This window comes from Lichenicola sp. GTC18331, from assembly GCF_055386855.1.
The window spans coordinates 677129-733852 of sequence record NZ_AP045015.1 but is presented as its reverse complement, the minus strand read 5'-3'; the positions used below and the strand labels follow the sequence as shown (position 1 = coordinate 733852).

At 66.2% G+C, this 56724-nt stretch carries 48 protein-coding genes, 1 tRNA gene and 1 pseudogene (2 of these 50 only partly in view); 27 read left to right on the top strand and 23 right to left on the bottom strand.

All coding sequences use genetic code 11. The features are described 5' to 3' along the window. The 7 genes from ACZ5BM_RS03445 to cyoD all read left to right on the top strand — a co-directional run. On the top strand, nt 1–591 hold the 3' portion of the coding sequence (locus tag ACZ5BM_RS03445) for a beta/alpha barrel domain-containing protein (protein WP_498909968.1). The gene continues 552 nt to the left of window position 1, outside the view; the window shows 591 of its 1143 coding nt (coding positions 553–1143); its start codon lies off the left edge, out of view; the stop codon is at nt 589–591. Then, nucleotides 588–986 (top strand): hypothetical protein, encoded by a 399-nt coding sequence (locus tag ACZ5BM_RS03440; protein ID WP_498909967.1) that lies wholly within the window; start codon nt 588–590, stop codon nt 984–986. Before ACZ5BM_RS03445 ends, ACZ5BM_RS03440 begins: the two co-directional genes overlap by 4 nt. Further along, nucleotides 983–2326 carry a glutamate--tRNA ligase gene (gltX, locus tag ACZ5BM_RS03435; RefSeq protein WP_498909966.1) on the top strand — a complete coding sequence of 448 codons (1344 nt, stop codon included), beginning with the start codon at nt 983–985 and terminating at the stop codon, nt 2324–2326. Before ACZ5BM_RS03440 ends, gltX begins: the two co-directional genes overlap by 4 nt. Nucleotides 2327–2541: 215 nt before the next feature. Continuing rightward, nucleotides 2542–3426 carry a ubiquinol oxidase subunit II gene (cyoA, locus tag ACZ5BM_RS03430; RefSeq protein ID WP_498909965.1) on the top strand — a complete coding sequence of 295 codons (885 nt, stop codon included), beginning with the start codon at nt 2542–2544 and terminating at the stop codon, nt 3424–3426. 2 nt (nt 3427–3428) lie between these two features. Then, complete coding sequence (gene cyoB / locus ACZ5BM_RS03425) at nt 3429–5429, top strand: cytochrome ubiquinol oxidase subunit I (protein WP_498909964.1); 2001 nt, start codon at nt 3429–3431, stop codon at nt 5427–5429. Further along, complete coding sequence (gene cyoC, locus ACZ5BM_RS03420) at nt 5419–6036, top strand: cytochrome (ubi)quinol oxidase subunit III (RefSeq protein ID WP_498909963.1); 618 nt, start codon at nt 5419–5421, stop codon at nt 6034–6036. The genes cyoB and cyoC overlap by 11 nt, the downstream gene beginning before the upstream one ends. Continuing rightward, the gene (gene cyoD / locus ACZ5BM_RS03415) at nt 6033–6452 is read left to right on the top strand and encodes a cytochrome o ubiquinol oxidase subunit IV (protein WP_498909962.1); all 420 of its coding nucleotides are present in this window, start codon (nt 6033–6035) and stop codon (nt 6450–6452) included. Before cyoC ends, cyoD begins: the two co-directional genes overlap by 4 nt. A gap of 76 nt (nt 6453–6528) precedes the next feature. Here cyoD and ACZ5BM_RS03410 read toward each other — a convergent pair whose 3' ends face one another. The 3 genes from ACZ5BM_RS03410 to ACZ5BM_RS03400 all read right to left on the bottom strand — a co-directional run bounded on the left by ACZ5BM_RS03410 (nt 6529) and on the right by ACZ5BM_RS03400 (nt 9389). After that, nucleotides 6529–7773 (bottom strand): NADH:flavin oxidoreductase/NADH oxidase family protein, encoded by a 1245-nt coding sequence (locus tag ACZ5BM_RS03410; protein ID WP_498909961.1) that lies wholly within the window; start codon nt 7771–7773, stop codon nt 6529–6531. An 81-nt stretch (nt 7774–7854) separates the two neighbouring features. Further along, nucleotides 7855–8541, bottom strand: coding sequence for a type 1 glutamine amidotransferase domain-containing protein (locus ACZ5BM_RS03405; protein WP_498909960.1), 687 nt, complete (start codon nt 8539–8541; stop codon nt 7855–7857). An 11-nt stretch (nt 8542–8552) separates the two neighbouring features. Further along, the gene (locus tag ACZ5BM_RS03400) at nt 8553–9389 is read right to left on the bottom strand and encodes an alpha/beta fold hydrolase (RefSeq protein ID WP_498909959.1); all 837 of its coding nucleotides are present in this window, start codon (nt 9387–9389) and stop codon (nt 8553–8555) included. A gap of 155 nt (nt 9390–9544) precedes the next feature. Here ACZ5BM_RS03400 and ACZ5BM_RS03395 point away from each other — a divergent pair, with 155 nt between their 5' ends. Further along, nucleotides 9545–10006 (top strand): MerR family transcriptional regulator, encoded by a 462-nt coding sequence (locus tag ACZ5BM_RS03395; RefSeq protein ID WP_498909958.1) that lies wholly within the window; start codon nt 9545–9547, stop codon nt 10004–10006. Here the strand turns inward: ACZ5BM_RS03395 and ACZ5BM_RS03390 are convergent. Further along, nucleotides 9984–11375 (bottom strand): MATE family efflux transporter, encoded by a 1392-nt coding sequence (locus ACZ5BM_RS03390; protein ID WP_498909956.1) that lies wholly within the window; start codon nt 11373–11375, stop codon nt 9984–9986. The two genes, ACZ5BM_RS03395 and ACZ5BM_RS03390, sit on opposite strands and share 23 nt — an antisense overlap. A gap of 45 nt (nt 11376–11420) precedes the next feature. Here ACZ5BM_RS03390 and cysS point away from each other — a divergent pair, with 45 nt between their 5' ends. The 4 genes from cysS (at nt 11421) to ACZ5BM_RS03370 (ending at nt 15447) form a co-directional block, all read left to right on the top strand. Beyond that, nucleotides 11421–12767 (top strand): cysteine--tRNA ligase, encoded by a 1347-nt coding sequence (cysS, locus tag ACZ5BM_RS03385; RefSeq protein ID WP_498911465.1) that lies wholly within the window; start codon nt 11421–11423, stop codon nt 12765–12767. A 70-nt stretch (nt 12768–12837) separates the two neighbouring features. Beyond that, complete coding sequence (locus tag ACZ5BM_RS03380) at nt 12838–13629, top strand: RNA methyltransferase (protein WP_498909955.1); 792 nt, start codon at nt 12838–12840, stop codon at nt 13627–13629. A 199-nt stretch (nt 13630–13828) separates the two neighbouring features. Further along, a complete protein-coding gene (locus tag ACZ5BM_RS03375; RefSeq protein WP_498909954.1) occupies nt 13829–14893 on the top strand; it encodes a catalase family peroxidase in 1065 nt (354 codons plus the stop codon). Then, nucleotides 14890–15447 carry a cytochrome b gene (locus ACZ5BM_RS03370; protein ID WP_498909952.1) on the top strand — a complete coding sequence of 186 codons (558 nt, stop codon included), beginning with the start codon at nt 14890–14892 and terminating at the stop codon, nt 15445–15447. Before ACZ5BM_RS03375 ends, ACZ5BM_RS03370 begins: the two co-directional genes overlap by 4 nt. Before the next feature lie 15 nt (nt 15448–15462). Here ACZ5BM_RS03370 and ACZ5BM_RS03365 read toward each other — a convergent pair whose 3' ends face one another. The 6 genes from ACZ5BM_RS03365 to thpR all read right to left on the bottom strand — a co-directional run bounded on the left by ACZ5BM_RS03365 (nt 15463) and on the right by thpR (nt 18993). Then, a complete protein-coding gene (locus ACZ5BM_RS03365; RefSeq protein WP_498909950.1) occupies nt 15463–16191 on the bottom strand; it encodes an MgtC/SapB family protein in 729 nt (242 codons plus the stop codon). After that, nucleotides 16188–16553, bottom strand: coding sequence for a RidA family protein (locus ACZ5BM_RS03360; protein ID WP_498909949.1), 366 nt, complete (start codon nt 16551–16553; stop codon nt 16188–16190). Before ACZ5BM_RS03360 ends, ACZ5BM_RS03365 begins: the two co-directional genes overlap by 4 nt. Before the next feature lie 76 nt (nt 16554–16629). Beyond that, a complete protein-coding gene (locus tag ACZ5BM_RS03355; protein WP_498909947.1) occupies nt 16630–17244 on the bottom strand; it encodes a uracil-DNA glycosylase family protein in 615 nt (204 codons plus the stop codon). Further along, nucleotides 17241–17933 carry an NAD-dependent deacylase gene (locus ACZ5BM_RS03350; protein ID WP_498909945.1) on the bottom strand — a complete coding sequence of 231 codons (693 nt, stop codon included), beginning with the start codon at nt 17931–17933 and terminating at the stop codon, nt 17241–17243. The genes ACZ5BM_RS03355 and ACZ5BM_RS03350 overlap by 4 nt, the downstream gene beginning before the upstream one ends. A 3-nt stretch (nt 17934–17936) precedes the next feature. Then, complete coding sequence (locus tag ACZ5BM_RS03345; RefSeq protein ID WP_498909943.1) at nt 17937–18455, bottom strand: copper chaperone PCu(A)C; 519 nt, start codon at nt 18453–18455, stop codon at nt 17937–17939. Further along, nucleotides 18442–18993 (bottom strand): RNA 2',3'-cyclic phosphodiesterase, encoded by a 552-nt coding sequence (gene thpR / locus ACZ5BM_RS03340; protein WP_498909941.1) that lies wholly within the window; start codon nt 18991–18993, stop codon nt 18442–18444. Before thpR ends, ACZ5BM_RS03345 begins: the two co-directional genes overlap by 14 nt. Before the next feature lie 316 nt (nt 18994–19309). Between thpR and ACZ5BM_RS03335 the strand changes: the two genes are divergently transcribed. Both ACZ5BM_RS03335 and ACZ5BM_RS03330 read left to right on the top strand, forming a co-directional pair. Next, nucleotides 19310–20089, top strand: a complete 780-nt coding sequence (locus tag ACZ5BM_RS03335) for a Bax inhibitor-1/YccA family protein (protein ID WP_498909939.1) — start codon at nt 19310–19312, stop codon at nt 20087–20089. Between the two features lie 82 nt (nt 20090–20171). Further along, nucleotides 20172–21887: a peptide-N4-asparagine amidase gene (locus tag ACZ5BM_RS03330; protein ID WP_498909938.1), complete on the top strand. Its 1716-nt coding sequence runs from the start codon at nt 20172–20174 to the stop codon at nt 21885–21887. 44 nt (nt 21888–21931) lie between these two features. Here the strand turns inward: ACZ5BM_RS03330 and ACZ5BM_RS03325 are convergent, their stop codons facing one another. After that, a complete protein-coding gene (locus ACZ5BM_RS03325; protein ID WP_498909937.1) occupies nt 21932–22654 on the bottom strand; it encodes a CarD family transcriptional regulator in 723 nt (240 codons plus the stop codon). 90 nt (nt 22655–22744) lie between these two features. Continuing rightward, complete coding sequence (gene dinB / locus ACZ5BM_RS03320) at nt 22745–23833, bottom strand: DNA polymerase IV (RefSeq protein WP_498909936.1); 1089 nt, start codon at nt 23831–23833, stop codon at nt 22745–22747. Nucleotides 23834–23983: 150 nt separating this feature from the next. Here dinB and ACZ5BM_RS03315 point away from each other — a divergent pair, with 150 nt between their 5' ends. Beyond that, nucleotides 23984–26107, top strand: coding sequence for a TonB-dependent receptor (locus ACZ5BM_RS03315; RefSeq protein ID WP_498909935.1), 2124 nt, complete (start codon nt 23984–23986; stop codon nt 26105–26107). A 31-nt stretch (nt 26108–26138) separates the two neighbouring features. Here the strand turns inward: ACZ5BM_RS03315 and ACZ5BM_RS03310 are convergent, their stop codons facing one another. Then, nucleotides 26139–27455, bottom strand: a complete 1317-nt coding sequence (locus tag ACZ5BM_RS03310) for an RsmB/NOP family class I SAM-dependent RNA methyltransferase (protein WP_498909934.1) — start codon at nt 27453–27455, stop codon at nt 26139–26141. Between the two features lie 134 nt (nt 27456–27589). After that, nucleotides 27590–29074: an IMP dehydrogenase gene (gene guaB / locus ACZ5BM_RS03305; RefSeq protein ID WP_498909932.1), complete on the bottom strand. Its 1485-nt coding sequence runs from the start codon at nt 29072–29074 to the stop codon at nt 27590–27592. 132 nt (nt 29075–29206) lie between these two features. Between guaB and ACZ5BM_RS03300 the strand changes: the two genes are divergently transcribed. The 3 genes from ACZ5BM_RS03300 to ACZ5BM_RS03290 all read left to right on the top strand — a co-directional run bounded on the left by ACZ5BM_RS03300 (nt 29207) and on the right by ACZ5BM_RS03290 (nt 31681). Further along, complete coding sequence (locus tag ACZ5BM_RS03300) at nt 29207–29551, top strand: hypothetical protein (protein ID WP_498909931.1); 345 nt, start codon at nt 29207–29209, stop codon at nt 29549–29551. A 33-nt stretch (nt 29552–29584) separates the two neighbouring features. Further along, nucleotides 29585–30436 (top strand): LysR family transcriptional regulator, encoded by an 852-nt coding sequence (locus tag ACZ5BM_RS03295; protein WP_498909930.1) that lies wholly within the window; start codon nt 29585–29587, stop codon nt 30434–30436. A 147-nt stretch (nt 30437–30583) separates the two neighbouring features. Then, complete coding sequence (locus tag ACZ5BM_RS03290) at nt 30584–31681, top strand: dihydrodipicolinate synthase family protein (protein WP_498909929.1); 1098 nt, start codon at nt 30584–30586, stop codon at nt 31679–31681. 20 nt (nt 31682–31701) lie between these two features. Here ACZ5BM_RS03290 and ACZ5BM_RS03285 read toward each other — a convergent pair whose 3' ends face one another. The 3 genes from ACZ5BM_RS03285 to ACZ5BM_RS03275 are packed head-to-tail and all read right to left on the bottom strand — an operon-like array spanning nt 31702 to nt 36364. Next, the gene (locus ACZ5BM_RS03285; protein WP_498909927.1) at nt 31702–34368 is read right to left on the bottom strand and encodes a trehalase domain-containing protein; all 2667 of its coding nucleotides are present in this window, start codon (nt 34366–34368) and stop codon (nt 31702–31704) included. A 5-nt stretch (nt 34369–34373) separates the two neighbouring features. After that, the gene (locus ACZ5BM_RS03280; RefSeq protein WP_498909925.1) at nt 34374–35276 is read right to left on the bottom strand and encodes an RlmE family RNA methyltransferase; all 903 of its coding nucleotides are present in this window, start codon (nt 35274–35276) and stop codon (nt 34374–34376) included. Then, the gene (locus tag ACZ5BM_RS03275; RefSeq protein ID WP_498909924.1) at nt 35273–36364 is read right to left on the bottom strand and encodes a Ppx/GppA phosphatase family protein; all 1092 of its coding nucleotides are present in this window, start codon (nt 36362–36364) and stop codon (nt 35273–35275) included. Before ACZ5BM_RS03275 ends, ACZ5BM_RS03280 begins: the two co-directional genes overlap by 4 nt. 164 nt (nt 36365–36528) lie before the next feature. Here ACZ5BM_RS03275 and ACZ5BM_RS03270 point away from each other — a divergent pair. Beyond that, a tRNA-Gln gene (locus tag ACZ5BM_RS03270) sits at nt 36529–36602 on the top strand. Nucleotides 36603–36881: 279 nt separating this feature from the next. Here the strand turns inward: ACZ5BM_RS03270 and ACZ5BM_RS03265 are convergent. The 3 genes from ACZ5BM_RS03265 to ACZ5BM_RS03255 form a co-directional block, all read right to left on the bottom strand. Beyond that, nucleotides 36882–37508, bottom strand: coding sequence for an MDR/zinc-dependent alcohol dehydrogenase-like family protein (locus ACZ5BM_RS03265; RefSeq protein WP_498909923.1), 627 nt, complete (start codon nt 37506–37508; stop codon nt 36882–36884). Beyond that, complete coding sequence (locus ACZ5BM_RS03260; protein ID WP_498909922.1) at nt 37448–37855, bottom strand: MDR/zinc-dependent alcohol dehydrogenase-like family protein; 408 nt, start codon at nt 37853–37855, stop codon at nt 37448–37450. The genes ACZ5BM_RS03265 and ACZ5BM_RS03260 overlap by 61 nt, the downstream gene beginning before the upstream one ends. Before the next feature lie 237 nt (nt 37856–38092). Beyond that, nucleotides 38093–39022 carry a LysR family transcriptional regulator gene (locus ACZ5BM_RS03255; protein WP_498909921.1) on the bottom strand — a complete coding sequence of 310 codons (930 nt, stop codon included), beginning with the start codon at nt 39020–39022 and terminating at the stop codon, nt 38093–38095. A 95-nt stretch (nt 39023–39117) separates the two neighbouring features. Here ACZ5BM_RS03255 and ACZ5BM_RS03250 point away from each other — a divergent pair, with 95 nt between their 5' ends. Beyond that, nucleotides 39118–40191, top strand: a complete 1074-nt coding sequence (locus ACZ5BM_RS03250; protein WP_498909920.1) for a zinc-dependent alcohol dehydrogenase family protein — start codon at nt 39118–39120, stop codon at nt 40189–40191. Here ACZ5BM_RS03250 and ACZ5BM_RS03245 read toward each other — a convergent pair. Then, nucleotides 40188–40466, bottom strand: a pseudogene (locus ACZ5BM_RS03245) (IS481 family transposase); the annotation flags it as partial. The gene ACZ5BM_RS03250 and the pseudogene ACZ5BM_RS03245 overlap by 4 nt on opposite strands. A gap of 37 nt (nt 40467–40503) precedes the next feature. On the opposite strand from ACZ5BM_RS03245, the gene ACZ5BM_RS03240 reads away from it, so the two are divergent. From ACZ5BM_RS03240 to ACZ5BM_RS03225, 4 genes are all read left to right on the top strand, one after another. Further along, on the top strand, nt 40504–40815 hold the full coding sequence (locus ACZ5BM_RS03240) for a hypothetical protein (RefSeq protein ID WP_498909919.1): 312 nt from the start codon (nt 40504–40506) through the stop codon (nt 40813–40815). A gap of 160 nt (nt 40816–40975) precedes the next feature. Then, nucleotides 40976–41314: a hypothetical protein gene (locus ACZ5BM_RS03235; RefSeq protein ID WP_498909918.1), complete on the top strand. Its 339-nt coding sequence runs from the start codon at nt 40976–40978 to the stop codon at nt 41312–41314. A gap of 146 nt (nt 41315–41460) precedes the next feature. Next, complete coding sequence (locus ACZ5BM_RS03230) at nt 41461–44424, top strand: ligand-binding sensor domain-containing diguanylate cyclase (protein WP_498909917.1); 2964 nt, start codon at nt 41461–41463, stop codon at nt 44422–44424. Nucleotides 44425–45101: 677 nt separating this feature from the next. Next, complete coding sequence (locus ACZ5BM_RS03225; protein ID WP_498909916.1) at nt 45102–47252, top strand: Hint domain-containing protein; 2151 nt, start codon at nt 45102–45104, stop codon at nt 47250–47252. Nucleotides 47253–47807: 555 nt separating this feature from the next. Here the strand turns inward: ACZ5BM_RS03225 and ACZ5BM_RS03220 are convergent. Both ACZ5BM_RS03220 and ACZ5BM_RS03215 read right to left on the bottom strand, forming a co-directional pair. After that, nucleotides 47808–52127, bottom strand: a complete 4320-nt coding sequence (locus ACZ5BM_RS03220) for a S8 family serine peptidase (RefSeq protein WP_498909915.1) — start codon at nt 52125–52127, stop codon at nt 47808–47810. A 309-nt stretch (nt 52128–52436) separates the two neighbouring features. Then, on the bottom strand, nt 52437–53702 hold the full coding sequence (locus ACZ5BM_RS03215; RefSeq protein ID WP_498909914.1) for an Hsp70 family protein: 1266 nt from the start codon (nt 53700–53702) through the stop codon (nt 52437–52439). On the opposite strand from ACZ5BM_RS03215, the gene ACZ5BM_RS03210 reads away from it, so the two are divergent. The 3 genes from ACZ5BM_RS03210 to ACZ5BM_RS03200 form a co-directional block, all read left to right on the top strand. Further along, complete coding sequence (locus tag ACZ5BM_RS03210) at nt 53650–54813, top strand: LysR substrate-binding domain-containing protein (RefSeq protein ID WP_498909913.1); 1164 nt, start codon at nt 53650–53652, stop codon at nt 54811–54813. The two genes, ACZ5BM_RS03215 and ACZ5BM_RS03210, sit on opposite strands and share 53 nt — an antisense overlap. Nucleotides 54814–55069: 256 nt before the next feature. After that, on the top strand, nt 55070–56047 hold the full coding sequence (locus ACZ5BM_RS03205; RefSeq protein ID WP_498909912.1) for a putative oxygenase MesX: 978 nt from the start codon (nt 55070–55072) through the stop codon (nt 56045–56047). A gap of 30 nt (nt 56048–56077) precedes the next feature. Beyond that, on the top strand, nt 56078–56724 hold the 5' portion of the coding sequence (locus tag ACZ5BM_RS03200; RefSeq protein ID WP_498909911.1) for a methionine synthase family protein. The gene runs 397 nt beyond the window's last position; only the first 647 of its 1044 coding nucleotides appear in the window; it begins with the start codon at nt 56078–56080; the stop codon falls past the right edge of the window.

The following is a 56724-nucleotide window of genomic DNA, read 5'->3' as shown; positions in this document are numbered from 1 at the left end:
CCGCACGCCCTGATCGGCTATGCCGGCTCCACCCTCCGCGCCGCGGAGATGTTCCGGGACACCTTCCCCGATCAGGATCTCACCGTTCTGGTGGATTATTTCGGCCGCGAGATCACGGATGCGCTCGAGGTCTGCCGGCGCTTTCCCGAACTGGCCGCGGAAGGCCGGGTCGCCATGCGTCTCGACACTCATGGCGGACGGTTCCTGGAAGGGCTGGATCCGCAGCGTTCCTATGCGGTGATCGAACGGCGCGCGCCCGGCGCCATACGCCGTTACCGCAGCGAAACCGAATTGCGCCATCTGGTCGGCACCGGCGTTTCGGCGGCGGCGATCTGGCGCATGCGCGAGACGCTGGACGAGAACGGGTTTCCCCGTGTGCGGATCGTCGTTTCCTCCGGCTTCGGGGTGGACAAGTGTCGCGTGATGGCCGATGCCCACGCCCCCATCGACGTGGTGGGAACCGGGAGCTTCATTCCGGATTCCTGGAGTGAAACCTACGCCACCGCCGACATCGTCGCCTATGACGGCGTGCCGCGGGTGAAGATCGGACGGGAGTTCCTGTTGCGGAAAGAAAACGGGACGGCGGAATGAGCGACGAGCTGTTCGCGCCAGAGGGCGGCTGGCGGGTCCGGATCATCGACCTGTCCGGCGCGTCTGAGGACAACACCGTCGAAGAGGTGAAGGGGTTTCCCACCCTGCAGCTCGCGAATGCCTTCTGCCGCGCCTATGTGCGCGACAGCCTGGAGCGGTGCCGGGTGCCGGGGCAGGGCGCGCGCGACGTGCTGGCCGCATGGTTCGCCTATGGCGAGGATGCCGAGGTGATCGACGCCGCCGAGCAGGGCTGGCGCTCCGCCAACGAACTGGACGAGTTCGCCTCCCATCCCGGCTCGGAGATCGAGCGCGACTGGCGGTCCATCGATCCGCGTCTGGCCGACGGCGAAGACGACGAGGACGGGGACGAAGACGGCGAGGCGAACCCGGCATGAAGCTTCGTTTCGCTCCCAGCCCGACCGGATTGCTGCATGTCGGCAATGCCCGTCAGGCGATCGCCAATGCGCTGCACGCGAAGCGCCATGGCGGCGAGTTCATTCTCCGCATCGACGACACCGATACCGAGCGCTCGCGCGAGGAATATGCCGTCGGCATCGAGCAGGACCTGCGTTGGCTCGGCCTCGACTGGGATCAGGTCGTGCGCCAGTCCGACCGAATCGCCCGCTACGAGGCGGCGGCGGAGAAGCTCAAGCAGAGCGGCCGGCTTTATCCCTGCTTCGAAAGCGAGGAGGAGCTGCGCGCCAAGCGCGAGATGCGCCTGCGCCAGAACAAGCCGCCGATCTACGACCGTGCCATGCTCAAGCTCACCTCGGAGCAGCGCGCGCAGGCCGAAGCCAACGGCAAGCGTCCCTATTGGCGCTTCCGTTTGTCCGACGGTCACGCCGCGTGGACCGATCTGGTGCAGGGCCCGTCGCAGGTGAAGCTCACCGCCATCTCCGATCCGGTGCTGATCCGCGCCGACGGCACGGTGCTCTACACGCTCGCCTCGGTGGTGGACGATCTCGAACTCGGCATCACCCATGTGCTGCGCGGCGAGGACCACGTCACCAACACGGGCGTGCAGCTCGACATCATCCAGGCTCTGGGCGGTCGCCCGGACCGGTTCACCTTCGCTCATCTGCCGCTGCTGCTGGACGAGGCCGGCGGCAAGCTCAGCAAGCGCTTCGAAGGCCTTTCGCTGCGCGCGCTGCGTCAGGACGGGCTCGAACCGGAGGCGGTGGTGTCCTATCTGGCCCGGCTCGGCTCGTCGGAGGACCCGCAGCCGCTGAGCATCGCCCAGCTCGCCGAGACCTACGACGTGCGCCACGTCTCCAAGTCGGCGGCGCGGTTCGACATGCGCCAGCTTCTGGCGCTGAACCGCCGCACCATGCACCTGACCCCGTTCGAGGCGGTGCAGGACAGGCTGCCGGAAGGCGCCACGGAAGCGTTCTGGCTCGCCGTGCGCGGCAATGTCGACATGCTTGTCGAGCTTCGTCACTGGTGGGACGTGGTCGGAGGCGCCATCGTGCCGCCGGTTCAGGACGGGGAATCGGCTTTCCTGTTGCAGGCGCTGGAACTGCTGCCGCCCGATACGGCGGAGCGGCCCTGGTCGCCAGAAACATGGCCGAACTGGACGGCGGCGCTCCGCGATGCGAGCGGCCGCAAGGGTAAGCCTTTGTTTCTGCCGCTGCGCCTGGCGCTGACCGGCGAGGAGCAGGGTCCGGAACTGCGCGATCTGCTGCCGTTGATGGGGCATGAGCGCGTCGCAGGGCGGCTTCGGCTGGCTGCGAGTTGATCAACAGCCCATGACGACGTGAAACGCGACGTCATGGGAAAATGTGGCTAGAAACTGGCCGTCCGGGGCCAGTTTTGTTATTGTGCGTCGCAACCGCCGCGCCGGATCGCGGTGATCGGATCGTTTCCGCGTCCCAGCCGCCCGGGCTGGGGATGTGTTCATCGCGGATGCAGGGCAAGGGGCATTGAATGATGATGCAAGAACGACCGTCCCCGGTGGGGGCCCTTCGCGGGGGCGTGGCGAAACTCGCCCCGCCCGCGACGGCGTTGGGGGCGCTGCTGGCGCTGGGCGGTTGCAACTACTCGATCCTCGACCCGAAGGGCGCGATCGGCGCCGCTGAGAAGTCGCTGATCCTGAATTCGACCTACGCCATGCTCGTGATCGTCATCCCGACGATCCTGCTGACGCTGTTCTTCGCCTGGCGCTATCGCGCAGGCTCGGGCGCGCGCTACGAGCCGGACTGGGGCCACTCGGTCAAGATCGAGATCTTCTGCTGGGGCATCCCGACCCTCATCATCGCCTTCCTCGGCTACCTGACCTGGACCAGCACCCACGCGCTGGATCCGTACCGTCCGCTGGAAAGCGCCAAGAAGCCGCTGGTGATCGAAGCGGTCGCGCTCGACTGGAAGTGGCTCTTCATCTACCCGGAGCAGGGCATCGCCACCATCAACGAAGTGGCCTTCCCGACCGACACCCCGATCGATTTCCGCATCACCTCCGACGCGGTGATGAACTCCTTCTTCATTCCGCAGCTCGGCAGCCAGATCTACGCGATGGCCGGCATGCGCACGCAGCTTCATCTGATCGCCAACGAGGCGGGCACCTATCCGGGCCTTTCGGCGAACTACAGCGGCCGCGGCTTCTCCGATATGCGTTTCAACGCCAAGGCGGAAACCGACGCTGGCTTCAACGATTGGGTCGCCAAGGTGCGCGGCTCGTCCGACAAGCTGGAAGCCGACAACTATTCCAAGGTCGCGGCTCCGGAGGAAAAGGCGCCCGTCCAGTATTTCTCCGCAGTCGAACCGAATCTGTTTAACGAGATCATCGCCAAGTACCTTGGCAAGGCCGAGAGCTTCCACTCCGGCATGAAGGGAGAGTAGTCATGAACCTCCTCGGGAGGATGACCTGGGGGGACCTTGCGGTCCTTGAGTCCCCGGTCATCATGGGCGCGGGCGTCTTCATGGCGCTCGTCGTGGTCGCCGTTCTCGGCACCATCACCTATATGAAGAAGTGGCCGTATCTGTGGCACGAGTGGCTCACCTCGGTGGACCACAAGAAGATCGGCGTGATGTACATCATCGTCGCGTTGATCATGCTGCTGCGCGGCTTCTCCGACGCGATCCTCATGCGCACGCAGCAGGTGCTGGCGCATGACGGCCTGCCCGGCTACCTGCCGCCGCACCATTACGACCAGATCTTCACCGCTCACGGCACCATCATGATCTTCTTCATGGCGATGCCGTTCATGATCGGGCTGATGAACATCGCCGTGCCGCTGCAGATCGGCGCGCGCGACGTGGCGTTCCCGTTCCTGAACTCGTTCTCGTTCTGGATGACGGCCGCCGGAGCGATCCTGGTGAACATCTCGCTGGTGCTGGGCGAATTCGGCCAGACCGGCTGGCTCGCCTATCCGCCGCTGTCCGAGCTGAAGTTCTCGCCGGGTACCGGTGTCGACTACTATATCTGGTCGCTGCAGCTCACCGGTCTGGGCACGCTGCTCACCGGCGTGAACTTCTTCGTCACCATCGTGAAGATGCGCGCGCCGGGCATGACCTGGATGCGCATGCCGGTCTTCACCTGGACCATCCTCTGCACCGCCATCCTGATCATGGCCGCGTTCCCGATCCTGACGGTGACGTTCGGCATGCTGTCGCTGGACCGTTATCTGGGTATGCACTTCTTCACCAACGACCTTGGTGGAAACCAGATGATGTATGTGAACCTCATCTGGGCCTGGGGCCATCCGGAGGTCTACATCCTCATCCTGCCGGCCTTCGGCGTGTTCTCCGAAGTGGTGCCGACCTTCTCCGGCAAGCGCCTGTTCGGCTACAACGCGATGATCTACGCGACGGTGTGCATCACCTTCCTGTCCTTCATCGTGTGGCTGCACCACTTCTTCACCATGGGCTCCAGCGCCAACGTGAACGCCTTCTTCGGCATCACAACGATGATCATCTCGATCCCGACGGGCGTGAAGATCTTCAACTGGCTGTTCACGATGTATCGTGGCCGCATCCAGTACACTTCCATGATGCTGTGGACGATCGGCTTCATGGTCACCTTCGTGATCGGCGGCATGACCGGCGTGATGCTGGCCCTGCCGGGCAATGACTGGGTGTTGCACAACTCGCTGTTCCTGATCGCGCACTTCCACAACGTGATCATCGGCGGCGTGTTCTTCGGCTACATGGCCGGCTACACCTACTGGTTCCCGAAGGCGACCGGCTTCAAGCTGCATGACGGCTGGGGCAAGGCCTCGTTCTGGTTCTGGCTCACCGGCTTCTACGTCGCCTTCATGCCGCTCTATGCGCTGGGCTTCATGGGCGCCACGCGCCGCATGAACCACTACGACAACCCGGCCTGGACCCCCTTCTTCGACATCGCCGCGGTGGGCGCGCTGCTCGTGCTGTGCGGCATCGCCTGCCAGGTGATCGGTCTGGTGGTCTCCATCCGTCAGCGTCACGAGAACCAGGACGTCACCGGCGATCCGTGGAACGGCCGCACCATCGAGTGGTCCACCGCCTCGCCGCCGCCGTTCTACAACTTCGCCGTGCTGCCGCATGTCGATGCTCTGGATGCGTTCAACGAGACCAAGAAGCGCGGTCACGAAGCGCGCGAGACCCCGGTCTATTCCGACATCCACATGCCCCGGAACACGCCGGCCGGTCTGTTCATGGCGGTGGCTGCCGGTGTGCTCGGCTTCGCGCTGATCTGGCACATCTGGTGGCTGGCCGCGATCTCCTTCGTCGCCATCCCCGTCATCTTCATCGTTCGCTCCTGCAACGATGACATCGACTACTACGTGCCGGCCGCGGAGGTCGCACGCATCGAGGCGCTCCACAACGCGCGCGTCGCCAAGCTGGAGCCCGCTCATGTCGCCTGACAGCCTCGTCGCCCATAACGGCGAGTTCGCTGAGGATCATTCCCACGAGCCGAACAACGTGTTCGGCTTCTGGCTCTATCTGATGACGGACTGCATCCTGTTCGCGACGCTGTTCGCGGGCTTTGCGGTCGCTCGTCACCAGTATGCCGGGGACGTCAGCGGCAAGGACATCTTCGATCTCAAATATGTCGGGGTCGAAACCGCCCTGCTGCTGATCAGCTCGTCCACCTACGGCTTCGCCATGATCAACGCGTACCGGCACAAGCTGGGCGCGGTGATCGGCTGGCTCGGCGTGACCTTCCTGCTGGGCCTCGGCTTCGTGGGCATGGAAATCAACGAGTTCCACCATCTGGTGGCCGAAGGACACGGTCCGGACCGCTCCGCGTTCCTGAGCGCGTTCTTCACCCTCGTCGCGACGCACGGCCTTCACGTGACCTGCGGCCTGATCTGGATGGCGACCCTGGTGGCGCAGCTCACCATCGGCCGTAAGCCGCTGAACACGGTCTATATCAACCGCCTGATGTGCCTGAGCCTGTTCTGGCATTTCCTGGACATCGTCTGGATCTGCGTCTTCACGCTCGTCTATCTGCTGGGGGTCCAGTCGTGAGCCATCCTGCCACCCACGGACACTCCCACGAGACGCACCTCTCCACTTCCGGAGAGGCGCACGGCACGTTCGGCGCCTACGGCATCGGCTTCGTGTTGTCGGTGATCCTGACCGTCGCGGCCTTCTATCCGGTGATGGTGCCGGGCACCGTGCCGCATTCCTGGATCCTGCCGGGCCTCGCCATCCTCGCGGTGGTGCAGATCATGGTGCATCTGGTGTTCTTCCTGCACCTGAATGCGTCTTCCGAGCAGCGCTGGAATGTGGTCGCCTTCGGCTTCGCGATCCTGGTCGTGTTCATCCTGATCGTCGGCTCGCTCTGGATCATGCACTCCATGAGCGAGGGCATGACCGACCCGGAAGTTCCGGCCGTCGCCACCAATGGCGAAGGCCAGATGAGCGGCATGCACGGGATGTAAATCCCGAGCCGATCGAGCGCCTGAACGAGAACGCCTGCGGCAGCCGCCGCAGGCGTTTTTATTTGGGGAGGCTGTGTCAGCTGGCTACCGGGACTGGCTGACCCGCCATCCAGCGCCGGTAACGCCTCGACTGGCGTCTTGCCTGCGCCTGCGACCGGATCAGGGCTGACAGCGGCAGTACATGAGGCTGGGGACGCTTGTTAGCGCCGAGACGGAGCAACTGGACCCGCACCATCGCCAGTTGAGCGGCTGATGCGATCGCCTTGTTGTTCCACCGGACCGGACGCAGCGCGGGCGCGCTGTCCTCGCCCTGTCTCCAGCGAGCCGGCAGGTCAGGTTCGACAGCCAATGCGGTCGCCATGCCGACCATATCGATGCCACGCGTCAGGACGCGGTCGGCCACGGCTCGCCGGCGTATTCCCCCGGTGACCATCAACGGCATCCTGGCGATGCCGCCAATCTCCCGCGCGAAGTCCAGAAAATAGGCCTCGCGCGCCAGCGTACCGTCGTCTCGCGCACCACCCGTCATCGCCGGGGCCTCGTAGCTTCCGCCGGACAGCTCGACCAGATCGACACCCGCGTCGTTCAACATCGACACGACGGTGCGCGCATCCTCCACGGCAAAACCGCCGCGCTGGAAGTCGGCCGAGTTCAGCTTGACCGACACGCAGAAATCCGGACGGACCGTTTCCCGGATCGCCCGCACGATCTGCAGAAGCAGCCGGGCGCGGCTTTCCGGCGTGCCGCCCCAGCGATCGTCCCGCCGGTTGGTCAAGGGCGACAGGAACTGGCTCAGGAGATAGCCGTGTGCGGCATGAACCTGAACCCCGGTGAAGCCGGCGCGCTCGGCCAAAGCGGCGGCGTGAACGAAGCGGAGGGAGATCGCTTCGATCTCTGCCTCCGTCAGCGCACGAGGGAGGGAGAACCGGCTCGACTGACGCCCCAGTTGCAAGGCGACGGCCGAAGGGGCGACCGTTTCCTGTCCGAGGATCGCCGGCATCTGCCGGCCGGGATGATTGAGCTGCATCCAAAGCTGTGCGCCGCCGGCGCGACCGGCCGCCGCCCAGGCCTGGAAGCGGCTCAACGCGCGATCGTCCTCAAGCACGACTCCGGCCGGACCGGTCATGGCGCGTCGATCGACCATGACGTTTCCGGTGACGATCAATCCGGCGCCCCCATCGGCCCAGCGTCGGTAGAGCCGGATCAAGGCGTCCGACGGCCCGTGCCGGTCATCCGCCATGTTCTCTTCCATCGCCGCCTTGGCGATGCGGCATGGAATCACTGCGCCATTGGGCAGGGTAAGCGGCGAGAACAGAGACATCGAGCTTCTCCGGCATCAGGGTCGGCAAACCCTAATGTTGAAGTCAACTTGAAGCTCAAGAGCGAAAAGCCAGTGCGCCGATCAGACCAAGGCGCCGACCACAGCCCGCGCCGTCGCCCGCGCCGAAGCCGGGTTCTGGCCGGTGATCAGCCGCCCATCCGTCTCCACATGCGGCACGAAGGGCAGCGTCGCTTTGCAATACCGTGCCCCGCGCCGCTTCATTTCCGCCTCGGCATTGTAGGGCATCCCGGCCCGCACGCCGGCCAGGATCTCCTCGTTCCAGGAGAAGCCCGTGACCCGGCGCCCGGCGACGATCTTCGTCCCGTCGGGCAGGGTCGTATTCAGCAGGCCGCAATAGCCGTGGCAGACGGCGGACACGACGCCGTTCGCCAGCCAGATCGAACGGGTGATCGCCTGGATGCCCGCATTGTCCGGAAAATCCCACATCACGCCATGGCTGCCGGTAAAGAAGATCGCCGCGAACGCGGCAGGATCGATCGCGTCCGGCCGTGCCGTGTCCTGCAGCAACGCCATACGCGCCGGGTCGGCGAGCCATCGTTTCGCCGAGCGGTCGAGCAACGGCCATTTCAGTGCACGAGGTTCGAGCGGCACCACCCCACCGGCCGGGCTGACGAGCGCCTGCACGAAGCCCCGTTCGGCGAACACGTCCCAGGCGTGGCTGAGTTCGGACAGCCACAGCCCGGTGGGATGTGAGGGCTCGTCGTAATGCGCGCGATTGGTGACGACGTGCAGGATTCGTCTGGTCATGGGGGCGCCCCTCAACCTCGGATGAAGGCGAGAATATCGGCGTTGATGGCGTCGGCCTGCGTGGTGTGCATGCCGTGCGGAAAGCCGGGATAGGTCTTCAGTGTCGCGTTGCGCAGCAGTTCCGCGGATTTGAGGCCCGACGCGGCGATGGGCACGACCTGATCGTCCTCGCCATGCAGCACCAGGGTCGGCACCGAGATCGCCCGGAGATCCTCGGTCTGGTCAGTCTCCGAGAACGCGGCGATGCCTTCGTACTGCGCGGTGAACCCGCCGCCCATGCCCTGGCGCCACCAGTTCTGTACGGTGCCCTCGCTGCGCTGCGCACCGTCGCGGTTGAATCCGTAGAAGGGGCCGTTCGGTACGTCGAGATAGAACTGGGCGCGATTGGCAGCGAGGGCGGCGCGGAACCCGTCGAACACCTCCCGCGGCGTCCCATCCGGATTGCCGTCGGTCTTCAGCATCAGAGGCGGCACGGCGCCGATCAGGATCGCCCTGGCCACGCGGCCGTTGGGCTCTCCATGGCGCGCCACGTAGCGCGCAACCTCGCCGCCGCCGGTGGAATGGCCGATATGGATGGCGCGACGCAGGTCGAGATGCGCGGCCACCGTCGCCGCATCGGCGGCGTAATGGTCCATGTCGTGCCCGTCGCTGGTCTGGCTGGACCGCCCGTGTCCCCTGCGATCATGCGCCACGACCCTGAAGCCGTTCTGCAGCAGCATCAGGATCTGTGCATCCCAGTCGTCGGAGGATAACGGCCAGCCGTGATGGAGCATCACCGGTTGGGCATCCTTCGGTCCCCAATCCTTGAAGAACAGGTCGACACCGTCTGTCGTGGTCACGAAACCCATGCAAAGCCCTCCGTCCGGCGACGCGATCCGGGAGCGGATCGCGTGCGACAGGCTAGCGTTCAACCGAAGTTGAGGGTCAAGCGCGCTGAAGAGCGGGCTGGACGAACCTGGGGCGTCGCTGTCATGCCGGCTTGGAAAACAGCGGGAGGCGCGAGATGAGGATCGGCGAACTGGCGCGACGGAGTGGCCTGACCGCATCGCGTATCCGCTTCTACGAGAGCATCGGCCTGCTGCGTTCGGTGGAGCGTCTGCCGAACGGTTTCCGTTCCTACCCGCCGGAAACCGTGTCGATCCTGCGTGTGATCACCACGGCGCAGCGCTCTGGATTCACCCTGGACGAAATCCGCATCCTGCTGCCCGAGGATCTCCAGCGCTGGGACCATCCCAAGCTGCTCGGGGTGCTGCGGCACAGGATCGACGCGATCGAGGCGATGCGGGCGCAGTTGGGTCGGACCGGCGACACGCTGGTCGCGCTCGTCGATGAGATCGAGGCCCGGCCGGACGGAATCGACTGCGCGGAAAATGCGAAGCGCGTGATGTCGAGCCTGGATGCTCTCGTCTCCACGCCAGGTGAGCCGGACACGGTCTTCCCGGTCAGGCTCGCGGCCGAGCGGTGACGCGCAGGAACCGCACCGTCATCATCACCGCCACAGACGCCAGACCGCCCGCCAGCGACACCCAGATCCCCAGCACGCCCCAGCCGAGCCGGAACGCCAAGCCCCAGCACAAAGCCGGCGCCACGACCCAATATCCCAACAGCGCCAGCAGCATCGGCACGCGCGTATCGCCCATCCCGCGCAAGGCGCCGATCGCCGCCGCCTGGGTGCCGTCCACCACCTGGAACAGCGCCAGCACCGCCATCAGCGTCCCGGCCAGCCCGATCGCCCGCGCATTCGCCACGACGTGCGGATCGAGAAACCCATGGATGATCGGTCCCGGCACCAGAAGCAGCACCACGCCGATCGCCGCCATGAAACCGGCCGCCAGCCCGATCGCCACGAGACCCGCCCGACGCACCCAGGACGGATCGCCGGCGCCGGTGGCGAGACCGGTGCGGACATTGGCCGCCTGACCGATCGACATCGGCACCATGAACGTGAAGGTGCCGATCGCCAGCACGATCTGATGCGCCGCCAGCGCCGCGGCGCCGAACAGGCCGGCCAGAAGCGACGCCACGGAGAACATGCTGGTTTCCGCGGCGATGGTGCCGGCGATCGGCAGGCCCACGCGCAGCATCGGCAGGATGCGGCGCCAATCCGGCCACGGCGGCGTGATCAGGGTGCGGCGCCTGCGGCTGCCATGCAGCAGGGAGAACAGGCACAGCACCGTGCACCAGAGCGTCAGCGTGCTGGCCAGAGCGGAACCGCGCAGTCCCAGCGCCGGCAGGCCGAACGCGCCGTTGATCAGAGCGTAGTTCAGCACGCCGTTGGCCACCGCCATCGCAGGCGTCACCCGCAGCAGCAGGCGCTCCTGGCCGATCGCCGGCAGCATCGCCCGCATCACCCCGATCCCGGCGACGAAGGCCGGCGTCGCCCAGCGCAGGATTCCGAGATAGGTGCCGACATCGTGGGCCAGAGACGGTGCCTCGCCCATCGCCAACAGGATCGGCTCGATGAACGAGAACAGGGCGAAGGCGGGCAGGGCGAGTAGCAGCCCGAACATCACCGCCGTGCCGTAGAGGCTGGCGGCCTCGTGCGCCCGTCCGCCGCCGCGCGCCTGCGCCGACAGGACGCCCGCCGCCATCAGCGCGCCCTGCAGCGTGGCACCCACGGTGAAGAACAAGGTGCCGCCCATGCCGCCCGCGGCCACGGCGCGCTCGCCGATCCCGCCCAGCAGAATGGTGTCGGTCAGCCCCATGGCGATCTCGCTCAGGCTGACCACGGCCAGGGGAACGGCGATCCCGAGCAGGGCACGCACTTCGTCGGTCGCGCCGCGCGACGCCGTTTGCGGCCGCGCCGTGGGAAGGGAGGTTGTTTCGGTCGCCATCCGACAGTGCTTGCCCGCTTCGCGTCGATGACGCAAAAAACCGCCATGCCGCAACTCACCCTGCATGACAGCCAGACGAGGCGCACCGCGCCGTTCGTGCCGATCGATCCGGAGAATGTCCGGCTCTATTATTGCGGCCCGACCGTGTACGACCTGGCGCATCTGGGCAATCTGCGCGCGATGCTGTCGGCGGACATCCTGGTGCGCCTGCTGCGGCAGCTTTATCCGCGCGTTACCTTCGTTCGCAACATCACCGACGTGGACGACAAGATCAACGCGCGCGCCGCCGAGCGCGGCATCGCCATCGAGCAGCTCACCGAAGGCACCATCGCCGATTTTCACGCTGATCTGACCTCTCTCGGCGTTCTGCCGCCGGACGTGGAGCCGCGCGCCACGCATCATATCGGCGAGATGATTTCGCTGATCGAACGGTTGATTGCGTCGGGCCACGCCTACGCGGCGGATGGGCATGTGCTGTTCCAGGTGGCGCATTTCGCCGAGTACGGCGCGCTATCCGGGCGCGATCCGGAGGAGCTGGTGGCCGGGGCGCGTGTCGAGGTGGCGAGCTACAAGCGCGATCCGGGCGATTTCGTGTTGTGGAAGCCGTCCAGTCCCGAGCTTCCGGGCTGGGACAGCCCGTGGGGCAGGGGGCGTCCCGGCTGGCATATCGAATGCTCGGCCATGGCGCATCGCTATCTGGGCGAGGATTTCGACATCCATGGCGGCGGCGACGATCTGCTGTTTCCGCACCACGAGAACGAGCGCGCGCAGAGCCTGTGCGGCTTTCCCGGTTCGCATTTCGCCCGCTACTGGCTGCACAACGCCATGCTGCTGGTGGATGGCGAGAAGATGTCGAAAAGCCTCGGCAATTTCTTCACCATTCGCGAGATCCTGGCCGAGCATCCGGCGGAGGCGCTGCGTCTTCTGCTGCTCGGCGCGCATTACCGCTCGGTGCTGAACTTCACCCGCGAGGGTCTGGCCGAGGCACGCCGCACGCTGGACCGGTTCTATCGCGCCATCGAACGGTCCGGTGCTGCGGAGGCTTCGGCCGTGGTGCCGGAGGCGTTCCTCGACTGCATGTGCCAGGACATGAACACGCCCGGCGCCATCGCCGTGCTGCACCGCCTAGCCGATGCGGCTCTGGCCGGCGACGCACAGGCCGGCGCGGCGCTGCGTGCGAGCGGTGCGTTGCTGGGCCTGTTGCAGTCTGATCCGGCGGCGTGGTTCCAGGCCGGGATCGACGCGGAGGCGGTGGAACAGGCGATCGCCGATCGTCTCGCCGCGCGCAAGGCGCGGGATTTCGCCCGCGCCGACGCGATCCGGGCCGAACTCCTGGCCCAGGGCGTGCTGCTCGAGGACGGTCCCGGCGGCACGACGTGGCGTCGCGCATGATGCGCGCCAGAAACGATCGCATGATGCGCGCCGGAGAAAGTCGCGCGATGGGCGCAGGGGAGTATCGGGCATGACCGGGCGCGATGGCGGAGCGCCGCTGGCGCCGATCGGCAACAGCCCGGTGGTGATCCTGGTGCGGCCGCAGCTTGCCGAGAATGTCGGCAGCGTGGCGCGCGCGATGGCCAATGGCGGGTTGTTCCATCTGCGTCTGGTGGCGCCGCGCGACGGCTGGCCGCAGGAACGGGCTTGGCGGTCCGCGTCCGGCGCCGACCGGATCCTGGAGGAAGCGACGGTCCATCCGGACGTGGACGACGCGGTGGCGGACCTGCACCACGTCTTCGCCACCTGTCCGCGTCCACGCCATGTGGTGAAGCCGGTGCTGACCGCGCGCGGCGGCGCGGCGGAGTTGCGCGCCATCTGCGGGCGCGACCTCCGCGCCGGCATCCTGTTCGGCCCGGAGCGCGCTGGCCTCGACACAGAGGACATGGCCCGCGCCGACGCGCTGATCCGCTACCCGCTCAATCCCGGCTTCTCGTCGCTGAACCTCGCCCAGGCGGTGATGGTGATGGCATACGAGTGGTGGGTGGCGGCCGACGACACGCCGCCGCGCTCGCTGATGACCAACGAGACCCATGTCGCCACCAAGGGCGAGCTGGAGAATTTCATGGGTCATCTGATCCGCGAGCTGGATGCGTGCGGCTTTCTGCGCAACCTGCCCAAGCGCCCCGGCATGGTGCGCAACCTCCGCCACTTCTTCCAGCGCGGCGAGGTGACGGAGCAGGAGCTGCGCACGCTGCATGGCGTGGTGACGGAGCTGGCGCTGGGGCGGCGTCTGCGCGGGCGGGACGAGCGCCAGGGTTAGGGCGCGGGGCGAGCGCCCGAAGGCAGCCGGTTTTCTCGCTCGTCTCCTCGAGATCATCGCGAGGAAACGCGCCGGGCCCGGCTCGAATCCCGCTGCCCAATCCTAAATTCGTTTCACATCGTGTCGGAACCCGTTGCATTCACAGCGCCGGTCCCGGCAGCATCGTTCCAAAGCCGCTCGGCCATATTGGAAACGTTCGATGCCTCTTGATCCGCCTCCGCCCCGTCGCCTGCCGCTTGTACCGCTGGCGGGGATCGCCGCTGCCGTCTTCGTGCTCGGCGGCGCGTTCGCCTATGCCGGGGGCTTCCTGTCGCCGGCACGCCTCACCCCGGTGAAGCTGGTGAACGCGTTCGGCCAACCGGCACCGGACGCGCTTGGCCATCGCCGCAACCACGCCAAGGGCATCTGCTTCACGGGCCGGTTCGAGCCCAACGGCCAAGCCGTGGCGATCAGCCGCGCCGACCTGTTCGCCGCGGGTTCCTCCTGGCCGGTGATCGGCCGCTTCAATCTCGGCACGCCGCATTTCGCGGCACCGGACGACAGCGTGCGCGTGCGCGGCATGAGCATCGATATCCGTCCAGGCCAGCCTGGCGAATGGCGCAGCGCCATGATCAACGCGCCGTTCTTTCCCGTATCCACGCCGGCCGATTTCTACGCCCTGCTGATCGCCAGCGGCTCCAAGAACAAGGACGCGATGCAGCACTTCGTCGCCGCGCATCCGGGCTTTCCCCCCTTCGGCGCTTGGGCGACCAAGGGGCCCTGGACCGGCTCCTATGCCGAAGAGCGCTACAACGGGCTGAACAGCTTCCGCGTCACCGACCGCAACGGCGTCACCCGCACGGTGCGCTGGTCGATGCTGCCCGCCGCCCCGGTTCAGACCGTGGACCCGGCCACGCTCAAGAGCGCGGCGCCCGATGCGCTGGAAACGGAGATCGCCGACCGGGTGAAGGCGGCGCCGCAGCGCTGGACCCTGCAGTTCACCGTGGCCGGTGAAGGCGATCAGACCGCCGATCCCAGCAAGCCCTGGCCGGATGGTCGCCAGACGATCGATGCCGGAACGCTGGTGGTGGACCGGATCGAGCCTGAAGCCGACGGGCCCTGCCGCGACATCAACTACGATCCGACCGTGCTGCCGGATGGCATGACCGTGTCGGACGATCCGTTCCCGGCGGCGCGCTCCGCCGCCTATGCGGTGTCCTTCAACCGGCGCAGCGCGGAAGCGGCCGATTATCCGCGTACCCAAATCACGGGAGCGCCGCAATGAGCGCCGTCATCGTCGCGACCGGCCGTTTCACGCTGCTCCAGCGCGTCCTGCACTGGCTGATGGCGCTGGCCATCCTGGCCATGCTGTTCATCGGCGTCGCCATGGTGGCCACCATCGCGCCCGCGCATCTGACGCTGGTATCGATCCACAAACCGCTCGGCCTGGCGATCCTTCTGCTGGTGATCCTGCGCATCGTCATCCGGCTGCGCTCCGGCGCGCCGGCCCTGCCGTCCGATCTGCCGGCGCCGATGCGTCTCGCCGCCTTCCTGTCGCATCTGGCATTCTACGGGCTGATGCTGGCGATGCCGCTGCTCGGCTGGGCCATGCTGTCTGCGGCTGATTATCCGGTCACGGTGTTCGGCATCACCCTGCCGCCGATCGCCCCGCACAGCGACGCGCTGCATACGCTGCTCTGGAACGCGCATCGCCTGCTGGCCTTCGCCTTCTTCGCTCTGGTGCTGATGCATCTGGCCGCAGCCTTGTTCCACCTGCTGGTGCGACGCGACGGCGTGTTCCAGGCGATGGCCCCCGGCATCGGCGAACCGGGAGCCTGACGCGCCGGGCGATGCTCAGTCGAGATCGCTGTCGTCGCCGCTGGAGACGGTGACGACGCCATCGATCGCGGCGAGGCGCGCCACCAGATGCGAGACCGGCCGTTTGCCCTTCACGCGCAGACGCATGCCGACCACGCCGCGCGAGGGCAGACCGGTATCGGCATCCTCGTCGCCCGGCTCCTCGCCCGTGAGATGCACCTTCTCGATGGCGAAGCGTAGGCTGGTGGCGGCGACCAGAATGTCGCGAAGAAGGCCGCGGCCGTCCTGGTAGTCGAGCTGGATGTCGTGGCTGCTGCGCCGCGAGCGTCGCAGGCGGCGCACCAGAGGCGGAAAGCCCAGCATGATGATGAAATGCCCGGCCACGGTGGCGAGCGCCAGCAGCAGCAGACCGGCCCCGCAGGCCATGCCGATCGCCGCGGTCAGCCAGACCGAGGCGGCGGTGGTCAGGCCGCGCACCACGTCGCGACGCATGAAGATCACGCCGCCGCCGATGAAGCCGATGCCCGAGACGATCTGCGCGGCCACGCGCGACGGATCGAGCACCACCTGCGACGAGACCAGCACGTCATTGAAACCGTGCTTGCTGACCAGCATGAACAAGGCCGCCGAGACGCCGACCAAAGTGTAGGTGCGCACGCCCGCGCTTTTCTGACGGACTTCGCGTTCGAGCCCGATCAGGGCGGACAGAATGAAGGCGAGGGCGAGTTCGCCGAGCTGGAGGAGGCCCTGGCCCGGTTCGATCATCGTCCGGAAGCGGCCAGGCCGGTGATCTCCACCCGCCAGCGCGGGTCGGCCAGCTTCGCCTGCACGGTGATGCGTGCCGGCTTGTGTGCTGGATCGAGCCAACGATCCCAGGCGCGGTTCATCGCATCGTAATCGGCCAGATCGGCCAGGAAGACCTGCATCGACAGGATGCGGCTCCGATCCGTGCCGGCTTCGGCCAGAAGGGCGTCGATCTGGGCCAGGATGTCGGCGGTCTGTGCTTCGGCATCGGCGTCGGCATCGTCCGGCACCTGCCCGGCCAGATACACGATGCCCGCATGCACAACGGCGCCGGACAGCCGCGCCTCGGGTTGCAGCCGGTTGATGTCGTCGTTCTGGCTCATATGTGATCCTCGATCTTTGCCGAATCATCGCCAGGATCGCGCGGCGATGTCCAGGTCGGGCCACGCCTTCCCGCGTTCACATCGTCGCTGTCGTGGAACGATCATCCTCGGCGAAAGCCCGTGCGATTTCCCGACGCAAGGCAGGGAGAACACGTTCGGCGAACCATGGATTGCGCGTTTCCCAGACGCCGGTGCGCCAGGACGGGTGCGGCAGGGGAAAGAAGCGGGGCAGATAGCGCTCGAACTGTTCCACCCGCTCCGTGACCGAGCCAGGCCCCAGCACGTAGCGTTGCGAGTAGGAGCCGACCAGCAGGGTCAGGCGCAGCCCGGCGAGGTGCGACAGCACCCGCTCCCGCCAGAGCGGCGCGCATTCCGGGCGTGGCGGACAATCGCCGCCGTTCGGCAATCGGCCCGGATAGCACAACCCCATCGGCAGGATCGCGACGCGGCTGGTGTCGTAGAACTGCTCCTTGTCCATGCCGAGCCAGCCGCGCAGACGGTCGCCGGACGCGTCCCAGAACGACAGGCCCTTCTGGTGCACCTTGGTGCCGGGCGCCTGGCTGGCGATCAGGATGCGCGCGGTAGTGGACACATGCAGGATCGGCCGCGGACCCAGCGGCAAATGCGGCGCGCAGACGGTGCAGGCGCGCACCTCGCGCACCAGCGCATCCAGTTCAGAGGTGTCGCTCAAGACAGCAGATCGGCCACGAAGCGTGGCACCAGCTCCGTGGCGGGGCCGGACAGGGAGCGGTCGAACAGCGCGCCGCCGGAGGGTTCCAGATTCAGTTCCAGCGTGTCGGCATGCCGGCCGGCCAGATCCACGAAACCCGCGGCCGGATACACCGTGCCCGAGGTGCCGATGGAAACGAACAGATCGCAGGCGGCGAGCGCGTCCAGGATCGCATCCATGTGCAGCGGCATCTCGCCGAACCACACCACGTCTGGACGCAGCGCCTTCTGATCGCAGGCAGGGCAGGGCGTTTCCGTGTCAGCCGCTGCCAGCCAGGGCAGGAGTGCGCCGCAGCCGAGGCAGCGCAGGTGTCGCAGCGTGCCGTGCATGTGCAGAAGACGTCGCGATCCGGCGCGCTCGTGCAGATCGTCGACGTTCTGCGTCACCAGCAGCAGGTCGCCGTCCCAGGCGGAATCGAGTTCGGCCAGCGCACGATGCGCCGCGTTCGGCGCCACCGCGTTCAACTGCGCGCGTCGGGCGTTGTAGAAGCCATGCACCTGATCGGGATCGCGCCGGAACGCTTCCGGCGTGGCTACGTCCTCGATCCGCACCCGGTCCCAGACCCCGCCCGGATCGCGGAACGTGTCGAGACCGGACTCGCGGCTGATGCCGGCGCCGGTCAGGATCACGATGCTACGGGGCCTGGCCACCGGTCAGGGCTCTTGGGCGGCCTGCGGTTCCGCACCCACGGTGAACACCACCACGCGCTCGCCGCCATGCGCGAACCACAGCGCGCAGGGCAGGTGGCTGCCCGGGGTCAGCGGTTGCCTGGCATCCGTAAGCGAGAAGCTGGCCTTGATCGGCGCGACCGGCCCGGACGCGCCGAGCGCCGGCAGATCGAGCCCGTTCTGGCCGTCATGCTCCTGCGCGCCCTGCTGCGCCTGCGACGGGTTCGGCGCCATCACGTTGGAACGCACCGTGCCGTTCAGCAGCGCGACATGGCCGGATGCCGGGCATTCGGCCCGGATCAGCCGGTCCGGCAGATCGCCCTGGTTCTGGAGCATGGTGAACAGGGTGGCGGTCGAATGACCGGCATCGGCCGTGGCCCAGGACGGTCCGATCTCGATCGGTCCCGCAACCTCGCCGGAGGCCAGAGCCGTGCCGGAGAAGAGGCTGAGCGCGCCGCCTGCCAGAAGAAAGGATAGGATTCGCGATCGTTCAGGAAAGCTCATAGGTGACCTCCGGAGTGTAGACCGGCTGATCCGGCCCATGCTGCGAGCTGAACAAGGTAAAGCTGTCGATCTCCACCGGTTCGGTCCGCAGCAAATTATGCGCCTGCAGCCAGCCCGCCAGCGTGTCCGGCGGAACGGCGTCGACGCGCGCCAGGGTGACATGGGGCTGGAAGCGTCGCCGTTCCGCGGGAAGGCCGGTGCGCTGCAACGCCGTCTCGATCTTGCTCTGCAGATGCTCCAGCCGTTCGTCGCGGGCGATGCCGGCCCAGAGATTGGCCGAGCGTGGCGTGCCGCGATGGCCGCCGCGCTCGAACACGCCGGTGCCGCTCAAGGCGAGCTGGAAGCGGCGGCCGCGCAGGGCTTGCAGGGCGCAATCCACCTCGTCGGCGACGTCGCCGCGCACCTCGCCCACGAATCGCAGGGTCAGATGCAGGTTCTCCGGTGCGGTCCAGCGCACGCCGGTCAGACCGCCGCACAGCCCGGTGAGCGTTTCACGAACGGTCCAGGGCAGATCGATCGCGACAAAGAGGCGGATCATGAACGAAAGCCGGTCGGGCCCGGCGAAGGAGGGGAGTTGAACGATCCCGCCGCGCAGGACGGGAAGCGGGAGCGGAACATGGGGCGGGCGCTCCGGACGCTGGGTTCTGAAGACCTTGAGCAAGAAGGTGGAGCGGTCCTGCGGTCGCGGTCAATCCACCCGCCGGATCGGCACGGGAACGGAACATGGCCGCGAATTCACCCGGCGTTTCGTGTCAGTGCTTTGCAGGGCGGGGCCGCGCGCTTGACCTGCTGGATGGAACCTCCAACATACCGGCCACGGGCAGCTTTTCACCCCGCCCGACAGGAAGACAAGCATGGCCTTCGTTCCCGACTCTCGTACCAGCATGCGCGCCCCCGGCGTCGGCGCCCAGGCCGGGACCGTGGATCTCGGTCTGCGCGCCTACATGCTTCGCGTGTTCAACTGGATGGCTTCCGGCCTCGTGCTGACCGGTCTGGTCGCCTACGGAGTTGCCCATACCAGCCTGGCGAACCTGTTCCAGCACACGGTGATGACGTCCTCCGGCTTCACCGCCGTACGCCCGACCGGGCTGGGCATGATCTCCATGTTCCTGCCGCTGGCGTTCGTGATGGTGCTCAGCTTCGGCGTGAACCGGTTGTCGCGTCAGGCGGCGCAGGCGCTGTTCTGGGCTTTCTGCGCGGCGATGGGCATCAGCCTCACCAACATCTTCTTCATCTACACTGACCAGTCGATCGTCCGGGTGTTCTTCATCACCGCCGCGACCTTCGCCGCGATGAGCGCGTGGGGCTACACCACCAACCGCGACCTGACCCGGTTCGGCTCGTTCCTGATGATGGGCGTGTTCGGCATCCTGATCGCGATGGTGGTGAACATCTTCATGCACAGCGCCATGCTGCAGCTGGCGGCGTCGATCATCGGCGTGGTCGTCTTCACCGGCCTGACCGCCTACGACACTCAGCGCATCAAGTTCACCTACAACCAGGTGGCCTATTACGAGGGCGCCGAAGGGGCGGCCAAGCGCAGCGTGTATGACGCGCTCTCGCTCTACCTGAACTTCATCAACGCCTTCACCTTCCTGCTGCAGCTCACCGGCACGCGCTCCAGCAACAACTGATCCGTATACGATCCGTCAAGGAATCGTTGCGAAGTTTCAGACATGAAACGACACTCCCGGTTTCGATGACCGGGAGTGTCTCATGCGTCTTGGACTAGCGGCGGCCCTGGCCGCCGGTGTTTCGCTTCTGCCCCTGGCCGCTTTCGCCGATGGCGCCGTCGGCACCAGCAACGTCGCCCCGATCGAGCCGACGACGGTTTCGGTCCCGGACAGCACCCCCTGCGTGGTCGATCTGTTCGGCACCACCACCTTCGGCGGTGACGCGGTTCCCTTCTCCTTCAAGCCGCCCGCTTCCTGCCCCGGGCCCTGGGCCAAGATCGTGCTGCAGGCCGACATGTCGGTCACGGCCGGGCGACAGTTCGATCGCACCGGCTCCATCATGCTGGGTGGCGTGCCGCTGTTCTTCGGCACCACCGCCGAACCGCGCGCCAAGCTCTCGCCCAGCTGGCATGTCGAACGCGACGTGACCGACGATACCGCCCTGTTCAAGAATGCCCAGACGGGTAGCGCGCTGATCCAGAACTACGTCACCAGCACCTATACCGGCGTGCTGACGGCCAGCGCCAAGCTGCTGTTCTATCCGGCCACCGCGCGCTTCCCCGTGCCGGCCACGCCGGATCTGGTCGTGCCGCTGAACCCGGACGTCACCGCCGGTCCGACCATGCTCAACACCGGCACCGCGACGCTGTCCCGCACCGGTTCACTGCCCCGGAACATCGAGAAGGGCAGGCTCGACGTCTACCTTCAGAGCCAGAGCCAGGACGAGTTCTGGTACACCTGCGTGCCCGATGCGCTCTCGAACACCCTGCAGACCTGCGGCGGCGGCGCATTCCGCGAGGGCATGATCACCGTGGACGGCATGCGGGCCGGCGTCGCACCGGTCTTTCCCTGGATCTATACCGGCGGCATCGACCCCTATCTCTGGGAGCCGATCCCGGGCGTGCAGACGGTGAAGTTCGAGCCGACGCATGTCGAGCTGACCCCGTTCGCGGGTGTGATCGACGACGGCAAGCCGCACACGATTGCGGTGGCCGTGCGTGGCGCCAGTTCCGGCTTCTCCGTCACGGGCGCGCTGTATCTCTGGCTCGATCATGGCGCCCAGGCGCTCCGTGGATCGCTGCTCCGCGACACGCTCGGCGAGGCGACGCCGTCCGTCAGCAACACCATCGCCACGACCAACGGCACGACGAGCGGCGATGTCGATACCGGCGTCACCCACGACTATCTGATCTCGGGCATCCTGCGGACCTCGCACGGTCCGGTGATCACGACCGTTGCCCAGCACGGCACGTTCTCGAACAAGCAGAGCTTCACCGTCTCGAACACGGTCTACGACCAGAACATCGTCCAGAACACGGACACGCTCACCAGCGTCACCACCATCGGCGCCGGCGGCGCCAGGACGGTCGCCACGGCACGCTCCTATCCGCTGACGCTGCGCTACGGAAACGTCACCGCCAGCGACGGAACGGCCAGCCAGACGACGGGTGTCGTGCAAACGCTGAAGACGGGAACGCTGCTACTGTCCAACGGTCTGCCCGTGCGCGGCACGGCAGTGGTGGAAACGGTAGCGCCCAACGACACGCTCGCGTTCGATGCCAGCGGCGCCGTGACCGGCCACACCGGCGGCGGCACGGCGTCCTATCTGTTCGGCGATACCAGGGATGGTTGCGTCGCGCGCTACGAGACCAGCGCGAACAGCGTCCTGACGGGGCAGAATTTCAACAGCGCCTGCGACATCCTGGGCGCGCTGGGCGGGTTCGCCGGCTACAGCAAGCTGCACGCCTTCGCGAAATAGGAACACGGAACGGCCGCCCGTCGCCGGGCGGCCGTGTCTCGTTCTCAGGTGATGGTCTTGAGGTAATCCGCCAGCTTCACCGCGGCGGCGTTCTTGTCGATGCGCTCCAGCGCGCCGAGTTCGGCGGCGAGGCGGTCCATCGCCGCTTCGTAGATCTGCCGCTCGGAAAAGGACTGGTCCGGCTGGCCGGCATTGCGGTGCAGGTCGCGCACCACTTCGGCGATCGCCAGCGGGTCGCCGGAATTGATCTTGGCCTCGTATTCCTGCGCCCGGCGCGACCACATGGTGCGCTTGATGCGCGCGCGACCCTTCAGGATCGCCAGCGCCTCGTCGAACAGCTTGCGCGTCGCCAGCTTCCGCAGACCGGCGCTCTTCGCCTTCGCCACCGGAACGCGCAGGGTCATGCGGTTCTCTTCGAAGGTGATGTGGATCAGCTCGAGCTTGTGCCCGGCGATCTCCTCCATCGCGATGCGCTCGACCTTGCCGACGCCATGGGTCGGGTAGACCACGTGATCGCCCTCGGCGAACGGCTCGTCATCCTTGGGCTTGCGCACGGGAGCGGGTCGGGGTTTGCTGTCGCCAGCATCGTCGGCCGCGTCGGAGGCAGGCTGGGCGGCGGCAGGGGCGGCCTCGTGCTCGTCGCCGGGAGCCGGGGTGTCGCTGTGCGATGGGGTCGGCGTCTTGCTCAGCACGTGCTTGCTGTCTCCTGTTCCGGCCCTTGCCTTCAGGTCGCTCGCGCGGATGATGCACGGACGCTGCGCGGTCACGGAACGGTCCTGCAAGGACCGCGCCGAGCGGCGAGGTGGGTCTTGATTGAGACGTGGACCTAGCACAAAAACCATTCTGGCGGAACCCTGTCAGCCGGGCGGCCCGAACAGGTCCCCGTGGCGCACGGTCTCGGCCGGCCCATCCGGGAAGCGCGACACGCTCACGCCGAGCAGGCGCACGCTCAACCGGAACGGGTGAACGCCGCGCAGAAGCGTGCAGGCGGCGCCGGATACGGCCTCGCGGCTGACGAAGCCGCGCTCCGACGAGGCGGCGCGGGTGATGATGGTGAAGTCGGAGAATTTCACCTTGAGCGTCACCGTGCGCCCGAACCGGCCGCCGCGTTCGATCCCCGCCCAGACCTTGTCCACGATCGGTTCCAGCACCGACAGCGCTTCCGGAAGATCGGTCAGGTCGCGGGAGAAGGTGTTTTCCGCGCCGAGCGATTTGCGCGGCCGGTCCGTCACCACAGGCCGGTCGTCCAGGCCCCGGGCGATGGCGTGGTAATGCGGTCCGGCCTTGCCGAAATGCCGGATCAGGAACGGCAGGGCCTGCGCGCGCAGATCGGCGCCTGTCTCGATCCCGAGCGCCCGCATCTTCCGCGCCGTCACCGGCCCGACGCCGTGGAACCGGTCCACCGCCAACGCCTCCACGAAGCCGGGTCCCTGCGACGGGGTGATCACGAACAGCCCGTCCGGCTTCCAGTGGTCCGAGGCCAGCTTGGCCAGGAACTTGTTGTAGGACACGCCGGCGGACGCGGTGAGACCGGTCTCGGCCCGGATGCGGGCCCTGATCTCGCGCGCGATCGCGGTGGCGGAGCCGAGATCGCGCTTCGGCAGCGTCACGTCCAGATAGGCCTCGTCCAGCGAAAGCGGCTGGATCAGGTCGGTATAGTCCTCGAAGATCGCCCTAATCTGGCGCGACACCGCCTTGTAGACATCGAAGCGCGGCGACACGAACAGCAGCTCCGGACATAAACGCCGCGCCGTCACCGACGGCATCGCCGAACGCACGCCGAAGCGCCTGGCCTCGTAGCTCGCCGCCGCCACCACGCCGCGCTCGCGCGATCCGCCCACCGCCAAGGGGCGGCCGCGCAGGGTGGGGTCGTCCCGCTGTTCCACCGACGCATAGAACGCGTCCATGTCCACATGCAGGATGCGGCGGTCGCTCACGAGCGGCATGGCGGCGCGGGTTCGGCAGGTCGCGAACGCATGCGCCGGAGCATACAGAACGAGAACACCGGGCGGGAGGGGCTGCCCGCCGCCGCCGGTTCCGTTCCGTCTTGAAAACGTCACGCGACAGCTTGGTTCTGTCCGACGAAAAGCGCCGGCATGAATCGTCTCCGCCTTTCTTCGACGGGCGCCGCCGCGCTGGCGACCGCGCTTCTCGCGACCAGTCCCGCTCGGGCGGATGGCAATGCCGAACAGGTGCGGGTGCTCGCCAACGCGCTGCCGGTGTCCGAACCGGTCCCGGACCAGCTCGAGCCGGAAACGCGCTTCGGCACCAGCTTCCTGCGCGAGATCCAGACCCCGCTCGCCTCCTATGACGAGATCGCCCGCCTGGCGCCGTCCGTCCTGTCGGTGTCGCCGAACGGGCCTGGTCTGGGCGAGGCGGCGGCGCTGACCATACGCGGCTTCTCCGATGGCCAGTACAACGTCACCTTCGACGGCATCCCGTTCGCCGACACCGACGATTTCACCCATCACACCAACAGCTATTTCGCGCAGCAGGCGCTCGGTTCGGTGTCGGTGGATCGCGGCCCCGGCACGGGTGCGACCATCGGCAACGCCACCTTCGGCGGCACCGTCGCACTGCAATCGGTGCGTCCGTCCGACAGAGCCGGCCTCGCCGTCTCCGGCAGCCTTGGTTCATTCGATACTGAGCGCACCGGCCTCAAGCTCGACACGGGCGATCTCGGCGAAGGCGGCCGCCTGGTGGTGGATGGCGAGCAGTCGGACAGCGACGGCGCACTGGACAATGCCGGCGTGGAGCGTCGCGCCCTGTTCGCCCGCTTCGATCAGCCGCTCGCGCATGACCTCACCCTGACCGTGGTCGGCAACGGCACATGGCTGCGCCAGACCATCCTGCCTGGCGCGACGCGCGCGCAGATCGCCGCGTTCGGACCGGACGTGTCGCTCGGCACCGATCCGTCGGAACAAACCTTCGCCGGTTTCAACGGCGATTCCGTCCGCACCGATTTCGGCTATGCACGGCTGCGCTGGGCGCCGTCGAACGCGGTCTCGGTGGAGGAAACCGCCTACACCTACGGCTTGAACCGCCATTTCTCCAACGGCGCCGATCCCAACGGTGAAACCCCGAACGGCACCCCGTTCGGCGCGGACGACGTGCCGGGCCAGGTGGCCCGCAACGGTTTGCGCGCGTTCGGCGACGTGCTGCGCGCGGAGCGGAACTGGAACGCGGTGTCGCTCCGTCTCGGCGTCTGGGGCGAGCATCAGGCCAACAGCCGCGGCAAGCAGGAAGTCGATTTCACCGATGGCGGCAGGCCGAACCCGATCCTCGATCCGGTGCCCGGCGTCCCGGACTCCGACACGCTCGACCGGCTGCAGAAAGATTCGCTCGATACGGTGCAGCCCTATCTGGAAGCCGAATGGCGCCCCTGGTCCGGGTTCTCGATCGTGCCCGGCCTGCGCTGGACCTATGCCAGACGCGACGTCACCGCGCCGGTGATGGAGGGGACGCGCCTGCCGACCTACGAGACCGCGTCGTACGACACGCTGCTGCCGTCGATCGCCCTCCGTCAGCGTCTGCCGGAAGGCTGGGCCATCTACGCGCAACTCGCGGAGGGCGCGCTGGCGCCGCAGCTTCAGCTTCTGGATACCACGGCACCGGCCAGCTCGGTCTCGCCGGAGCGCACGGTGAACATCCAGGCCGGCGGGAGCCTGACCCGTCCCGGGCTGTTTCTGGCGCTCGACGGCTACGTGATCCAGTTCGACAATCTGGCCGGCACCCGTACGATCGGTAACGACACGGTCGCCTTCAACGAAGGCGGCGCCACCTATCTCGGGCTGGAAGCCGAAGCGACGATCGCGCTTGGGCGCGGCGTCAGCCTGTATGCGAACGGCAGCCTGAACCGGGCACGCGACCATGAGAGCGGCGCGCCGGTGCCGAATGCGCCGGACGCCACCCTGGCCGGGGGGCTGCTGTATCAGCACGGCGCCTGGTTCGGCAGCGTGCTCGACAAATGGGTCGGCGCGCGCTTCGGCGACACGAACCGGCAGGCCGGGCTCGACCCGTTCAACCAGCTCGACGCCACGCTCGGCCGCACGGTCGCACTCGGCACCCGCACGCATCTGCGCTTGCAGCTCCAGGCGCTGAACCTCGCCGACAGCCGCAAGATCGACGCGCTCGCCGGCTACACGGCGGCGGCGGGAACGCCGCTCTGGTACACCCAGCCGGGCCGCAGCGTCTGGTTCACCGGCACGGTCAGCTTCTGAGGGGGCCGACCTTGCCGGCGGGACCGGCGCCTCAGGCCTGTGCCGCGTACCGCTCCAGAACGGCGCAGAAGAACCCGTCCGTCTCGTGCTGGCGCGGCGTCAATTGCAGGAACGGCCCCGATCCCAAGGCCTGCGGCGCGATGGAAACGCCGGCCCCGTCCGTGTCGCGGAGATCGACGAGGTGGAAGCCGGGATGGGTGGCGAGAAACGCGTCGATCCGGTCGGTATTCTCCGCATTCAGGATCGAGCAGGTCGCGTAGACCAGACGCCCGCCGGGACGCACCAGCGACGCCGCGCGATCCAGGATCTCGCCCTGCTTGACGGTGAGTTCGGCCAGATCGGCCTCGGTCAAACGCAGCCGCGCATCGGGATTGCGACGCCAGGTGCCGGTGCCGGTGCAGGGCGCATCCACCAGAACGCGATCAAACGAGGCGGCGCGGCGCTTGGCCCATTTGTCGCCGCTGACCAGCAGATGCCGCTCGACATTATGCACGCCCGCGCGTCGCAGACGCCGCACGGCGCCGTCCAGGCGCGGCTCCGATACGTCGCAGGCGACGATATGGCCGCGATTCTCCATGCACATGGCGAGCCCGAGCGTCTTGCCCCCGGCGCCCGCGCAGTAGTCCAAAACGCGCATGTCCGGACGTGCGCCCACCGCCTGCACCACCAGCTGGCTACCTTCGTCCTGGATCTCCACCAGCCCGCTCTGGAACGGCTTGGAGGAGGTGACCGGCGCGCGCGACGGAATCCTGAGCCCCCAGGGCGAGAGCGGCGTCGGCTCGCAGGCGAATCCGTCCGCTGCCAGGGCTTCACGGGCCTGATCACGGGTTCCGGCCAGCAGGTTCACGCGCAGATCGAGCGTGGCCGGTGCCCCCAGACCCTCGATCTCGGCTTCCGTCCGCTCCCCGAACTGCGCCCGAAGGGTCGGAAGCAGCCAATCGGGGATTTCCAGCGCTACCGCCTCCGGCATGTCCGGATGATCGAGCGTATGGCCTTCCAGCGCCCGCAGAACACGGGTTTCCGCCGGTTCCAGCACGTCGGGCGCATAGCGTCCGCCGGAAAAGGCGCGCTGCAGGCTTTCCACCGGCCGCCCTTCGAGCACGCTGAGCGCGCCGACCAGCAGGCGCGGCCGGGGCTCGCCGCCGGCACGGGCGAGCCACCAGCCGAGGCGGCGCCAGGCGCGCAGCACCGACCAGACCTGGGCGGACACGGCACGACGATCGCCGCCGCCGATATAGCGGCGCTCGCGAAAGAAGCTGTTGGCCACTGCATCGGCGGGACGGCGCGGGGCCGCTTCCATCTCGAACAGAAGGTCGATGGCGGCGGCGAGGCGGGCGGTGGGGGTCATGGTTGCCTTGTTCGGTGCAAGGCCGAGGGCGCTGCCCCCGGACCCCGCCAAGGGCGCGCCCTTGGAACCCGATCGTTGATTACTGGGTGTCCAGAGGGCGACCGCCCTCTGGCGGGTGCAGGGCGGAGCCCTGCTCAGTCCTGCCGGTAGTTCGGCGCTTCCCGCGTGATCGCCACGTCATGCACATGGCTTTCGCGCAGGCCCGCCCCGGTGATGCGGCGGAAGCGTGTGCGTTGCTGCAGATCGGCGATGGTGGCGCTGCCGGTATAGCCCATGCCGGCGCGCAGACCGCCGACGAGCTGATGCACGACGCCGGCCATGTTGCCCTTGAAGGCCACGCGCCCCTCGATGCCTTCCGGCACCATCTTCAGCGTGTCCTTGATCTCCTGCTGGAAATACCGGTCCGCCGAGCCCCGCGCCATCGCGCCGAGCGAGCCCATGCCGCGATAGGATTTGTAGGAGCGGCCCTGGTAGAGGAACGTCTCGCCCGGCGCTTCCTCCGTGCCGGCGAGCAGCGAGCCCACCATCACCACGTCGGCTCCGGCGCCGATCGCCTTCACCAGATCGCCCGAGGTGCGGATGCCGCCATCGGCGATGGCCGGCACGTCATGCTGGTGGCACGCGGCGGCGGTTTCCATCACGGCGGAGAATTGCGGCACGCCGACGCCGGCCACCACGCGGGTGGTGCAGATCGAGCCCGGCCCGATGCCGATCTTCACCGCATCCGCACCGGCCTCGATCAGCGCGATCGCGGCTTCCGGCGTGGCGACGTTGCCGGCCACCACCTGAACGGTGTTGGACAAACGCTTCACGCGCTCGATCGCCCGCATTACGCCGGAGGAATGGCCGTGCGCGGTGTCGATCACCAGAACGTCCACCCCGGCCTGCACCAAGGACTGGCCGCGCATGAAGCCGTCTTCGCCGACGCCGGTGGCGGCGCCGCAGCGCAGGCGGCCGAGCTCGTCCTTGTTGGCGAGCGGATAGGCGACCGCCTTGTCCATGTCCTTGACGGTGATGATGCCGGTGCAGCGGCCCTGGCCGTCCACCACCAGCAGCTTCTCGATCCGGCGGCTGTGCAGCAGCTCGCGGGCCTGCTCGGCGGTGGCGCCATCCGTCACGGTGACGAGGTTGTCACGCGTCATCAGCTGCTCGACCCGCACGGTGGGGTCGGTGGCGAAGCGCATGTCGCGGTTGGTAAGGATGCCGACCAGCCGGTTGGTGCCGGGCTCGACCACCGGCAGGCCGCTGATGCGGTGCTGGGCCATAATCGCGCGCACATCGGCGAGGGTCTGCTCGGGAAACACGGTGACCGGGTTCACCACCATGCCGCTTTCGAACCGCTTCACGCGGCGGACCTGCTCGGCCTGTTCCTCGATGGTGAGGTTCTTGTGGATGATGCCGAGCCCGCCCTGCTGGGCCATGGCGATCGCCATCTGGTCCTCGGTCACCGTGTCCATCGCCGCGGAAACCAGCGGGATGTTCAGGCCGATGGTGCGGGTGAGGCGGGTGCGGGTCTCGGTGGCGTTCGGCAGCACCTGTGAATAGGCCGGGACGACCAGAACGTCGTCGAAGGCGAGCGCCTCGGTGATGCGATCGGAAATGCGGCTGCTGCTGTCCATGGCGCGGGGCTCCTGTACGTGGGCGCCCGGCGCGGCCTCGGGTTCCCGACCTTTGGCGGGTCCCCCTACAACGATGACGCTGCGGAAGCAAGGCGATTGCGCGTTTCCGCCCGGCGCGGCACGGTTCGGATCATGACCCGAACGATCCGCCCCGTTTTCGCAGTCCTGCTCCTGTCATGCGGCCTCGCTGCCTGCGCGGACGCACCGCCCCATGGCCCGGCGCCGGTTGCGAATGCGCCGCGCTACACCTGTCCGGACGGCACCAGCTTCACCACCAGCACCGATCCGGCCACGCTGGCGACGTCACTGTTCCTCAGCAACCACAGGCCGCAGGTGCTGCTGCCGGTGCCGGACCCGATGGGCGGTCGTCTGGTGCAGAACGCCGACTACCAGCTTCGCCCAGGACTGAGCGACACCACCGAGTTCCTGACCGACCGCTCGACCACGGTGAAACAGGCCTGCACGCGCGGCGGCTGAGCGCAGGAACGCATCGGCCCGAGCGGATACAGGATGGACTGGGACGACCTGCGCGTCTTTCTGGCCATCGCCCGTACCGGTTCGCTCGCCGCAGCCGGCCGGGCGATCGGGCAAAGCCAGCCCACCATGGGCCGTCGGCTGCGCACTCTCGAAGCGGATGTCGGGCAGACCCTGTTCCAGCGCACCGCCGGCGGCTTCCTTCTGACCGACGAGGGTTCCGCCGTGCTGCTGCACGCGGAACGGATGGAAGCCGAGGCGCTCGCGCTTGCCCGACGGCTCGCAGGGCGTGACGGAGCGCTCGATGGCACGTTGCGGATCACCGCGTCGGACTGGTTTGCGGTCCATGTGCTTGGACCGTTGCTGGCGGAGTTCGCCAGCCTACACCCCGGCGTCACGATCGAAACGCTCAGCGGCGCGCGCCGCCTTAGCCTTTCCCGGCGCGAGGCCGATCTGGCGTTCAGGACCATGCCGTTCGACGAGCCCGAGATCATCTCCCGCCGGGTGGCGCCAGTCGAGTACGCGGCGTTCATCCGCGCCGGCGTCGTCCATCCCGTGGCCGGAGATGGCGAGGGCTTCGCCCTGATCGGCAACGAAACGGCGTTCGCGAGCCGGCCGGAAGCGGTCTGGATCAGATGCCTCCTGCCGAATGCCCGGGTCGTGTCGCACACCAACAATCGCGAGTTGCAGGCCGCTCTCTGCCGCATGGGCCTGGGCGTGGCCGTGCTGCCCCGTCCGCTCGGCGATGCGGTTCACGGCCTCGAGCGCATCGATCTCGGCAAGCAACCGGCGCCGCGATACGCCTGGCTTGGCTATCACCGTGATCTGCGGCATTCGGCGCGACTGCGCGCGCTGATCGACCTCGTGATCGAACGGCTCGCCGGCTGACGCTGCGTTCTCCACCGCTCAGGCTTCCCAACATTCCTGAATAAGGATCGTGCAGTCCTGTCGATGCCAAATCCTCGTTATTCCGGCTAGATCCATCCGGGTGCCGGGGTGAAACGCCACCCCGGTCGTGTCGCCGGAGGAAGCGTCATGCCGATCAGGACCGTCCAACCGACCGCCGCCGACCGCAAGGCATGGACGCGGATCACATATCGAGGCATCGAGAACCTGCTGATGCCGTCCTTCGGTCCCGATCTTCGGTCGCTGGACGAGGACGCCATTCGCCGCGACGTCCGCGCAGCGATCGCGCAGGGATGCTTCTCCACTCTGTATGCGACGCTGGGACACGATCTGGCGACCACATTGCGAGCGCTGGAGGTGGCGTGCGAGGAAGCCGGCGACAGCATTCTGGTGGGCGCCTTCACCGAATATGCCACCGAGGCCGAGAACGTCGCCCTGGTGCAGGGCGCGGCGGCGGCGGGTTGCAGCCATGTTCTGCTGATGCTTCCACCGACGCTGACCGCCTCCAGCGAGGCTGAGATCGAGGCCTATCTGCGTGCGCTGATCGACGCCGCCGACATCGGAATCATTCTCTATGCGACGCCGCATCCTGCCGTCGCCGCCTTCGATTCCAGCGGCGTTCCGCTCGACCTGTTCGACCGGCTGGCCGACCATCCCAGGGTCGCGGCGCTGAAGCTCACACAGACGATCGATCCGCTGCTGGCCTGGGCATGTTGCGAACGCTTCGCCGACCGGCTCGCCATCAATTGCGTGCCCCTTGAACTGATGACCGTGCTTGGACGCCGCTTCGATATCGTCTGGTCGGGCCAGTGGGCTGTCGAGGGCGTGCAGGGTCCCCAGAAGCGGCTTGTCGCCGAGTATGTCGATCTGGTGGCACGAAAGCAGTTCGCCGCCGCGGAAGCGTTGTACTGGACCCTTTATCCGGCCTACAAACTGTTCAGTGCGTTCCAGAAACCGAAACTGTACAAGGGGGGTCATCCCTGGCAGCACCTGAAATACTATCAGTGGCTGACAGGTGGAAACGGCGGGCTGATCAGCGTCGGAACTCAGACGATCGAACAGGTCGGCCAATTGACCGCTGACGACCGCCAGAAGATCCGTGCGGTGTTCGCGGACCTTGGTATCGCCATGACGACCCTCCCCGAGACCGTGTTCATCACCGGTGTCGAGGCCGCTCGCCGTGGCGTGGAAGCGAGCGCCTTCGCCGAGCGTCCTTTCTTCGCGTGAAGTAGGCCGGTTTTATCGTCCTACTTGGATGGTCTTGCCCGGCGCGCCAGCAGATTGGCCACCAGCCCGGTCCAGCCGGTCTGGTGCGACGCGCCGAGACCCTTGCCGCTGTCGCCATGGAAATATTCGTGGAACCAGATCAGCCCGGCGAAATGCGGGTCGTGCTGGAGCTTGTCGCAATCGCCGTAGATCGGCCGCTTTCCGTCCGCGCCGCGCAGGAACAGGCTGTTGAGACGATCGGCGATCTCGTCGGCGATGTCGCGCAGCGTGCGATACTGGCCCGATGCGGTCGGACACTCCACCAGGAAGTCGCGGCCGTAATAATCATGGAAACGATCGAGCGCTTCCACGATCAGGAAGTTCATCGGAAACCAGATCGGGCCGCGCCAGTTCGAGTTGCCACCGAACATCTCGGTGCGGCTTTCGCCGGGTTCGTAGGAGACGGCGATGCGGGCGCCGTCATTCTCGAACACGTAAGGATTGTCGGCATGGAAACGCGACAGCGAGCGGATGCCGTATTCCGACAGGAACTCGGCCGGATCGAGCACGCGCAACAGCAGGCGCTTCATGCGATGGCCGCGCAGAAGGGACAGCAGACGACGCTCGCCGATGCCGGGCTCGTCCCAACGCGCGACAAGACCGGCAAGATCGGGGCGCCGGCTCAAGAAAAGGTGCAATCTGCGCGAGAAGTTCGGCAAACGCGCCAGTAGGTCCGGTTCCAGCGTTTCCACGGCGAACAACGGCGTCAACCCGACCATGGAGCGCAGCTTCAACTCGCGCATCGATCCGTCGGGCAGGTTCAGCACGTCGTGGAAGAACTTGTCGCTCTCGCTCCACAAACCGACGCCGCGCTCGCCGATATCGTTGATCGCCTGAGCGATATACAGGAAATGCTCGAAGAACTTGGAGGCGATGTCCTCGAACGCGCTGTCATGGATCGCGAGTTCGAGCGCGATGCGCATCATGTTCAGCGCGAACATCGCCATCCAGGCGGTGCCGTCGGTCTGGTCCAGATAGCCGCCGGTCGGCAAAGGCCGTGAGCGGTCGAACACGCCGATATTGTCGAGGCCCAAAAACCCGCCCTGGAACACGTTGCGGCCCTGGTTGTCCTTTCTGTTGACCCACCATGCGAAGTTCAGAAGCAGCTTGTGGAAGATCTGCTCGAGGAAGTTGCGGTCGCCTTCGCCGTTCTCCTCCTGCTCGATCTGATACACGCGCCAGGCCGCCCAGGCCTGCACCGGAGGATTGGCGTCGCCGAAATTCCATTCATAGGCAGGGATCTGGCCGTTCGGATGCATGTACGCTTCCGAGGACAGCAGCAGAAGCTGGTCCTTCGCGAACGCACTGTCCACCATCGCCAGGGTCACGCAATGGAATGCCAGATCCCAGGCCGCGAACCAGGGATATTCCCACTTATCCGGCATGGAGATGATGTCGCACGCATTCATGTGCCGCCAGTCGCTGTTGCGGCCGCGCTTGCGGCATTCCGGCGGCGCAGGCTGGGTCGAATCCCCGCGTATCCAGCGATAGACGTCGATGGAATAGAACTGCTTGTTCCAGATCATGCCGGACAGCGCCTGCCGGTGCACGGCGCGTTTGTCGACATCCGTGATGTTGGTCTGTAAAGACGCGAAGAAGCGATCCGCCTCGGCGCGACGCGCATCCACGATCGCATCGAAGCCGGCGAAGGGCGGGATGATCGGCTCGCCGCGTACCAGTCTGACGCGTATCGTCCAGCTCTCGCCCGGCTCTAGAACATGCGTGTGCCAGACGGCGCATTTCGTCGCGGGACCGTCGTCCAGCACGGATGTCTCGCGGCCATCGACGATGCGTTCGTGGAAGCCGTCCTTGTAGACCCCCTTATCGGCGGCAAGCCCGATCACGCGCGGATTGGTCTCGTTCTCGCAGAACAGGATCTCCGCACCATCTTCGGTGTGGAAGGTGTAGTGCCCCAGCATCCTGTGCTCGGCCACCACGCGATTGGGGCCATAATTGCGCATGGTGGGTTTGGGGTGGTTCTCGCGCCACGACCAGTGATTGGCGAAGAAAAGCTGTGGCAGAAGATGCAGCGGCGCCGGATCCGGACCGCGATTGATCGCGGTGACGCGCATCAGCATGTCGGCCTCGTCGGCCTTGGCATGCTCGATGGTGACGTCGAAATACCGGTCCTCGTCGAAGATGCCGGTATCCAGGATCTCGAATTCGGGTTCGTCCCGGCCACGAGCACGGCTTTCCGCGACCAGCCGGTCATAGGGAAACGCACCCTGCGGGTATTTGTAGAGCATTCGCAGATAAGCATGCGAGGGCAGGGCGTCGAGTTGCCAGTACAACTCCTTCACGTCCTCGCCATGCGTGCCCTGCGGTCCGGTGACGCCGAAGAACCGCTCCTTCAGGATCGGGTCCTGCCCGTTCCACAAGGCGAGCGACAAACACAGACGCTGCGTCTCGTCGCTGATCCCGCCGATGCCGTCTTCGCCCCAGCGATAGGCACGCGACCGCGCATGCTCGTGCGAGAGATAGCCCCAGGCGTCCCCGCCCTCGCTGTAATCCTCGCGCACAGTGCCCCATTGCCGGTCGCTAAGATACGGGCCCCAAAGACGCCAGTTGCGCATGCCGAGACGCTGCTCGTCGAGGCGGCGCCGTTCCGCATCCCGCGAGAGACGGTCGGTGGATCGGGTCAGGGTCATGGCGATCAGACCGGTTCGCCGAGCGCGCGCCTGCGCTCCTCGAGAACCGCACGGGCACGATCCTGCCGGAAACCGGTCGCCACCACGTAAAGCTCGCTCGACTCCTTTCTGCTGGCCGGCGGCTTGGCGTGCTTCACGCTGGCGAAGCACTGCTTCATCGGCACCAGCATGTCCTTTTCCGACCCGCCCTGAAACACCTTGGCGACGAAGGCGCCGCCCTCTGCCAGGACTTCCATGGCGAAGGTCAGTGCCAGATCGGCGAGGTCGATGATGCGGATATGGTCGGTCGCGGCATGGCCGGTCGTGTTGGGCGCCATGTCGGACAGCACCAGATCGGCCGGACCGCCCAGCATGGCTCGTAGACGGTCGGGCAGATCCGGTTCGTTGAAATCGCCGACGATGATCTCAGCCCCGCGCACCGGCTCCACGGGCAGGAGGTCGACTCCCACCACGCTGCTGGCGCCGCGCTTCACCGCCACCTGGGTCCAGCCGCCGGGCGCCGCACCCAGATCCAGAACGCGTAGCCCGGGCCGGATCAGCTTGAACTTGTCGTCCAGCTCGATGAGCTTGAACGCCGCGCGCGAGCGCCATCCCTGCGCCCGGGCAGCGGCGACATAGGGGTCGTTCAACTGCCGCGCCAGCCAGCGCTGCTGCGCCGTGGTGCGTCCACGCGAGGTACGGAGCGAAACCGACTTCGCCCGCGCCGTGGTCGCCCCGGCCGAATCCGGCTTGGCGCCCGCAGCACCCGGCACGGCGTCGCTGGACCCACCGACGCGCCGTCCGGGCACCAGCTTGGCAGGCTTCGCCGGACTCGATTTTGCAGGACCGGATTTTGCGGCACCGGGCTTGCGCGTCGCCGGTCCGCCGGCGTCGCCGGTCGGCTTCTTGCCGCCACCACGCTTGGTCATGCCGAAGGCACCATCCCAAACGAGGCGGGCTGGGCGGAAATGGGGAAGGGGGGCATCGGTTGGTGGGCCGAACGGTCGCGCATCATGCGCAGCAGCATACCATCCCTGAGCCCGCGGTCAGCCACCATCACCGCATCGCAGGGCCAGCTGCGATGGATCGCCTCGAAGATGGCGCAGCCCGGCAGAACTAGACGCGCCCGCTCCGGCCCGATGCAGGAATGCGTCTCCATGCCTTCGCGTCCCATGCCGCGCAGGGCGCCGGCTGCGCGCAGGGCAGCGGCGGAGGGCAGGGCGATCCCGTCTACGGCGGCGCGCCGGTAGCGCGGCAGGCCGAGAGCGATGCTGGCCAGGGTGGTCACGGTGCCGCTGGTGCCGATCAGGCGCACGCGGCCTGCGGCGACTTCGCGGCCGATGCAGTGCACAGCCTCGAACGAGCGCAGCTGCTCGGCCACGAACCGGACCATCGCCGCGTAGCCCGCCTCGGTGAACGCATCGTCGCCGAACTGCTCGGCCACGGTCATCACCCCCAGAGGCAGGCTGCGATACCCGATCAGCTCCGGCCGGGACCGGCCGTCGAGCCGCACCCAGGCGATCTCGGTCGAGCCGCCGCCGATATCGAACAGGAGTGCCCGGCTTTGCCCGCAGCCCGGACCGGCATGCAGAAGAGGCGCGCAGCTTTCCAGCGCCAGCTCCGCTTCCTCGCGCGTGGAGATCATCTCGATCGCCAGCCCGGTTTCGCACTGCACGCGACGCAGAAAGGCCCGGCCGTTCTCCGCACGGCGGCATGCTTCCGTCGCGATGGCGCGTAGGCCGCGCAACCGCCTGCGTCCAATCCGGTCCACGCAAACGTGGAGAGCGTTCAGCGTGCGCTCCATCGCCGCCTGGCTGAGCTGCCCTGACGCGGCCAGCCCCTCGCCCAGACGCACGACGCGGCTATAGCTGTCCACCACACGAAACCCCTGCGCCGTCGGCATGGCGATCAGCAGCCGGCAGTTGTTCGTGCCCAGATCCAGCGCCGCATAGGCAGGAGCGGCATGATGCGGCTCGCCGCGCCAGCCGAAGGACGAGCGGGATACGGGATCGGTCATGCGCGGCATCTCCCGTTCGGCGCGAGGGGTGGAGGAACGATCTTCCGTCGGCCGCTGGATGGCGGCAAGGCATTTTCGGCGGCGTCGCGCAGATCGCTCGATGGGAGGTTGCAAGCCGCTGCCGACGGTGCTAACTCCCCGTCCGCGCCGCAACGGCGTCCGCTTGGGGGATAGTTTAGCGGTAGAACTTCCGACTCTGACTCGGAAAGCCTTGGTTCGAATCCAGGTCCCCCAGCCAAACCCAGCCGAAATAATGCTTCAAGCTGCCGATACGGCCCGAACCGGGCAGGAATGCGCGCGAGTGTCTCTCTGTATCCCAGAGGTGTCGCTCACGTGGTCCATGCCCGCCCGATCGGAGCGCGGGCGGGTTGGCTACGGGAACGAACCATCTCTACAGGCGCGGTGCGGTCTACTGGTGGCGGCGATGGCCGCCGAGCACCGTCGGGCAGCCGGGCTCGTCTCTGCCGGTCGCTGCAGACACGCGACCCGTCGATTTCCCGCATGCGAGCGCGGCATCTCAGGCTGTTTCAGCCAATCGGATCACCACCTTGCCGAAAGACCTGCCGTCAGCGAGATAGCGGAACGCGTCGACCGCCTTACCGAACGGGAATACTCGATCGATCGCCGGGCGTACCTCGTGGCACTCTATCGCCCGCAGCATGCGAAAGAACATTTCGCGTGAACCGACCGACACCGTGTCAATCTGCATAGGCATGAATCGATGGTCGATGCTGTTTGTCATGCTGCCAGCGCAGCCGAGCGCCGCGAGACGGCCGCCCGGCGCCAGGATCCGTGCTTGCGGGTTGAGATCGCCGCCCACCACGTCAATAATGGTGTCAACCAGTTTGCCCTCGCTTTCGAGTTGCCGGCTCATCGTCTCGACGCTGTCGGCAACGATCACTCGGTGTGCTCCAAAACGGATCAGTTGCTCGGTCCTCTCAGCGCGCCGCGTCATCGCCCACACTTCGGCGCCAGCAAGCCTCGCGAACTGCAGGGCGAAGACGCTGACACCACCACTGCCGAACACAAGCACCCGCTGACCCGGGACGAGCGGCGAATGTTCGATCACCGCATTCCAGGCGGTCAGGGCGGCACAAGGAAGGGTCGAGGCCTCCGTGACTGAGAGGTTATCGGGAAGGGACACAACCGCGCGCTCCGGAAAATTCGATGTTCCGCCAGGACCCCGTCCATCGCCTGCGCGCCGGGTCCCGGTCCGCTATTAGCGGCCATTAGCCGTCCGCTTAGCCAATCCTGCTCGAAGCAGTTCGCCACCCGGTCGCCCGGCTTGACCGACGACACGTTCCGGCCCACAGCGGTCACGACCCCAGCGGCGTCCGAACAGAGGATACGCCGTTCTTGCGGCCGCCAATCCTTCTCGCCGCGTATGACCAGAAGATCGCGATAGTTTAGCGACACGGCGCCGACGCGGACCAGTACCTCGTTCGGTGCGGGCGCGGGTACGGGAATTTCGACCTGGTTGATGCCCGTCATGCCACTCGATCCTTCAATGACGAAGGCCCGCATTAACTGTGGAAAGAAAGGTGCTGACGCGTTCGGCACTTGTAAGGGGTTCGTTTGGGGCATTTCGTTTGGTCCCTTGCAGCGCTGCAGCTTTAGCGAGAGCTGTAAGCGGACAGAACTCGACGATCGCTGGACCCTTCTTTCGCGAAAACTGATAGATCGGGAGCCCTACGCACCCCGTGAGAGATCCTGAGCTCAGGCCTCGCTTCATTGAGACGATAATGATCTATTGTCGGCGTGGGCCACGATTTGGCGAAACCCGCGTTTCAGATGAGTTGCGAGCCGAGATACACGAAGAGGGACGTTAGTACCGGCCGGACGCGCCAGTCTCAGTGGGTGCGGCACGGCGGCCATAGTCGGCAGCACCTCTTCCAGGCGCCCGGCGGCCAGATCCTGCCTTACATCCCACCACGATTTTAGGATCAGCCCGCGTCCTTCGAGCGCCCAGCTCCGAAGCAAGCTGCCGTCGTTGCTGGAACGATCCCCCATGACGTCGACCCAACCCCGCCCGATCGGCCAGCGCCGTATGTGCTTGGTTGCGGTCCGGAGGCAGAGACAGTTGTGGCGTCCGAGATCATGCGCTCGCTCCGGCCGCCCCGCGCGATCGAGATAGGACGGAGCGCCGCAGATAAGGCGTCGATTCTGCGCGAGGACGCTCGCGGTCGTGCTGGTGGTGGACGGCATGTCGCCGTAACGGATAGCAAGATCCAGGTCATTCGCCTGCAGATCCGTCACCTCGTCCGTCAGCAGCAGAACCACATGCATCCGCGGATGCGCGTCGACGAATGCATCGACCAGATCCCTGACGACCAGGCGGCCGAGATCCACCGGTGCGCCGAGACGAACCGACCCTGTCATCATCGTTGGGTCGACCGACCCCCTTGCGGCGTCTTCTGCATTGACCAGTAGGTCCAGGATCGGCCGTGCCAGGGAAAGATAGCGTTCGCCCTCCTGGGTAAGGCGGAGGCTGCGAGTAGAACGGCGGAACAAGGTTACCCCAAGGCGGCGCTCCAGATCGGCGAGTCGCATACTGACTGTGGCGGGCGAAAGCTGAAGTTGGCGTGCGGCGGCCGACAAGCTTCCGGCATCGACGATGCGCGCCAGGAGGAACACGTCCTGCGACTGGGTGTGGTGCATTCTTTGACATTCCTAACAACCGGCTTTCGAAGTGGATGGCTACTCCCGCTTTGCCACGATTGCCATTCTGGTCTCCAATCTAGGAGAAAGAGGCCATGAGAGCGGTCGTCACCGACGGCAGGCCGAACGAGGGAAGTCTGTCAGTGGTCGAACGGCCGGAACCGGATCTGCCCGGTCCGGGCGAGATCCTGGTCCGAATACGGGCGGCGAGCCTGAACTACCGCGATCTGCTGGTGGCCCGCGGCGTGGGCCGCTGGACCCCTCCAGCCGGACGCATTCTCGGATCGGACGGGTGTGGCGTTGTCGTCGCCATCGGGGAAGGAGTGACGTGGCCCGAGGCCGGAGAACGGGTGGTCGGTGCGTTCCTGCCCGAATGGATCGACGGTCCGCTGACTTCCGGCAAGGTGGTCGGCGGGCTCGGTGGCGCGGTACGAGATGGGGTATTTGCCGACTACGTACTGCTTCAGGCCGCAGCCGTGGTTGCAGCACCCGCACACATGACGGCCGCTGAAGCGGCTACCCTGGCCTGTGCGGGCGTTACGGCGTGGCAGGCACTGTCCAAGGCAGACTCTCTTCACCCCGATCGGTCAGTGTTAGTGCAAGGCACGGGTGGGGTGTCGCTGATGGCCCTGCAGATTGCTCAAGCTGCCGGAGCGCGGGTGATCGCCACGTCAAGCCGGGACGACAAGCTCCGGCGAGCGGCAGAACTCGGAGCATGGGCAGGAGTGAACTACCGCCTGCACGAGGATTGGGATCGTGAGGTCATGCGTCTCACCACAGGCGAGGGCGTCGGGCATGTCGTCGACGTCGGTGGCGCTGCGACGCTGGGCCGCAGCGTCGCAGCCGTGGCCTACGAGGGCACGGTCAGTCTGGTCGGGCTGCTGGGTGGGGCGCGTGCCGTGCTCGACGTGGTTGAAGTTCATCTCCGCGGCATACGCCTTCAGGGGATCGAGACCGGGTCGCGGACGATGCTAGACCAGCTCGCCCGTTGGTCCGAGACGGTCGCTCTGCGACCCGAAATCCACGCGATCTATCCCGTCGCCGATGTCCCGGGCGCTTTCGATGTCCTCGCGAGCCAAGCGGCAGTCGGAAAAATCTGCTTGTCCTTCGAGGAGTACGGAAGATCTCATTCAAGACCCATAGGGACGGATCTTAGACGAGTTCGCTAGCTGTTTAGTCCCGGAGTGTGGTGATACGGATTCAGCCTGAACCGTTCTGGTTCCTGGGTCCAGATCTGGCAGACGTATTCGTGCGGGGTCAGCCCGTTCAGGGTCTTCAATCTGCGGGCGTGGTTGTAGGCGACCACGAACAGGTCGAGGTGGTCCGTCAGCTGCTGATGGCCGTCGTAGTGATATCGTTCGACTTGCCCGTTGGTCCACGGATGGTTCGGTCTGGTTAGCCTGTGCTCGATGCCGTGCTGGCGGCAGAGCCTGTCGAACAGATGCATCCTGAACGGCGCCGTGGGTCCGGATCGGCAGTATGTGGTCGGCGTAGAGGTGCAGCAGCTTTCCAGCCAGTTCACCAACCGCCCCGACTTGGTCTGCGCGCCGGCCCGGCGGCTGCAGCAGATTCCGTCCTCTATCTCGGCCATCCTGTGCTGCCGCAGTTTCGGGATGAGCGCTGCACGAATTCTTCAGCGCATTCGCGAGCATGAGGTCATCAGGAGGCCAGTCCTCGAGTATGAGCACAGCGGCGAAATTCTCTGCAAAGAGCTGGTTTTCGATAACGAAAAGCAGCACGTGACGATCCCGCCGGGCACGTCAACCGTCATCATCGCCGACGAAGCTGCATGATGTTCAATCCCATAAGGATCGGCGACGTAGCGCGGCCCGCTGTCCGAAGCCCCACGCGTGTCAGTCATTCTCCGCATCTTTGCAGGTTTTGATTCACGATCAGTCTATATCTTGTCATGGCTCGGACATCAGGTCCGCTGCCTGCAAGAGGATTCTCATCATGATCACGAAGTTCAGCGCTGTGTTCCGGGTCTTCGGTCTGACGGCGGTTGCCGGGGCGCTCGTCGCGGGATCGCCGTCCGTGCCGTCGGCGTCCAAGCCGGTTCGGCTCCAGGCCGCTCAGCAGATGCGGATGGCCGAGACCGTCTCGCCCAACACGTTCCACCACTGGCCGAAGAGCGCCGCGACCGAGACGGCCGCGCTCGATCCGAACACGTTCCACCACTGGCCGAAGAGCGCCGCGACCGAAACGGCCGCGTTCGACCCGAACACGTTCCACCACTGGCCGCACGTTCTCCTGGCCGATCTGGACCCGTTCACCTTTCACCACTGGGGCTGATCCGGGGCATCGCACCCGGAGGTAAGACGAGGATGGGTCTACGACCTTGCCTCCCGCCTTGTGGCGGGAGGCAAGTTTCCCGGACTTCGCGTTGATGACAACGGCATATGTCGTGACCACTATCGCTTCATCTCGATCCTGTTTCGATGACCCGGCGGGAGGCCGCAACACTGCGTTCGCGTTTCGCCCAAATCCTGATGCTCCTGCGCGCCGGCTTGGTTCTGGCGGTAGGCTTTCTGGCCTGCTGTGCCCTCGCTGAACCGGCGAGGGCACAGCAGCTTGCGTTTCAGTCATATGGCGAGGCGGACGGCCTCACGAACGCTTATTTTTCCTGCCTGCACCAGGATCGTGACGGCTATGTGTTTGCCTGCACCGAGCACGGGCTCTACGTCTACGATGGGCGACGCTTCTTTAATCTCGGTCCCAAGCAAGGCCTGCCCGAGGGGGGCATCGCCAGCGGCCTCACGTTCGATGCCCATGACCGGCTCGTCGTCCGCTACCCGCACAACATCTTCGTTTCGACCACGCCGGTCACCTTGCACACTCCGCCTCCGGCGCTCGTCTTCCGGATGGCGCAGTCCATCGCAGGGGCGATACCGGACGACAGCTCAGGCCAACTGGTTCCGTGGGGCGACGGTGCGTTGTTCGCGGGCCAAGGCGCCCTCTACGTCGTGCGTACGGACACGGCGAGCGGCCAGCCCCTCGTCGAGCGGGCCGACGACCTCCTTCGGAAATCGGCAGTGCCCCTGCAGGATCCCACGCCGCTCGTCATCGATGGATCGGTCTTGTGGGCGGTACGGACGGACGGGACGATCTGTGGGTTCGGCACAGCCTCGATCCGTTGCTTCGGTCCATCGGATGGCCTGCCGCGCGATACCTGGGTCGCCCTGCTTCTGGGGCCGAGCGGTCATATCCTGGCCCGATCGACCACCCTCCTGGCGGACATCGATCCCCGGACCGGCCACGTCGCGGTCTCGATCCTGCCCAACCAGGGTGGCCGCTACGCCAACTACCCCCGAAGCCTGCTCCTGGCATCAACGCCGAACGGCGCGCTGCTGACCCAATCGGCTGACGGCCTGATGATCCGGGACGCCGCAGGCTGGAAGATGCTGAGCACCAACAACGGCCTGCCGCCGGTGCCGATCCTGGCGCTGATGTTCGATCGCGAAGGCGATCTGTGGCTCGGTGGCCTCGGGCGCGGCATCATGCGCGCGCTGGGTTACGGCGCGTGGGAGAACTTCAACCACGACGACGGCCTGTCCAGCGACATGGTCTGGCAGATGGTCCGCCAGCCAGGCGGCCCGCTCTGGGTCGCCACGGATGGGGGGCTGGATGCCATCGACGCCCCGCCCGGAACGGACCGCATGCGACGACACTACCCTGAGGCCGCCTTCTCGGTCGGCCTGGACGGCTTCGGCCATCTGTGGCGCTCGGTGGGATCGAATGCAGTCGCCTGCATCACACTCGGCACCGGAAAGGGCGTTCAATATCCCATACCGCAGGTGAGTCAGATCCTTCGAGGCAAGGGATCGCGGTTTTGGTTCGTGACCGAGAAGGGCGTCTTTGACGTCGACCCCGGGCCCGTTCCGATGCCACCGCAGCCGGTCGCCGGTTTGTCCGGAGCCGTCACCGTCGCAGCGATCGCCGCCGATGATACCGTCTGGCTGATACGCAACCGCGACCTGCTGCACCGACATGCAGACGGCTCCGTCGTTTCCATCGGGCCGCATTGGCAACAGCCGGAATTCGAGCCACTGACCTTGGCCGCCGGGTCAGCCGGTGTGTTGTGGGTCGCCGGTGCCGGCGGCGGGCTTTACCGGCTGCAGCTCGACGGCGACCGCATCACATCGACCACCCGGTTCCAGCCGCCGGACGTGATCTCCAACAGCATCGTCTCGCTGCTCGTCGACAGCCGAGGCTGGCTGTGGGCCGGAACCGACCGCGGCGTGTCGGCCTTCAACGGCCGGCGTTGGGTGTCGGCGAATATGCAGAAGGGCCTGATCTGGAACGACCAGGACCAGGGCGGCCTGCTGGAGGACGACGACGGCTCGATGTGGTTCGCCACCAGCAAGGGTCTGTCGCACCTGCTCGACCCGGCGCAGCTGTTCCGGACCGAGAACCTGCGGCCGGTGATCGTTTCCGTCACCATCGGCGATACCGCCTACCGTGAACGCGCCGTGCCCTATACGCCAGAGCCACTCTTCGTGCAGTTCGGCGCGCTGAACTTCCGTACCGACGGTCTGGTGCGCTTCCGCTACCGTCTGGACGGGGTAGACCACCACTGGGCCGACACCGCGAGCGGGTACGCCCGCTACCCCTCGGTCCCGCCTGGCCATCACCGTTTCGAGCTGGTGGCCTACGACCCGCTGACCCATCAGGAATCGGCGCCGGTGTCGATCCTGCTGCGTGTCCGCGAGCCGTGGTGGCTCTGGTGGCCGGTGCTCGTCGCTTATGCCCTCGTTGCGGCGGGACTGATCTACGGCGTGGTCGTGCTGCGTGTTCGGATGCTGGTGCAGCAACGCCGGGCCCTGCAGCGCGAGGTCGACCTTCGCACCGCCGAGATCCGGGAGGCTCAGGCGACGGACAGCCTGACCCGATTGCTCACGCGGGGCGAGGTGCAGGCAAGGTTGGTCAAGGCGCTCGCCGATCCCAAGCGCGCCACGCAGATCGCGATCGGTCTTCTGGACATCGACCACTTCAAGCGTATCAACGACCGCTTCGGCCATCTCGCAGGCGACGAGGTGCTGAGAGAGCTCGGGCAGCGCCTGAAGGCGGCGTTCGGCCCGGGGGAATATGCAGGTCGCTACGGCGGCGAGGAGATCCTGATCGTGCTGGAAGCGGCGAACGCGCCGGAGACCGACAGGATCCGCTTCCTGAACGCCGCCGCATGCGAGATGCCGGTCCAGGTGGAGGGTAGGGCGATCCGTTTCACCTGCAGCATAGGTGTCGCGCACGAGCACCGCGGAGACAACTGGACGTCGTTCATCAGCCGCGCGGACCGGGCGCTCTACCGCGCCAAGGCGGAAGGGCGCGACCGGATCGTCTTGTCGCCACCCGGTTCGACGACTGACGCTGGCCCGTGGATCGAAACCTCCGCGTCCAAGAACTAAGAGCGATTGACTGCTACCACACGAGCGAGCGGTCAGATTGAAACGCGACGATCGCTGTCCCGACGCTTCGCGTGGGTCGACCGAGAAAAAGGGAGGGGAAGTTGACCGGCGGAGAGACCGAACGCCGTCAGGCCCGTCTCTGCCAGTCTTTCGATACACGTGATCCGTTGATCGTTGGCATGCCGAGGAGATGGCTCCGCTGCGTTCGAACGGGCTGTCGTTTGGGCCATGGCCACCGAACGCCCACTGATCCGTGAGGATCTGTCGCGGCGTTCCAGGCTAGTTCGGCACTTATCTGGGCGTCTTCTTGTTAATAGCCGACCTGTGCTGCGACAATCGCAGCAAGGCATCTGTGCGACGCATGGTTTGTACATCAAGTGTCCACTCTTGACGAGGCATATCCGTTTCTGCTCGGCGGCCCCTCGCTCAAGGTACTGGGCACAATAGCATGCTCCTCTCTTGAGGACACACAGCGAGGCGTCGCGTTTGCTGGTAACCATCAGTAAAATGGACAAATTTCTGAATTAAGAGACGTTTTTGCGGTGCGTCTCCGAACGTTATTGTATGATAACGATCGTTTAACGAATTGCGTGTATATTTCAAGTGCGCTGGGCAATGACATCTGCTGAAACGCCACCACGCAATCACGATTGTGATGATCTTCACCGAGGAAAACCATGCCGGTCAGCAGCCATAGATTCGTGGCGGTAACAATCTCGAACGAGCTCTTCTCGGACGGCTCGACGTTGTCCGGTAGCTACCTGGCTGAATACGATGCCATCGGAAATCTCGTCGCCATTCTCAATCCGGCCCTTTCCGTGACCAGCGCTTCTGGTCAGAAGACCTCTTTCAACAGCATCAACATCGGCAGCCTGAAAAGCAGCGACGGCAGCTACTCGTTCCAAGCCGGCGCCGGCGTCGCGACCAGAGGGGCGACGACCACGTTTTCCAATCTTTCCTTAAGCTGGAGCGGGACGAACCCGACCGCGCTCGGGGCCAGCGCGACGGAAACCAACGGCGCGAGCAGTGCTGCGGTCACGGCGTCGTCCGGCGGAACGATCAACAGCGTCACCGAAACGGCGATCATCAGCATAATCACCGGGGCCAGGTTCGCAGACGGCTCGACGCTGACCGGCAATTGGACCGCGGTCTACGATGCCGGCGGCAACCTCCTGGCCGTGACCAGCGCGAGCTTCACCGTCAGCGGCAGCGGCGGCACCACGACATTCACCTCCATGGGCACATTGCCGTACGCGACCTCCGCGTCCGGTAGCTCCTACGAGATCCATTCGCTGTCGCAGACCGGTGGCAACTACACCGCGCTCTATGTCGACTGGCGCAGCCAAAACCCAAGCGCGCTCTACGAAGGTACGCCGTCACTTTATACCTCGGTCGTCAATACGACGATCTCGACATCCGCGATCCGCCTGGCTTCGGACGGAACGACTGGAATCGGTACCGTGCCCAGCATCACCGGTCTGCCGGCAGCCGAAACCGGAACCGATCAGGCTGCGCTCGCTCCGTTTTCGAACGTCACGATCGGCGACTCCGACGCCACCACCAGCGTCAGTGCGACCATCACGATCACCGACGCGAACGGCGTGCTGACCGACGCCAACGGGATCCTCAGCGGAAGCGGCTTGGCCAAGGTCCCCAACACCAGCGGCACCTATACCCTCGCAGCCACGACCACGACGGCGATGACATCGGAGATCGACGCGCTTCGATTTACGCCGACCAAGAGCCAGGTGGTCTACGGCAATACGGTCTCGACCAAACTCTCCATCGCGATCAACGACAGCGACGGCAGCGTTTCGGCGCAGACGACGCTGACGGTCCAGGCCACCTGTTTCCTGCCGGGCAGCCTGATCGCCACGCCCTTGGGCGACGTCGCGGTGGAGATACTGACCGCAGGCGACATCGTTATGGTGCAGGAAGACGGCCGGATGGTTCCGCGCGCGGTGCGCTGGGCGGGAAGCGGCCGGATCTCGGCCGAACAAACCGCCGCGAACGAGGCGGCCTTTCCTATCCGCATTCGGGCCGGCGCCTTTGGACCGGACCGGCCACGACGCGATCTGCTGGTGACGCCGGAGCATTGCCTGCTCACCGAAGTCGGCCTGATCCCGGCCCGCATGCTGGTGAATGGCGGATCGATCCTCATCGATCGGCAGATCCCCGCCTACAATTACGTCCATCTCGAGCTGGACCGGCACGGCATACTTCTGGCCGAGAACCTGCCGGTCGAGAGTTATCTCGATAGCGGCAATCGCAACCTGTTCGCCGATGCCGTGGAAACCCACGTCGCGCCGCAGAGTCTGGCCGCCCCGCTCGCGATCGCACCGGAACAGGCCGAGCCGATCTGGCGTGCGCTGGCACTGCATGCGCGCGGTGTCCTGGGATTCTCGCTTTCCGAAAGCGCGTCTGCCTATCTCGACGGCAGGACGCCGGACGCATCGACGGCCTCCGTCGACACGACGTTGCGGCTGCTGCTCGCCGATGGACGCGAACTGGCGGCGTCGCGCCATGCAGGCGACCGGCACATGTTCCACATCCCGCGCGGTGCGCAGCCGGTCAGACTGTTGTCCTCCGCCTTCGTTCCGTCCGAGCGCATTGGACCGTTCATCGACGATCGCCGGCAACTCGGCGTTCCGGTGACGCGCATCGTGCTGTGGCATGGGCTGGAAGAACGGGTGTTGCCGGCGGACGGGCTCGGTCTGGAAGGCTGGCATGCCCTCGAAGCCGGTTATCGCTGGACGAATGGTGCCGGCACACTCGACCTGCCGCCTGCGGGCGAGGATGCGTTCCTGGACGTCCATCTCGCTGCCTGATGTGGAAGACGGCCCTGGTCGGCCGTCACCGGACCGTACGCCTTCGGACGGGCGTCGGAATGCACGGGGAACACGTCGAGGTCGAAGGCCATGCGACGCCATGCCTGCGCTGAGCCGGCGGACGAACCGGGTTCCGGCGTCGCCACGGCGACGGAACGGATCGTCCCGACGGTCTTCTCCGCGCGGAGCAGCGTCGGCTTCGCCGCCGGCGCGGCGGCCGTTCCGGCGAGGGCCGGCATCTCCGTAACGTCGCCGCTGTCTTCCATCACGGCCACGTTTCCGTCCCGGCACAGTTGCCGGACGACTCTCTGCACGGATTGACGGCGCTGCGACGCTCCGCCGCCGACCGCTGACGATGCCGCGATCCCCAGTGCCTGGTCTCAGGAACCCAGGAACCGGCCGGCGTGGCTCGTCAACGTCCGTTGGCCGACATGACCCTGTCGCGCGACGGTGGCGTCCCGCCTTGTCCGAAGACAATCCCGGCTCTGTATCGACCGTCAAAGATCCGTTCAGCGTCAGCAACATCCTTGTCGACACTGACGCTGGACGCATCCATCAGGTCAACGATCCGACACCGAGAAAGGTGATGCTGGTGTGGTCGGACAAGGTGACGGTCAGGGCGTTGCCCGAAACCGACGTCGCATTCTGTCCCGGCCCGTATCCGATCGCGTTGAAATGGTCGATCGTCGGGCGGAACCCGACCACGGTGAGCGAGCCGCCACCGCAGCCATCGACCGCCAGAACGTTCTGCATGCCGGAATCGGCGCCGATCCAGAAGGCGGATACGGCGCTCCCGGCAACCAGGGTGCCGGTTCCGGACCCGGCAACATGCGTCACGTCCGATGCCCCGGCCCAGACCTTTGCGTCCCCGGCTCCACCAAAGACAGTGGTTTGACCGCCACGACCGACCGCCGTGAAATCGCCCCCGCTGCCGACGATGGTGTCGGTGCCGTTCGCCGATCCGAAAACCACGCCGTCGTTGCCCGTGAACGCAAGCGAGCCTCGCGCATCGACCAGAATGTCGGCGTTGCTGCCGACCAGCGTCGTGTTGCCGGCGGCAGCCGAAAGCAGATCCCCACCGCCACCGGTGAGTCGGTCGCCGGCCCCACCGCCGGCGATCGTCGCATGGCCGTGGCCGGTGAGGACGTTGTGGCCGTCGCTGCCGCCGGTGAACGCGCCGCCGGCGACGCCGCCCGTGACCGTGACGCTGCCCGTTCCGCCCGACAGCGATGCCCTGCCACTGTCGACGGTCAGCAGGAGCGTGCCCGTTCCGCCGATGACGGAGGTGCTCTGTCCCCCTGCGGAGACGGTGTCGTGACCGCCGCCGCCGGACACGGTGGTATTTCCGCTGTTCGTGACAATGGTGTCGTCGCCGCCTGTGCCCAGCAGGGTCGTGTTGCCGCCGGAAAATTGCGTGATGACATGGCTTCTAGCGTAGCCGACAGCCTTGTCGGCCTGTACCAGCCCGGCGCCGGCGATCGACGGGTTCGCCATCGAAATGGCGGAATCCGCGGCCAGATTGCGGATATCGCCGCCCGTCAGATGCGGATCCGCCTGCAACATCAGGGCGGCGACGCCGGCGAAGGCGGGAGCGGCCGCCGAGGTTCCGGAGAATGTCGACAAGCCGCCGACGCCGTCGGGCTGTGTCGCCGTCGGAACAGTGACGGTCGTACTGGTATGATCCGGAGCCGTGATGTCCGGCTTCGAGAGGACCATGGGCGTCGAATACAAGCTCCCGTCTGGCGCCGTGTAGAGAATGCCGGGTCCCGCCGAGGTAAACGCTTCGCTGGTCAAAGTGCCGCCCGGCAAAGTGCCGCGATAATCCGCTGCAGCGACGGTGATCTCGTTCGGATCCAACTGATGTCCGGTGATGGTGCCGCTTCCGGCGTAAGGCAGCCCGTCTCCGATCTTCGATGGCGGCGTGCCGGCCGACCCGACCGTGTATTTGAAGATCCCGTCCGGCGAACTGGAATCGGTCGTGAAGGCGATGTAGATGTCGCCGGAACCGGACGTTTGCGACGTGGGAAGTTCGTAGCGTTTTCCGACGTCGCTGGCGGCGGATTTCACGGTGAGAGGCGTGTATGTGTCTCCGCTCTTCGTGAAGAAATGCGCCGTCATCGTGAAAGAGCCACTGAGGGCCACGCTCTGAAAGCTCAGATATGTCGGATAGCCGGTTTGGGGCGTGATCTTCTGGTAGAACTCCGGATTGCCGGCCGTTCCGAAATTGTAGATCGTTTCAACCGTCGTGTTCCCGCTCAGCGTTCCCTGCGCGACCTGGACGGCATGCTCGTAGAAGACGTCGCCACGATTGGTGGCGCTGGTGATCATGGTGATGCCGGCGTTCGTAGCATCCTGGATTGCCTTCGCGGTTGCCGAAGGAAGGCTGTAGAACGGCCCGGGATCCTCGCCTTCGTCGTCGACGATGATGTTGCATTTGGCCGCGATCAGCTTCTCGATCGCAGCGGCAATGGCCTCGTCCACCCCCGCCGATCCGGATGCCGTCGCGAATTTCAACGTCGCGCCAGGCGCGATGTCATGCACCAGCTGGGCCATGGCCCGGCCTTCATCGTTGCCGGACTTCGCGTCCAGTGTCGGATCGACGCTCGATAGCGCGCTCGCCGGCAGCGCGCCGTCCGCGACGTCCTGGTAGAGGCCGCCCTTGGCGTTGAAGCTGTCGGAAATGATCCCGACGGTGATTCCCGCACCGGAAACGCCGTAATCGCGCGCAGGGACATCGCTCCTGGTGGCGATCGTGACGGCGTCGCTGGTGCCATGGACCAATGTTAGCGTCGTTCCGCCCCGGCCATCGGCACCGACGGAGAACATGCCGCCTAGACCGGTTGGCAAGGCCAGGGTGGCGACAAGCTGCCGGTCCGCAAGAACGAACAGGGCGCCGGTGGTCGCGTCGTAGGCGGTCGTGACCTGCGCACCATTCGGATTCGAGATCGTTTTCGGGGCAAGATCGGTGATGTCGATCCCGTTCCCCAGGCCGAACCCGGAACGACTCAGATCGAGCCCGTGAAGGAACGCCGCCGTGCCGCCGACGACGCCCGCAACCGTTTGCGGCAGCGGATCACTGGACGCGGCGGTCGGCACGAAACTGATCGGCCCTGTCCCGGCCGCCGTGGTCGAACCCAGGATCAGTTCGGTGCTTTGGCCGATCGAAACGCCGCCGGTGAAGGTATTCTGTCCATCCAGTTCGAGCGTGCCGGTGCCGGTGATGTAAAGACCGCTCGTCGTGCCGCCGGAGATCGTTCCCGTCAGCGTTACCTTGTTGTTCAGGCCGAGATGGACGGTATCCGACGCCCCATCGAGCGTGATCGGTTGCGCCAGCAGAACGCTACCGGCGCCGGCCGTTCCGTCCTGGCTGTAAAGATATCCGCCCCTGAGAACCAGATTCCCGATCACGGAGGCATTCTGACCCAGGGCCAGGGAACCACCGTTCTCGATGGTCAGACCGCCCGTCGCACTGAGTGCGGCCGCCCTGCCGAGCGTGACGACACCGCCTTTCGCGTCGAGCGCGCCCGTGACGGTCCAGTGGCCGCTTTCGGCAGCGGTCGTCGCCGGCAACCGGACAGTGCCGGCGATGGTTGCTCCGCCGCTTTCCAGGTTCCCGTCGATGACGAGAGTGCCGAGTGCGACGCTGATGCCGCCGACGACATTGCCGCCGCCGCCGAACGTGAAGGTGCCGCCCCCGGTCAACGTCAGCGGCGCGTCGCCGCTGAAGGCCCCCGCGAAAACGGCTTTTCTGGCCTCCGAGAACGTCGTGGCGTCACGCAGAACCACAGGAACGGAGGACGAGAAGTCGTCGGGCAAGGCGATCGTGCCGCCTGCAGCCAGTTCGCTGGTGAACGTGCTGCCGGTGTTGCCGCCTCCGCTGTTCGGCTGGAAGCCGACATAGCCCCCCGTGGCGTCATAGAGATAGTCGAGCCCCTTCAGCAGCGTGTCGGTGGTGTTGTTGAAGGTGGTCTTGCCCGTCGACGTGCCGGCGGTCGGCGTCTGCGGCTGTCCGTCGCCGAGCGTATAGCTGTAGCTGACCGAGCCGTCGCCGATGCCGAGCAGATCGGTGATCACGGATGTGCCCGAGGGAAGTGCGGTTCCACCGCGAGGCGCGTCCGGCCAGCCGAGCTCGGCATGGGACAGCCCCGTGTCGACCAGCTCGGTGCCGGTGCTGGTCCGGCCGTTCACGGTGACCACGGCGGCGGCATTGTTCCAGTCTCCGGCACCCCCGGTCCCGGTCGTGGTGTCCGCGCGCGGGGTGAGCTTGCTCATCGCCCAGCCGCTGTCGGCATTGGCGGCGGTCAGTCCGATCGTGATCGCGGTCTGCCCGATAATGTAGCCGGGCCGCATCGCGCCGCTGACTTCGCCGGGCAGATTCAGGAACGCGTTGTTCGCCACCGTGAGCGGCACCTGATCCGTATCCATCTTCGGCCGGCCGAAACCGACGCCGAGCTGGGTGGGCGCGCCCTGATCGCCCTTGAGGGCAACACCCGCATCATAGCTCTGGGTGACCACCAGAACCGGAAGCTGCTCGGTCAACGGATTTCCCGCTGAATCCGTCAGAGGCGTGCCGCCGGCGTCGGTCAGAGAAACGGTTGTCGTGATCCAGTAGCCGGAATACGCGTAGCCGCTCGATCCGTAGCCGATCTGCCCCGGCGTGCCGCTCCGGTAGTCGAGCGTCGCCGGCACGTCTTCCATGGGCACCACAAGTCCGAGCGAGCCGGTGTCGATGGTGAAATTCCTGACCGGACCGCCATCCACCGAAACGGGGATCTGCGGTGAAGAGCCCCGCGTGGTGTAGCCCGCGTAGGGGATCGTCACGCTGTCGCTGAAGCTGTCATAGAGAGACCAGCCCTTTGTGCGGTCGGATGACATTCCTGCGTGCCCCGGATTGTTTCTGTGGACGGAGTGTCCGGTACCGTAATGACACAAATTCGTTAAATACTCGCTAACCGTCATCCCCTTGCGTGCCGAAGCCCCATTTCCGGAAGACCCCGCCGGCAGCTACCCGAAATCCGCAAATGTCATGGGTGAACCGAGATGCGAGCGCGGGCGATCGATCGCTGCCGGGCCACCTTTCGATAGGAGCGCGTGGCGCAATTCCACGCGTCGCGCCCGGTCCGGAGCCGTTCGTTGCAGAGATTTCGAGGCGACGTGCGACCGTGCCGCCATCGCGTCGTTTCGTCACATCCCCCGGTCCTGGCCGATCAACGCCAGACCCTCTGCCACCGACACGAACTCGCCGCCCGCCGACACCTTCTCCGCACCGAACCGTGTCTCGAACAGCCGCCGCACCGCCGGAACGAAGGAGGTGCCCCCGGTCAGGAACACGCGATCCACGTCCTCTGCCGACACGTTCGACACCGCCAACGCTTCCGCCACCGAGGCATCGAGGCGGGCCAGATCGGGACCGATCCAGTCCTCGAAGTCGCTGCGGGCAATGCTCTGCTCGATCGACAGACCGCCACCCTGGAACGTCAGCATCGCCGCCTCGTCGCGCGAAAGCGCCGCCTTGGCCGCGGATACCGCACGGTAGAGCGCGTAGCCCTGCTCCTCCTCGATCAGCCGGATCAGCCCACGCAGACGCTCGGGATGAGCGCTGAGCCGCGCCACCTCCTCGATCTCGCGCAGCGTGCGCGGTGCCCGCATCAAAGACAGCCGGTGCCAGCGCGCGAAAGCCGAGAAATATTCCGGCGGCACCGGCAATTCCTTGCCCATGACCGTGTAGTGGTCGCCCTTGCCCAGCAGCGGCGAGACCACGCGGTCGATGATCCGGTAATCGAACGTGTCGCCGGCGATGCCGATGCCGGAATGGCCGAGCGACGTCACACGCCCGGGCCGTCCCGGCTCGAAGCGCAACACGGAGAAGTCGCTTGTACCGCCGCCGAAATCGCCAATCAGCACGGTCGCGGCCTTGTCCAGCGTGCGCGCGAAACGATAGCCGGCCGCTTCCGGCTCCAGCGCCACGTCCAGACCGCCGATCCCGGCCTCGGCGAAGGCGGCCCGCAGACGCGCTTCCCCGAACCCGTCATTCGCCGTTTCGCCCGCGAACCGGACCGGACGCCCCGCGACCACACGCGTTTCTGCCGGATCCAGGCCCGCAGCCTGCAACAGATCGCGCAGGAACGTCGCCACCAGCATCTCCAGCGTCATCGGCCGGCCGAAGATGCGTGTTTCCCGGAAACTGCGCTGGGCCAGATAGGTCTTCATCGACATGACCAGCCGGCTTTCCGTCGCGTCGTCCAGATAGGCCTGGATGGCGCCGGGTCCGGCGGCCTGGCGCAGCGCATTGCCCGCATCGCGGTCTTCCCAGAAGCACAGCACGGTGCGGAACGTGTCGAACAACTCTGCACCCAGCGCGAACCGCGCGCTCTCGATCCGTCCGTCGGCCTGCGGAATGGCCACCACGCTGTTGGTGGTGCCGAAATCGATGCCCACCAAACCCGTCATGTCGCGCCTCGCTCCCGAAAGCCGGCGGTTGAAACCGAAACCGGTCCGGACGGCAAGGGGCGGCCCGGCCGCAACCTGCGCATCGCAACCGTGGTCGCTCTCCGCGCGGTCGCGTATTCGCCATGTCCGCCACCGGCGGTGCCCCGTCCGGCGCAAATCCCGAGATCGCCTGAAGGCGAGCGCAACTGCGGTTGCCCCGACCATGGCCGACGCCTATTCACCGGAGATGATCGACATCCAACCGCTGGCGATCCTGCGCGAGATCGATCGAACCGGCAGCCTGACCCAGGCCGCCGACCGGTTGAACCTGACACAGTCGGCCGTCAGCCACGCGGTGCGTCGCTTCGAGGAACGGCACGGCGTCAAGCTGTGGGAGCGCGAAGGCCACAAACTCCGTCTGACCCCGGAGGGCGACTACCTTCTGGGCCTGGCCCAGCGCGTCCTGCCACAACTCGAACGCGGGGCCGCGGTTCTCGACGATTTCGCCCGTGGCCGGCGCGGGGCGATCCGCATCGGCATGGAATGTCATCCGTGCCAGGACTGGCTCATGCGGGTCGTCGAGCCGTTCCTGGCGGAATGGCCGGACGTGGATCTGGATGTCACCACCGCTTTCCAGTTCGGCGGCCTGACCGCGCTCGTGAACCACGACATCGACATTCTCGTCACGCCGGATCCGATCGATCGGCCGGGAATCGAATACAGGCCCGTCTTCGACTACGAACTGGTGCTCGCCGTCGCCGCCAGCCATAAGCTCTCCCGCAAACGCCGCCTCGTGCCGAAGGATCTGGCGAACGAAACGCTGATCACCTATCCGGTCGCCCGGGAAAGGCTCGATATCTACACGGGCTTTCTCATTCCCGCCCATGCCGCCCCACGACGGCATCGCACGGTGGAAACCACCGATCTGATGCTCCGGCTGGTGGCATCCGGCCGCGCCGTCAGCGCAACGCCCGACTGGCTGCTGCGCGGAACGCAAGGAATAAAGGGCATCCGCCTCGGCGAGGGGATCCAGAAATCCATCCATCTCGGTCATCGGCAGGGCGGAATGCCGGCGTACATGAACGGCTTCATGGAACTGAGCCGAACGGTGCGGATTCAGGACAGCCGATAGACCGACGGCAGCAACGTCCTGTTCGTCAGGTCCGTCGATGCGGGCGCGCCTGCATGCCGGGAGATGGCCCGGGAATTCCCTGCGAGTGTGGTCGTCCAGGCCGGACGTGTCGCCGCTTCCATGACATCCAGTCATGAAATCCTGAATTAAAGTCATTTTTCTGCATGGTCGGAACGCGGCATAACGCCGCCTCGGTCAACTCATTCGCAGAATGCCGGCGAGACACCCAGCCGGGACGTCAGGAGACGGGCCCACAATGACGCGTGATTTCCAATTCTCGATCGAAAGCGTCCGGTTCGACGAAGCGTACCAGCCGTCCGGCGAGACCCGGATCACCACGAATTTCGCGAACCTCGCCAGGGGCGAGAACCGGCAGCAGAATCTCCGCAACGTGCTGCGCATGATCGATCGTCGTTGCAACAGCTTGGCCTGTTGGGACAATCCTGCGGCCGACCGCTATCGCATCGAACTCGACATCGTCTCCGTCGGCATCGACGTCGCCGGACACGGTGACCGGTTCCCGATGATGGAGATCCTGAAACCGACGATCATCGACACCGAAAGCGGCGCACGGTTCGACGGCATCGTTGGCAACAACCTTTCCTCCTACGTGCGCGATTACGATTTCAGCATCCTGCTCGCTGAGCACAACGCGGCATCGTCGGCGTTCAGCGTCCCGAGCGGATTCGGCGCGCTGCACGGACGGCTTTTCATGGCCTTCGTCAATTCGGATGCCTACATAAACAACTTCGGCAAGCCGCCGGTGATCTGTCTGAGCGTCTCGCACAACATGATCTACCGACGGCTGGCCAACAACCATCCCATTCTCGGCGTCGAATATCAGGCCCATGACAGCTCCCTGACCGAGCGATATTTCGCGCGGATGGGCCTGCGCGTCCGCTATTTCATGCCGCCGCACAGCGTCGCACCATTGGCGTTCTTCTGCTCGGGCGGCCTGTTGAACGACTACACCCCGCTCGAACTGATCGGCACGATCAGCACGATGGAAACGTTCCAGAGAATCTACCGGCCCGAAATCTACAACGCCAACAGCCCGGCCGGAGAATGCTTCCAGCCGAGCCTGCGGCATCAGGACTATTCGCCGACGCGGATCGAGTACGATCGTGATGAACGCGACCGCCTCGCCGCCTCGCAAGGACGGTTCGCGGACACGCATTTCATCACCCCGTATCGCGACATCCTGGCGCGGTGGTCCACCCGCGATGCAGCCTAAGACAATCGACGGACAGGAACTCTCCCCAAGATGACAGTGAAACTTCTGCCCACATCGACCGCCGGAAGCCTGCCGAAACCGGTCTGGCTGTCCGAGCCGGAGACGCTCTGGTCTCCTTGGAAACTGCACGGAGACGCGCTGCGCGAAGCCAAGCAGGATGCGCTCCGCGTCACGCTGGCCGAACAGGCGTCGGCAGGCATCGACATCGTCAGCGACGGCGAACAAACGAGGCAGCATTTCGTCACGACGTTCATCGAACATCTCGCCGGCGTCGACTTCGAGAAGCGCGAAACGGTCAGGATCCGCAACCGCTACGATGCCAGCGTCCCGACGGTCGTCGGGGCCGTCGCACGCGAGACGCCGGTCTTCGTCGAAGACGCCGCGTTTCTGCGATCGCAGACATCGGCCCCGATCAAATGGGCGCTCCCGGGCCCGATGACGATGATCGATACGCTCCATGACGCGCATTACGGAGGCCGCGAGAAACTCGCCTGGGAATTCGCCCGCATCCTGAACGAGGAAGCGAAGGAGCTGGAAGCGGCCGGCGTCGACATCATCCAGTTCGACGAGCCCGCCTTCAACGTGTTCTTCGACGACGTGAACGACTGGGGGATCGCCACGCTGGAACGGGCGATCGAAGGACTCGCCTGCAAGACCGCCGTCCATATCTGCTACGG

What these genes read in the sequence shown, in the direction of transcription:
- ACZ5BM_RS03440 (WP_498909967.1), top strand. Translation starts at nt 588, where the DNA reads ATGAGCGACGAGCTGTTCGCGCCAGAGGGCGGCTGGCGGGTCCGGATC.
- gltX (WP_498909966.1), top strand. Translation starts at nt 983, where the DNA reads ATGAAGCTTCGTTTCGCTCCCAGCCCGACCGGATTGCTGCATGTCGGC.
- cyoB (WP_498909964.1), top strand. Translation starts at nt 3,429, where the DNA reads ATGAACCTCCTCGGGAGGATGACCTGGGGGGACCTTGCGGTCCTTGAG.
- cyoC (WP_498909963.1), top strand. Translation starts at nt 5,419, where the DNA reads ATGTCGCCTGACAGCCTCGTCGCCCATAACGGCGAGTTCGCTGAGGAT.
- ACZ5BM_RS03410 (WP_498909961.1), bottom strand. Translation starts at nt 7,773, where the DNA reads ATGTCTCTGTTCTCGCCGCTTACCCTGCCCAATGGCGCAGTGATTCCA.
- ACZ5BM_RS03405 (WP_498909960.1), bottom strand. Translation starts at nt 8,541, where the DNA reads ATGACCAGACGAATCCTGCACGTCGTCACCAATCGCGCGCATTACGAC.
- ACZ5BM_RS03400 (WP_498909959.1), bottom strand. Translation starts at nt 9,389, where the DNA reads ATGGGTTTCGTGACCACGACAGACGGTGTCGACCTGTTCTTCAAGGAT.
- ACZ5BM_RS03395 (WP_498909958.1), top strand. Translation starts at nt 9,545, where the DNA reads ATGAGGATCGGCGAACTGGCGCGACGGAGTGGCCTGACCGCATCGCGT.
- ACZ5BM_RS03390 (WP_498909956.1), bottom strand. Translation starts at nt 11,375, where the DNA reads ATGGCGACCGAAACAACCTCCCTTCCCACGGCGCGGCCGCAAACGGCG.
- cysS (WP_498911465.1), top strand. Translation starts at nt 11,421, where the DNA reads ATGCCGCAACTCACCCTGCATGACAGCCAGACGAGGCGCACCGCGCCG.
- ACZ5BM_RS03380 (WP_498909955.1), top strand. Translation starts at nt 12,838, where the DNA reads ATGACCGGGCGCGATGGCGGAGCGCCGCTGGCGCCGATCGGCAACAGC.
- ACZ5BM_RS03375 (WP_498909954.1), top strand. Translation starts at nt 13,829, where the DNA reads ATGCCTCTTGATCCGCCTCCGCCCCGTCGCCTGCCGCTTGTACCGCTG.
- ACZ5BM_RS03370 (WP_498909952.1), top strand. Translation starts at nt 14,890, where the DNA reads ATGAGCGCCGTCATCGTCGCGACCGGCCGTTTCACGCTGCTCCAGCGC.
- ACZ5BM_RS03365 (WP_498909950.1), bottom strand. Translation starts at nt 16,191, where the DNA reads ATGATCGAACCGGGCCAGGGCCTCCTCCAGCTCGGCGAACTCGCCCTC.
- ACZ5BM_RS03360 (WP_498909949.1), bottom strand. Translation starts at nt 16,553, where the DNA reads ATGAGCCAGAACGACGACATCAACCGGCTGCAACCCGAGGCGCGGCTG.
- ACZ5BM_RS03345 (WP_498909943.1), bottom strand. Translation starts at nt 18,455, where the DNA reads ATGAGCTTTCCTGAACGATCGCGAATCCTATCCTTTCTTCTGGCAGGC.
- thpR (WP_498909941.1), bottom strand. Translation starts at nt 18,993, where the DNA reads ATGATCCGCCTCTTTGTCGCGATCGATCTGCCCTGGACCGTTCGTGAA.
- ACZ5BM_RS03335 (WP_498909939.1), top strand. Translation starts at nt 19,310, where the DNA reads ATGGCCTTCGTTCCCGACTCTCGTACCAGCATGCGCGCCCCCGGCGTC.
- ACZ5BM_RS03330 (WP_498909938.1), top strand. Translation starts at nt 20,172, where the DNA reads ATGCGTCTTGGACTAGCGGCGGCCCTGGCCGCCGGTGTTTCGCTTCTG.
- dinB (WP_498909936.1), bottom strand. Translation starts at nt 23,833, where the DNA reads ATGCCGCTCGTGAGCGACCGCCGCATCCTGCATGTGGACATGGACGCG.
- ACZ5BM_RS03315 (WP_498909935.1), top strand. Translation starts at nt 23,984, where the DNA reads ATGAATCGTCTCCGCCTTTCTTCGACGGGCGCCGCCGCGCTGGCGACC.
- ACZ5BM_RS03310 (WP_498909934.1), bottom strand. Translation starts at nt 27,455, where the DNA reads ATGACCCCCACCGCCCGCCTCGCCGCCGCCATCGACCTTCTGTTCGAG.
- guaB (WP_498909932.1), bottom strand. Translation starts at nt 29,074, where the DNA reads ATGGACAGCAGCAGCCGCATTTCCGATCGCATCACCGAGGCGCTCGCC.
- ACZ5BM_RS03300 (WP_498909931.1), top strand. Translation starts at nt 29,207, where the DNA reads ATGACCCGAACGATCCGCCCCGTTTTCGCAGTCCTGCTCCTGTCATGC.
- ACZ5BM_RS03295 (WP_498909930.1), top strand. Translation starts at nt 29,585, where the DNA reads ATGGACTGGGACGACCTGCGCGTCTTTCTGGCCATCGCCCGTACCGGT.
- ACZ5BM_RS03290 (WP_498909929.1), top strand. Translation starts at nt 30,584, where the DNA reads ATGCCGATCAGGACCGTCCAACCGACCGCCGCCGACCGCAAGGCATGG.
- ACZ5BM_RS03285 (WP_498909927.1), bottom strand. Translation starts at nt 34,368, where the DNA reads ATGACCCTGACCCGATCCACCGACCGTCTCTCGCGGGATGCGGAACGG.
- ACZ5BM_RS03280 (WP_498909925.1), bottom strand. Translation starts at nt 35,276, where the DNA reads ATGACCAAGCGTGGTGGCGGCAAGAAGCCGACCGGCGACGCCGGCGGA.
- ACZ5BM_RS03275 (WP_498909924.1), bottom strand. Translation starts at nt 36,364, where the DNA reads ATGACCGATCCCGTATCCCGCTCGTCCTTCGGCTGGCGCGGCGAGCCG.
- ACZ5BM_RS03260 (WP_498909922.1), bottom strand. Translation starts at nt 37,855, where the DNA reads ATGACGGGCATCAACCAGGTCGAAATTCCCGTACCCGCGCCCGCACCG.
- ACZ5BM_RS03255 (WP_498909921.1), bottom strand. Translation starts at nt 39,022, where the DNA reads ATGCACCACACCCAGTCGCAGGACGTGTTCCTCCTGGCGCGCATCGTC.
- ACZ5BM_RS03250 (WP_498909920.1), top strand. Translation starts at nt 39,118, where the DNA reads ATGAGAGCGGTCGTCACCGACGGCAGGCCGAACGAGGGAAGTCTGTCA.
- ACZ5BM_RS03235 (WP_498909918.1), top strand. Translation starts at nt 40,976, where the DNA reads ATGATCACGAAGTTCAGCGCTGTGTTCCGGGTCTTCGGTCTGACGGCG.
- ACZ5BM_RS03230 (WP_498909917.1), top strand. Translation starts at nt 41,461, where the DNA reads ATGACCCGGCGGGAGGCCGCAACACTGCGTTCGCGTTTCGCCCAAATC.
- ACZ5BM_RS03225 (WP_498909916.1), top strand. Translation starts at nt 45,102, where the DNA reads ATGCCGGTCAGCAGCCATAGATTCGTGGCGGTAACAATCTCGAACGAG.
- ACZ5BM_RS03220 (WP_498909915.1), bottom strand. Translation starts at nt 52,127, where the DNA reads ATGTCATCCGACCGCACAAAGGGCTGGTCTCTCTATGACAGCTTCAGC.
- ACZ5BM_RS03210 (WP_498909913.1), top strand. Translation starts at nt 53,650, where the DNA reads ATGGCCACCACGCTGTTGGTGGTGCCGAAATCGATGCCCACCAAACCC.
- ACZ5BM_RS03215 (WP_498909914.1), bottom strand. Translation starts at nt 53,702, where the DNA reads ATGACGGGTTTGGTGGGCATCGATTTCGGCACCACCAACAGCGTGGTG.
- ACZ5BM_RS03205 (WP_498909912.1), top strand. Translation starts at nt 55,070, where the DNA reads ATGACGCGTGATTTCCAATTCTCGATCGAAAGCGTCCGGTTCGACGAA.